The sequence below is a fragment of the Methylobacterium sp. NPDC080182 genome, assembly GCF_050281105.1.
Taxonomy (GTDB): Bacteria; Pseudomonadota; Alphaproteobacteria; order Rhizobiales; family Beijerinckiaceae; genus Methylobacterium.
This window is the reverse complement of record NZ_JBNNWO010000009.1, coordinates 56,243-111,900: the sequence shown is the minus strand read 5'-3', so window position 1 is coordinate 111,900 and position 55,658 is coordinate 56,243. Positions and strand designations below refer to the sequence as shown.

The following is a 55,658-nucleotide window of genomic DNA, read 5'->3' as shown; positions in this document are numbered from 1 at the left end:
ATTACGGCACGATCCCGGGCCTCGGCACGCCGGACATCCGCACGCTCGGGGCGATCGGCCTCGCGCCGGGCAACGTCAGCGGCTCGACCCTGTATCTCGGCCTCTACGCCACCGACACGCTGGACGTGACCGACCGGCTGTCGCTGACCGGCGGCTTCCGGCTCAACTACGCCCGCATCCAGACCCGGGACCAGACCGGGTTCTCGCCGGACGTCACCGGCGTGCACGAGTACACCAAGGTCAACCCGCTCGCGGGCCTGACCTACCAGTTCGATCCGGCGCTGAACCTCTACGGCGGCTACTCGGAATCGAACCGCGCCCCGACCCCGCTGGAGCTGTCCTGCTCCAGCCCGACCCAGCCGTGCCTGCTGCCGAACTCGCTCGTGGCCGATCCGCCGCTCAAGCAGGTCACCGGCCGGACCTACGAGGCCGGCTTCCGCGGCGTGATCCCGGCCTTCCTGTCGGGCGGCGCCCTCACCTACAAGGCCGGCGTCTACCGCACCGACCTGAGCAACGACCTCTACCAGGTCGCCGTCGCGGGCAACGCCGCCCGCGCCTACTACATCAACGTCCCGGCGACCCGGCGCCAGGGCATCGAGGTCGGCGCCGAGTACGCGGTCACGCCCGACCTGCTGGTCTACGCCAACTACGCCCTGGTCGACGCGACCTTCCAGTTCAACGCGACCCTCTCGTCGCCCAACAACCCGCTGGCGAGCACCGGCGCGGCCGGCGGCGCCGTGGGCGGCGACGTGATCCCGAACGGCGGCATCCGCGTCCGGCCGGGCGACAAGATCCCGCTGATCCCCGATCACCAGATCAAGGCGGGCTTCGAGTACAGCATCACCCCGAACTGGCGCTTCGGCCTCAACGTCTCGGCCTTCTCGTCGTCCTACTACCGGGGTGACGAATCGAACCTCAACCGCAAGCTGCCGGCCTACTACGTGATGAACCTGACGACGAAGTATCAGGTCAGCAAGAACCTGGAGATCTTCGGGCTGATCACCAACCTGACCAACAACCGCTACGCCACGTTCGGCACCTTCGCGGAGACGGGCGCGGTGGCCGGCAACCTGTCGATCAACGACCCGCGGACCACCACCCTGGCGCAGCCGCTCTCGATCTACGCCGGCCTGACCTACCGGTTCGGGGCGGATCCGGTCCCGATGGCGCCGGAGCCGATCATCCGGAAGTACTGATCCCGTCCGGGGGGAACGACGGAGCGAGGGGCCGGGGGATCCGCGGCCCCTCTTCCGTTCGAGCCCGCGCGCCTTCGCGCCCGGACGATGAGCCCGGTCTTTCAAACCCAGATGAGTGCGGCCGCCGACCCGATCCGTATCCCTGATCGGCCGCCGGCGAGGCTTGCGGGCGCTCCCGTCCCGGTCATCCCGATCCTGGAGACACCCATGCCGCGCTACTTCATCGACACCGCCGACCATGTCGCCGTCCGGGACGACGAGGGCACGGTCCTCCCGGACCGGGCCGCCCTGCGGGACCTGCTGCGCCGGACCCTGACGGCGCTCCTGCACGACGAGGGCGAGGAGACCGGGGTGAACGACTTCACCGCCAGCGCCTACGACGAGGACGGTCACCTCGTGATGCGGGCCCGGGCCAGCTTCCACGTCGTGGACCCGTAGGGGACGCCCGGCAGGACGTCCCCGCGCCCCGGTCAGGCCGCGTCCGGCATGCGGTCGAGGAGCTTGTCGAGGGTGATCGGGTAGTCGCGCACGCGGGTGCCGGTGGCGTTGTAGATCGCGTTCGCGACCGCGGCGCCGACCCCCGAGATGCCGAGCTCGCCCACGCCCTTGGCCTTCATGGGCGAGGACATCGGGTCGACCTCGTCGAGGAAGATCACCTCCTGGTGCGGGATGTCGGCGTGGACCGGCACCTCGTAGCCGGCGAGGTCGTGGTTGGCGAAGAAGCCGCGCTTGGTGTCGACGGCCAGTTCCTCCATCAGGGCCGCCCCGGTGCCCATGACCATCCCGCCGATCACCTGGCTGCGGGCGGATTTCGGGTTGAGGATGCGGCCCGCCGCGCAGACCGCCAGCATCCGCCGCACCCGGACCTCCGCCGTATAGGCATCCACCGCGACCTCGACGAAGTGGGCGCCGAAGGTCGAGACCTGCTGGGTCTTCGAGAACTCACCGAACTCGATCGCGTCCTCGGCCACGAGCTCGCCGTCGGCGGCGGCCCGGGCGAGCGGGATGGCGCGGTTGCCGGCGCGGACCTCGCCCGCCTCGAACACCGCGTCGGTGGCGTTGAAGCCGAGCTTCTGCGCGACCGCCTCCCGCAGCTTCACGCAGGCCGCGTAGACGCCCGCGGTCGACGAGTTGGCGCCGAACTGGCCGCCCGAACCCGACGAGACCGGGAAGTCCGAATCGCCGAGCCGCGCCACGACCCGGTCGAGGGGCACGCCCATCATCTCGGCGGCGGTCTGCGCGATGATCGTGTAGCTGCCGGTGCCGATATCGGTCATGTCGGTCTCGACCGTGACCGTGCCGTCGGCGGAGAGCCGCACCCGGGCGCCCGACTTCAGCACCATGTTGTCGCGGAACGCCGCCGCCATGCCGTGGCCGACGAGCCACTGCCCCTCCCGGACCTGTCCGGGCTTCGGGTTGCGCCTGGCCCAGCCGAACCGCTCGGCGCCGAGCTTGAGGCAGCCGACGAGGTCGCGGTGGGAGTAGCGCAGGTCCGGCTGGGTCGGGACGACCTGCGTGTCGTTGCGGATGCGGAACTCCACCGGGTCGAGGCCGAGCTTCTCGGCCATCTCGTCCATGGCGACCTCCAGCACCGCGAGGCCCGGGGCCTCGCCGGGGGCGCGCATGGCGTTGCCCTCGGGCAGGTCGAGCCGGGCGAGCTTCATGGCGGTCAGGCGGTTCGCCCCCGCGTAGAGGTACTTGGTCTGGTTCACGGCCGTCTCGGGATCGCCCTCCGGCAGGTTGCCCGAGACGCTCTCGTGCGCGATCGCCGTGATGGTGCCGTCCCGCTGGGCGCCGATCCGGACCCGCTGGATCGTGGCCGGGCGGTGCGTGGTGTTGTTGGCGATCAGCGGGCGGGTCAGCGCCACCTTGACCGGCCGCCCGGTGGCCTTCGCGGCGAGCGCCGCCAGCACCGCGTCGGCGCGCACGAACAGCTTGCCGCCGAAGCCGCCGCCGACATAGGGCGCGTCGAGCCGGACCTTGTCCTTCGGCAGGCCGAGCATCTTGGCGAGGCTGCCGTGGCCCCAGCTGATCATCTGGTTGGCGGTCCAGAGCGTGACCCGGTCGCCGTCCCAGGCCGCCGTCGTGGCGTGCGGCTCCATCATGGCGTGGCTCTCGTCGGACGTCGTGTAGGTCGCGTCGAGCGTCACGGGGGCCTGCGCGAAGGCGCCCTCGAAGTCGCCGGTCCGCTCCTCGCCGTTGCCGCCGCTGCCCTCGCCGCTGTCGGCCGGGACCGGCTCGGCGGTCTTCGCCGCGGCGGCGAGGTCGAACGCACCGGCCTCTGGGGCGTAATCGACCGTCACCAGGAAGGCGGCCGCCCGGGCCTGCTCGAAGGTCTCGGCCACCACGACGGCGATCGCCTGATGGTAGTGCTGGATCACGTCGCCGCCGAACAGGTAGGCGACGTTCATCACGCCACGCTCGATCCGCGGCGTGTCGAGGGTGGTGACGATCCCGATGACGCCGGGCGCCTGCCGGGCCGAGGCCGTGTCGATGCGGCGCACCCGGCCCTTGGCGATGGCGGAGCCCAGCACGTAGCCGTAGGCGGCGTCGGGGGCCGCGTCGTGGCGCTCGTACGCGTAGGGCGCGGTGCCGGTGGTCTTGTACTTGCCGTCGATGCGGTCGGCGGGCAGGCCGACGACCTTGAGGCGGTCGATCGGGTTCGGGCCCGCGGCGGTGTCGAACTTCATGGCTCAGGCCCTCGCTTGGTTGAGCGCGGCGCCGAGGGTCCGCTCGGCGAGCTTCAGCTTGTAGGCGTTCTCGTGGGTGGGCGCGGCGTCGGCGAAGACCCGGTCGGTCACGGCCCGGGCGCCCTTCGGGAGATCGGCCTCGGCCGCCTCGACCCGCCAGGGCTTGTGGGCGACGCCCCCGAAGGCGACGTGGCCGGAGCCGTCCTTGCCCAGGATCGCCGCCACCGAGACCAGCGCGTAGGCGTAGGAGGCGCGGTCGCGGACCTTGCGGTAGATGTGCGTACCGGGAACGGGCTTCGGCAGCGTCACCGCGGTGATGAGCTCGCCGGGCTCGAGGTTCGTGTCGCGCGACGGGTCGTCGCCCGGCAGGCGGTGGAACTCGGCGATCGGGATCTTCCGCGCGGCGCCCCCGGCGTCGATCGTCTCCACGGTGGCGTCGAGGACGCGCATGGCCACCGCCATGTCGCCCGGATGCGTGGCGATGCAGGCCTCGCTGCCGCCGATCACCGCCAGCTGGCGGCTCACGCCGTCGAGCGCCGAACAGCCGGAGCCCGGCTGGCGCTTATTGCAGGGCTGTGCGGTGTCGTAGAAGTACGGGCAGCGGGTCCGCTGCAGCAGGTTGCCGGCGGTGGTCGCCTTGTTGCGCAGCTGGCCGGAGGCGCCGGCGAGCAGCGCGCGGGCGAGGACCCCGTAATCCGCGCGCACCCGCGGATGGGCCGCGAGATCGGTGTTGCGCACCAGGGCGCCGATGCGCAGGCCGCCCTCCTCGGTCGGCTCGACCGCGTCGAGGCCGAGGCCGTTCACGTCCACGAGGTGGCGCGGGGTCTCGATCTGCAGCTTCATCAGGTCGAGCAGGTTGGTGCCGCCGGCGATGAACTTGGCGTCGGGCGTGGCGGCGACGGCGGCGGCGGCCGCGGCGGGCGTACCCGGGCGCTCGTACGTGAAGGACTTCATGCGCGGCTCCCGGCGACTTCGGTGATCGCCTCGACGATGTTGGAATAGGCGCCGCAGCGGCAGAGGTTGCCGCTCATCCGCTCGCGGATCTCCGTCTCGGTCACCTGCGGCGCGGCGCCGAGATCGGCCGTGACGTGGCTCGGGATGCCGGCCCTGATCTCCTCCAGGACGGCCACGCCCGAGCAGATCTGGCCGGGCGTGCAGTAGCCGCACTGGTAGCCGTCGTGCTTGACGAAGGCCGCCTGCATCGGGTGCAGGCTGTCGGGCTGCCCCAGGCCCTCGACGGTCACGATCTCGGCGCCCTGGTGCATGATCGCCAGCGTCAGGCAGGCGTTGATGCGCCGCCCGTCGACGATCATCGTGCAGGCGCCGCACTGGCCGTGATCGCAGCCCTTCTTGGACCCGGTGAGGTGCAGGTGCTCGCGCGCGGCGTCGAGCAGGCTGGTGCGGGTGTCGAGTTCGAGCGTGCGCCGCTCGCCGTTCACCGTGAACGTGACGGCGGCGAGGACCGGTGCGTCGGTCCGCGCAGGTCTGGCGCCCGGGTCCTGGGGCACGGTTTCGGCGCTCACCATCAAGTCTCTCTCCGGTTCAGATCACGAAGGCGCGGACGGGATCTCGGTCGCCGGGGCCCGCGGGCGGAACATCCCGGCAAGACATCCCGGCAAGACATCCCGCAAAGCGGCGGCACCCTGGATCGACTCCAAGGTAGAGCCCGCTCCCGCGATGGTCAGGGGGGCGGCGCGGCCGGGGACGCGAAAGATGCGGCGGACCGCGCCGGGACCCGCCCAAACGAAAGGGCCGACCCGAAGGCCGGCCCCGATCGTCGCGTGGCGGACGCCCCTACTCGGCCGCGGTCATCTCGGCGGTGTAGTGGCCGCACCAGTCCTGGGCGGCGACCACCGGCCAGAGACCCTTGGACTCGGGCGCGGGCTGGCTGACCGGCGGGTTGAAGCGGCACAGGCCGGCATCGTTCTGCGCGACGGCGCCGTTGCCCTTGTGCTCGTCGAAGAACCGGCAGGTCTCGCACTTGGCGTTCATGGTCGGGCTCCTGTGAGGCCGGCGGCCCGGGGGCCGTCCCGGCGGGGGACGAGAGCTTGGACCTTAGAAGTGATCCAATCTGCGGGGCCAACGTCGGAGCGATCGGGCGGGTTCCCGGCGGCGGATCGGCGATCCCGCTCAGCCGACCGCGGCGAGGCCCGGCTCGGCCCGGGCGGACTCCTCGGCGGGGCCGGCGGGACCGCCGACCGCGGCGGCGTAGTCGGTGATCGGGCGCGGCCTGCCGAACAGGAAGCCCTGCATCTCGCCGCAGGCCTCCTCGGTCAGGAACTTCATCTGCGCGTGGGTCTCGACGCCCTCCGCGACGACGCCCATGCCGAGGCTGCGGCCGAGGCTGAGCACGGCCCGGACGATCACGGCGGCCTGCGGCCCGGTCCCGAGCTGCGCCACGAAGGAGCGGTCGATCTTCAGCTTGTCGAACGGGAAGGCCTGGAGGGTCGCGAGCGACGCGTAGCCGGTCCCGAAATCGTCCATGCTGATCCGGATGCCGTAGCTCTTCAGGCGGCGGAGGATGCCCACGGCTCGCGCCATGTCGTTGATGATGATGCTCTCGGTGACCTCCAGCTCCAGGCGGTCCGGCGAGAGACCGGTCTCGGCCAGGATCGCCAGGACGGTCTCGGGCAGGCCGGGCTTCTGGAACTGGCGGGGCGAGAGGTTGACGGCGACCTTCAGGGGCTGCGCCCACTGGGCCGCCTCGCGGCAGGCCTCGCGCAGCACCCAGTCGCCGAGCGCCACGATCAGGCCGGTCTCCTCGGCCAGGGGCACGAACACGTTGGGCGACACGCTGCCGCGGACCGGGTGGGTCCAGCGCAGGAGCGCCTCGAACCCGACGAGCGCCCCCGTGTGGCCCTCCACCTGCGGCTGGTAGTGCAGGCTCAGGGTGCTGTCGTCGAGGGCCTGGCGCAGGTCGCGCTCGAGCACCCGCCGCTCCTCGGCCTCCTCGTCCATGGCGGGGGTGAAGATCCGGTACGTGCCGCGGCCCTCGGCCTTGGCCCGGTAGAGGGCGAGGTCGGCGCGGCGGTACAGCGGCTCGGCATCCGTCCCGTGCTCGGGGGCCAGCGCGATGCCGACGCTCAGGCCGACGCCGACCCGGTGGCCGCCCACGCTGAACGGGCTGTGGAACAGCGCGATGAGGCGCTCGGCCAGGACCTCGGCCTCGGCCGCGCTGCCGGCCGAGAGCACGGCGAACTCGTCGCCCCCGAGCCGGGCCACCGCCCCGTCCCCCGCGATGCCCCGCAGGCCGGCCGACACGCGCCGGAGGAGCTCGTCCCCAGCCTGGTGGCCGAGGCTGTCGTTCACGCTCTTGAAGCCGTCGAGGTCGAGGTACAGGACCGCGCAGGCGCCGCCGCGCTGGACGATGTCGACGAGGCTGCGCGCGAGGGTCTCGTGGAACAGCGCCCGGTTCGGCAGGCCGGTGAGGACGTCGTGGCGGGCGAGGCGCGCCACCTCGGCCTCCGCGGCCTTCCGCTTGGTGATGTCGGTGAAGGTCCGCACGAAGCCGCCATCCGCCAGGGGCACGGTGCGGATCTCGAGCACGAGGCCGTTGGGCCGCGCCCGCTCGTGAACCTGCGTCTGCCCGGCCTCGCCGCGCTCGATCCAGGTCCGGATCGAGCGGTCCGGGCGCCGGCGCTCGCGGCGGCTCGCCTCGTGGCGCAGCACCGCCCGGTAGCTCGGCCGCGCCTGCATCATCGCCCGGGGCAGGTCGAGGAGCGCCAGCGCCCGCTCGTTGCAGACCCGGACCACGCCGCCGGCGTCGACCATGATGAGGCCCTGGTCCATGCTGTCGAGGGTGGCGTCGAGCAGCAGGGTCTTCTCCCGCAGCATGCGGCCCTGCCGGGCCAGGGCGACGTTGATCCGGCGCAGGTGGTCCAGCATCAGCGTCAGCGCCGCGAAGGCCAGGATCACCGCCATCACGCCGGCGATGCCGCCGGCCAGGACGCCTCGGGCGAGGCCGAGCTGCGGGACCGCCAGGGCCGGGTCCGGCACCACGCGGGCGGCGGCCATGGCGAGGAAGTGCAGGATCGCGATGGCGAGGGTCAGGACGGTCGCGGCCGCGAGCCGGGCCCGCGCGCCCGCGCTGCCGACATGGATGGCCATGCCGGCGGCCGCGAGTCCGCAGCCCGCCGCGATCGCCGTGGCGGCCATGGCGGGGTCCCAGGTGAAGTGTCCCGGCAGCCGCACGCCGGCGATGCCGAGGAAGTGCATGCAGGCGATGCCGATCCCGAGCACGAGGCCCGCCCCCGCCCCGGCCCAGCGCGACGGCGTGGCCCGGGCGAACAGGAAGGCCACGGTGGCGGCCGCGATCGCGACGATCAGCGAGAGCAGGGTCGTGCGCGGCTCGTAGCCCAGCACCACGCCGGGATCGTAGCCCAGCATGCCGATGAAGTGGGTGCTCCAGATCCCGGCCCCGATCGAGAAGCCCGAGGCCAGGAGCCAGACCGGCCCGTGCCCGTCGGCGCGGACCTGGACGCGCTGCTCCAGCTTGAGGGCCACCGCGCAGGAGATCCAGCACACGCAGGCGGCCAGGGCGACCACCCAGCCGGTATGTTCCTCGGTCAGGCAAGCGAACGCGCGATACATCGAGGTGCCCCGCCCATCTGCGACGGCGGGAACCTTAACCCGCGGATACTAATCAGAAGTTGCATTCCGCCCGGACGCACGTCCGATCCGCGAGGCGGACGAGGCTCTTCCGGGCGCGCCGCGCGCCGGTCAGGCCGCAGATCAGGAGTTGTATGTTCGGGCGCGGCGGCGGTCCGCCCGCCCGTGCCCGTCGCGGCGCCCGTCAGCCACGCCCGTCGCCGCGGATCTCGATCGGCCGCGCCGCGAAATCCGTCAGGAGTTCCTGGAGCTCGTCCTCGTGGACGAGGCGCGCCGCCTCCTCGGGCGCGAACCATTGCAGGGTGCGCTGGGCCTGTTCCGGCCAGCGCTCGTGCTGGGCCTCGACCCGCAGCGGGTAGACGCGGACCATGCAGGGGAAGGCGCGGCCGTGGTCGAAGCGCTTCTGGTAATGGTACCGTCCGACCGGGTTCGCGGCGATCTGCCCTTCGAGCCCCGCCTCCTCGTAGGCCTCCCGCGCGGCGGCCTGATGGGCCTTCCGGCCGGTCATCGGCCAGCCCTTCGGGATGATCCAGCGTCCCGTATCGCGCGAGGTGATCAGCAGGACCTCGATCCGGCCGTCGGCGCCGACGCGGAACGGCAGGGCCGCCACCTGCTTGAGCGGTTTGACCTGCGCCTTGCGGAGCAGCTTCTTCAAGTTCGGCCGCTTGGATGCCGTCTTCAGCGCTGACCTCGCGGACGGAGAAGGGCGGGATTTCTGATGATGCTTCTGCAATCGACGGCCTCCTCACGCTTTTACATAAGTTTAACAGGATCCCATTGCAGCCCGCGCGCATTGGCACCGAGCCATGCCTGTAACGCTGTGCTCATCCCCGCCGGGCGGCTTGTCGCGGGCCGGCTTGTCGGCGAAGGCTGACGTGTCAAACGTCCACGAGGCGCGGCATGGCTGTCGAGATCGAGCGCAAGTTCATCGCGAACCCGTCGGTTCTGGCGCTGTGCCGGGCGGGGACGCCCCTGGTTCAGGGATACCTCTTCACCGACGCGGCCAACACGATCCGGATCCGCCGGGCCGGTGAGCGCGCGCTGATCACGTGGAAGAGCCCGCGCCGCGGCGCCAGCCGGGACGAGATCGAGTTCGCCATCGCGCCGGAGGACGGCGCGGCGCTCCTCGCCACCGTGCCGCCCGGCCGGCGGCTCGAGAAGACCCGCTACCGGGTCGCGCATGCCGGGGCGGTCTGGGACGTCGACGTGTTCGGCGGGAACCTCGCGGGCCTGATCCTGGCCGAGATCGAACTGGAGCGCGAGGACCAGCCGGTGGTGCTCCCTCCCTGGGTCGAGCGCGAGGTCACCGACGACGCGCGCTACCGCAACTCGCGGCTGGCCGCGGGACCGGTGCCGGAGCGGTGGGCGGCCTAGGTCCCCGACGCGCCGGGCGGATCCGTCCGGTCGAACATCTCGAACATCCGGGCCCGTGAACATCCCGGGGCGGCCACCGTTCTCACGGCATGCCCCGGACCCTGATCACCTGGACGCAGGACGAGACCGCCGGCGTGCCGCTCCCGCGCTTCGTCGGCCGGGTCGGGACGGTCGTCGTGGGGATCTGCGCCTACGACGGATCGAGCCGGTTCTGGACTTGGTGGAGCCCGCTGGCCGAGGACATCTGGGGGCACGGCCAGGACGCCGAGGGCGCCCGGCAGGGCTGCGAGGCCTGGCTGCGCGGATGGCTCGAGAACTTCAGGCCGTTCTTCACCTGACGCGGCCGGCCGCGAGGGCGCGGCCGGGCCGTCGGCGCGGGATCAGCGCATGAAGTGCGGCAGGCGCCGCTTCCAGCGCTCGCCGAGCCGCAGCTCGTTCGTCCGCCGCCCTGCCGTCGACCGGGGCGACGGGCCCTGACCCGACGTGGGACCCGACGCGGGACCGGACGCGGCCGGCGGCGGGACGCGGGCGGGCGCCGCGTCGACGGGCGGGGCCGGCGGCGGGGCGGTCGGCGCGGCCGGGCGCGGCGGCACCGTCTGCACCTGCGGGAGCGCGTCCCGCGCGGCCGCCCGCGGCCGCCCGCGCCGCGCCCGCGGCGCCGGGACGGTCTCGGCGGCGGGGTCCGTCGCGGCCTCGTCGGCGGCGGCTTCGAGGACCGGCTCGGCCGGGGCCTCGAACATCGGCACGAGGCTCGGCAGGACGCGGCGCACCGGTGCGTCCGGCACCTTCCGTTCCGGGCGCGGCGCCGGTGCCGCCTGAGGGGCGGGCGCGGGTGCGGGCGGCGCGAGGGCGGCCTGCGCCAGTTCCGGCCACAGGATCTTGTCCGGGCGCGGCCGCGCCTCGGTGGCAGTCAGCGTTGTGCGGGCCGAACGGGTCTGCTTGACTTCGACCATGAACGGTCGCGCGCTGCGGCGCTTCATGTAAGATGATCCTTGGAAGCATTCGAGCGCGCATGTCGGCGGCACGAACACACCGAGGTTAAGCCTGATCTCGGCCGTTGTCCAGAAAGACGACGTCGTACTGGTCAAATTTCTCTTTAGTCGAGATGGGCCGCGGTCGTTTCCAGGCCTCGGGTCGTGAAACCGAAGGCGTGATCGCCCGAGCACCTGCGGACACTGCCCCGTCGCCGTCCGGCGAGGGGGCGATCCGCTGCGGGGCGATCTGTTGCGGGACGGGCGTCGCGCGCGATCGGATCGTCCGGGATCAGGCGGCCTGCGCCTGCGCGGGCGCCGGGCGCCGCCGCAGGGGACCGGGCGCCCCGAACAGGGACTGGTACAGCGCGGCCGGCGTCCGCGCCTCGCCGCTGCCGTCCGTGATCGTCACCTCGGCCATGCCGGCCGCGATCAGGCTCATGCCCTGATCCAGGGCGGTCAGGACCGAGGCGTGCTGGTAGGCGAACCGGCGCGCGGACAGGCGTGCGGTGACGGTGAAGTGCATGACGACGATCCCGGGAATCCGGACCCCGCCGGGGTCCGGACGGCAACGGCGCGCGCGCGACGCGCTCAGGTGAGAACGGGGCTCCGGCAACGCCGCTGCCGGTCCGCACCTGCTCGCGGCCAATAAAGTCGTTATCTTGACGAAAGCTTGTTCATCCCCGCTTTGCACGAACAAGGCGCACAATTAGCGGCTGAATTTAGTGGTTGCCGCCGCGCCGCTGCCGTCACGCTTCAGTTCAGGCGGCGCCGCCGCTCCGCGACCTGCCGCCGGGCCAGCCGTCGCCCCAGCGCCATCAGCAGCGCGTCCGCCTCGGCCTTCAGGGCCGGATCGCCCAGCGCCGCGACGGCGTCCTGCGCGGCGAGGGCGTGCTCGACCGCCCGGTCCAGGGGCGTGTCGCCGAGGTCGGGCGCGGTCGCGCCGCCGATCGCCTCGCGCGCGCGCAGCGCCGTGATGTCCACGAGGATCCCGCGCCCGCCCGTCGGCCGGCCGCGACGGTCGCTGGTGAAGCGGCCGCGCGCCAGGACCCAGCGCATCCGGCCGTCGACGGAGATCACCCGGTACTCGGCGACGTAGGAACTCCCCGCCGCGACGCTGCGGCGGATCAGGGTGTCGACCCGGTCGCGGTCGTCGACGTGGATGGCCTCCTCGTAGACGGCCAGCGGGATGCCGGATTCCGCCGCGGTCGGATCGACCTTGAACAGGAGGGCCACCAGGGCGTCGACCCGCACCCGGTCCGTCGCGGGGTCCCACGCCCAGTGCCCGATCATGTCGGCGGAATCGAGCGCGATCTGGAAGGCTTCGGGACAGGTCTGACCGACGGACGCGTTGGTCTTGGGCATGGCGGTGTACGTGTGCGGCTCCGGTCCGGTCGATCTACGGGTTCGGTAGCTGCAACCTCAAGACTTCTTTGACGCATTCATGCAACTGTTGCGTGCTGGCCACTCGCGTCCCGCCGGTCTTCTGTATTATGAATGCTCGAGCCAGCCCGCGCGCCAGAGCCTGACCGCCGATGGGATCGAAGTCACCTGTCCGGAGCGGATCCTCCGGGGCTGCGGCGCCCGAGGACGACCTGTTCGAGCGCTCCGCACCGCCGCACGCGCCGGGTGCCGGGCGGCTGCTGCAGCGGATCGCCGACGCGCTGCAGGTTCCGGCCACCTCCCTGTACGGCCCTCCAGGTGCGGAGCGGGGCGCGGGCGTCGCGGGCGGGCGTGCCGACGAGGCCGACGCCCTGCTGCATGCCTACCGGCGCATCGACGATCCCGAGATCCGCCGCCGCGTCCTGACCCTCGTGCAGGATCTGGCGGCCGCACGCTGACCGGTGCGCCCGTGATGCGCTTGTGATGCGCTTGGCCCGCCGCGTGCTAACCTGAGCGGGATTGCAACGCTCGGGCGAGTCGGCATGCTGAACAGACGATCCTTCATGGCCCTGTCGGGGGCCGCCCTCGCGACCCCGGCGCTGGCGCAGGGCAGTGCCGCCCGGACGCTCAAGTTCATCCCGCAGGCCGACCTGACGGTGCTCGATCCGATCTGGACGACCGCCTACGTCACCCGGAATCACGGGCTCGCCGTCTTCGACACGCTCTACGGCACCGATGCCGCCTACGCCGCCCAGCCGCAGATGGTGGCGGGCCACACGGTGGAGAACGACGGCACGCTGTGGCGCCTCACCCTGCGGCCCGGGCTGACCTTCCACGACGGCAGCCCGGTCCTGGCCCGCGACTGCGTGGCGAGCGTCGCGCGCTGGGGCAAGCGCGACGCCATGGGCCAGACGCTCATGGCCTACACGGACGAGCTCTCGGCCCCGGATGACCGGACGATCCAGTTCCGCCTGAAGAAGCCCTTCGCGCTCCTGCCGGACGCGCTCGGCAAGGTCGGCTCCTCGATCTGCGCCATCATGCCGGAGCGTCTCGCCAAGACCGACCCGTTCACGCAGGTGACCGAGATGGTCGGCAGCGGCCCGTTCCGCTTCAAGGCGGACGAGCGCGTGGTCGGCGCCCGGGTGGTCTACGAGCGCTTTGCCGGCTACGTCCCCCGCGAGGGCGGCGAGCCGCAATGGACCTCGGGCCCGAAGCGCGTCCACGTCGACCGGGTCGAGTGGAACGTCATCCCCGACCAGGCGACCGCCGCCTCGGCCATGCAGACGGGCGAGATGGACTGGTGGGAGCAGCCGCCGGCCGACCTCGTGCCCACCCTCCGCGGGCTGACGACGCGGATCACCGACCCGACCGGCCTGATCGGCTGCCTGCGGATGAACCAGCTCCAGCCGCCCTTCGACAATCCGGCGATCCGGCAGGTGCTGCTGAAGGTCGTCGACCAGACCGACTTCATGCAGGCGGTGACCGGCACCGATCCCAAGCTGATCCACGTGCCGACCGGCTTCTTCTGCCCGGGCCTGCCCATGGCGAGCGATGTCGGCCTCGACGCCCTGACCAGCAAGCGCGACTACGCGGGCGCCAAGGCGGCGCTGGCGGCGGCCGGCTACAAGGGCGAGAAGGTGGTGCTGATGGGCGCCTCGGACTTCCCGAGCCTGAAGGCGCTCGCCGACGTGGCGGCCGACATGCTCACGCGCGCCGGCTTCAACGTCGACTATCAGGTCATGGACTGGGGCTCGGTGGTGCAGCGGCGCGCCAAGAAGGAGCCGGTCGCCCAGGGCGGCTGGAGCGCCTTCTGCACCTTCTGGGCGGGGCTCGACCAGGCGAATCCCGCGGTCAGCGCCTTCCTGCGCGGGACCGGACAGAGCGCCGCGATCGGCTGGCCCACCAGCGCGAGGATCGAGGCGCTGCGGGACCAGTGGCTGGACGCCCCGGACACCGCCGCGCGCAAGCGGCTCGCGGGCGAGCTCCAGCAGCAGGCCTTCGTCGACCTGCCCTACCTGCCCCTCGGGCAGTACTTTAACCAGACCTCGTACAAGCCGTCCCTGACCGGCGTCCTCGACGGCGTGCCGGTGTTCTGGAACGTCAAGAAGGGCTGAGGCGCAGGGGTCGCCCTCTTTCAAGACCTCGGGACGTGGGCGCGGGATCAGCGGCTCCAGGTCCGTGCGCGCCTTCTCCGGGTACCCGAACGCGGAGAGGGTCGCGGTCCGGCGACAGGGATCGCGCAGAACTGGCTCCGTGCCTTTGCGAGCGCAGCGAAGCAATCCAGCTGCGCCAAGCTTGACCGATGTCTCGCATCCCTGGGTTGCTTCGCTGCGCTCGCAAAGACGAACAGGCCATCGGCATCCCTACAGCCCCGCTGCACGAGCCTACTGTGTCGCCGGCACGGCGTAGTTCAACGGTATCCTGCCACACGAATACGCCGTTCCCTCCAACAAGTCCGATCGATTGAAGCCGCGCGAGCGCTTCCCAGCCGCATCGGGAACGGGGTAAGCAGATTCGGCACAGGTCACCGCCAGAGATGACCGGCCCGCGAGGAAGCCCGAGATATCCGTCTCACCGCCATCGCGGCGGTGCATCGACGCCCTCGACGCCGCGCGGATTCCATGACGCGACGAGGACACGCTCGATGACAGGCTTGGCGACAGGCTCCCCGGACGAGGCCGCCCTGGAACGCTCGGCGATGCGCAGGATCGGCTGGCGGCTCGTGCCGTTCCTGATCCTCGCCTACTTCGTCTCCTTCCTGGACCGCGTGAATGTCGGCTTCGCGGCGATCCAGATGAACCACGATGTCGGCCTCTCGGCGACCGTGTTCGGCTGGGGCGCCGGCATCTTCTTCCTCGGCTACTTCCTGATGGAGATCCCCAGCAACCTGATGCTGGAGCGCTTCGGGGCGCGGCTGTGGATCGCCCGGATCATGGCGACCTGGGGGCTCATCTCCGCCGCCATGGCCCTGGTGCAGGGGCCGTGGTCGTTCATCGGCCTGCGCTTCCTGCTGGGGCTCGCCGAGGCCGGCTTCTTCCCCGGCGTGATCCTCTACCTCACCTACTGGTTCCCCTCCGCCTACCGGGCGCGGATCATCGGGGTCTTCATGATCTCGATCCCGATCTCGTCGTTCCTGGGCTCGCCGATCTCCGGCGCGCTGCTCAACGTGACGGGGTTCGGCCTCGCCGGCTGGCAGTGGCTGTTCATCCTCGAGGGCCTGCCGGCGGTGTTCCTGGCCGTCGCGGTCCTGTGGCTCCTGCCGGACGGCCCGCGGGACGCGGCGTGGCTGCCGGCGGCCGAGCGGGACTGGCTGGAGCGGCAGCTCCGGGCCGAGGCGGCGCGCAACACCCGCAGCGGCCAGCCCGCGAAGCCGCCGCTCTGGGACATCCTGCGCGACCGGCGGCTCGCCCTCTTCGCCGCGATCTATTTCGGCTCGACGGCGAGCAGCTACGGGCTGTCGTTCTGGACGCCGCAGATCGTCAAGAGCTTCGGTCTCGGCAACGTCGAGACCGGGCTCCTGAACAGCATCCCGTACGGCTTCGCGTCCCTGGCGATGGTCCTCTGGGGCCGGCACAGCGACCGGACCGCCGAGCGGCGCTGGCACCTCGCGCTCTCGTTCCTGATCCTGGCGCTGGGGCTCGCGGGCGGCACGGTCCTGTCGGGGCTCGGCCCGGTTGTGGCGGCGCTGACGATCGCCGCCATGGGCGTCTACATGCTCAAGGGCCCGTTCTGGGCGCTCGCGACCGAGCAGATGCCGCCCGCCACCGCGGCGGCGAGCATCGCGGCCATCAACGCGGTCGGCAATCTCGGCGGCTTCCTCGGCCCCTACCTGATCGGCGCGATCAAGGACGGGACCGGCAGCTTCACTCTGAGCCTCCTGCCGCTCGTGGTCTTCGCCCTGCTCTCGGCCGCCCTGTCGCTGGTGCCGGGCCGCGCCCCGCGCCCCGACTCGGGCGCGCCGCGGCCGTCGGCCGTCTGAGCCCGCGGCGAACCGAGTCCGGGACCGGCCGGTTGGCCCGGTGCGGCCGCCGCCCGGCGCTGCGCCGGCCCGGACCGGCCCGGACCGGACGGGGTCCCGCGGGCCGTGACCGCGCCGCCGCCAGGAGATCGCCGTGCCCGAGCTCAACGCCATCCTGGAGACAGCGCTGTACGTCGCGGACCTCGACCGCGCCGAGGCCTTCTATCGCGACACGATGGGGTTGCGCTGCCTCTTCACCGACTTCCGCATGCGCGCCTTCGACGTCGGCGGCCGCGGCGTCCTCCTGCTCTTTCCGGAAGGCGGGTCCCTGCAGCCGATCGAGACGCCGGGCGGTCTCATACCGCCCCATGACGGCCGCGGCCCGGCCCATATCGCGTTCTCGATCGACGCCGACGCCCTCGCGCCCTGGGAGGACCATCTCGCGGCCGCCGGCGTGGCCGTCGAGGGCCGAACCCGCTGGCCGCGGGGGGGCGTCAGCGTCTACTTCCGCGACCCGGACGGGCACCTGCTCGAGCTGGCCACACCCGGCCTCTGGAAGGGCTACTGAGGCGGCGCCGGGTCAAGTCCGGGTCGAGGCCGGGTCGAGGCCGGGCCGGATTCTGGCCGCCTGAACGGCGAAGGGGCCGCCTCCTGTGGGAAGCGGCCCCTTCGCGTGTCGGGTCGGGTGCGACGGTCGGGATGCGAGCGTCGCACCCGACCGTCGCTGGTCGATCTCAGTAGGAGCCGAACTTGTAGTTCAGGCCGGCGCGGACGACGGCGAACTCGTCGGAGCGGCGACCGATGCCGCTGTAGACGACCGGGAAGTTGTTGGCGGCGTTGATGACGAACGCGCCCTGGTTGCGGGTGTTGCGGTCGAGGTTGACGTACAGGCCTTCGACCTTGAGCGTCACGGCCGAGGAGCGGAAGAAGTTCAGGAACGAGTCGGTGGGCAGGGCGTACTCGATGCCGCCGCCGACGGCCCAGCCGGTGCGGAAGCTGTCGTTGCCGGCGTAGCCGCCGAAGGAGCGGTCGGCGCTGCCCGAGCCGTAGGCGAAGCCGCCGGTGCCGTACACGAGGGTGCGGTCGAAGGCGTAGCCGAGGCGGCCGCGGACGGTGCCGAAGAAGTCGAGGCTGGAGAGGCCGCGCGGGTCGGTGACGTAGTAGCCGGGGGCCAGCGCGCCGGAGATGAAGGCGCTGTTCCGGTTACGGCCGAAGTCGAGGTACTGGGCGTCGGCCTCGACACCGATCACGAGGCCGGAGCCGGGGGTGATCTGCCAGTTGTAGCCGATCTGGCCACCGCCGGAGAAGCCGTCCTGGCTGCGGTTGCGGAAGGAGGCGACGGTGCCGGGGGCGGCGTAGGGGAAGGGGACGGCGAAGGTGTTGCCGGTGTTGCGGTCGCTGGCGTCGAAGGCGTAGCCGGCGTTGATACCGAAGTAGGCGCCGGTCCAGGTGAAGACCGGGACGGGGGTGAACACCGGCGGCGGGGCGGCGCGGCGCGGCAGGTCGGCGGCCGAGGCGGCGCCGGTCAGGAGAGCCGTGGCGGCGCTCGCGAGCAGAAGCTTCTTGATCATCTGGTCCTCTGTCTCCCGTTGGACGGGATGTGTGCGGGGCGGACAGGACGTCAGGATGTGCGGGCGCGATAGTGCATTGTTGCAACAGCGCCGACGGGGGTCCGGAGCCGGTGGACCGAAAGGTGCGCTGGAGCACATCATCGCGGCGTCGTGATCCGGTGTCGCGGAACTATTTCGCGACTTCTGTCGCGGAGTTCCGCCGCGACGACCAATATGCGCACGCTGCGACCGCACATCTCCGCGCGCCCGATCGCGTCGGCGAAACGCTTGATCCAGGTTGTTGCCCACCGCGCCGGTGCCCGGCAGTCTTGTGCAGCGGCACCGCATGGGGCGTTGCCCGATCGATCGGAGTGCTCGCGGCCGCGTCCCACATGGATGAACTCTCCCTGGATCCCGCCTCGGGTCTGGTTCGGGCCGCCCATCGCCTGGCGACCGCCCGGTCCCTGGAGGACACGGTCGCGATCCTGCGCGAGACCGCGCGGGAGATCGCGGGCTCCGACGGGATCGCGGTGGTTCTGCGCGAGGGCGACGCCTCCTTCTACGCCGCCGAGGACGCGATCGAGCCGCTGTGGCGCGGCCGCAGGTTCCCGCTGACGGCGTGCATCTCGGGCCGCGCGATGCTCGACGACGCGACCATCGTGATCCCGGACATCGAGTGCGATCCCCGGGTGCCGCTCGCCCTCTACCGCCTGACCTCGATGCGCAGCCTCGTGATGGTTCCGATCGGCTCGCCCGAGCCCGTCGCCGCACTGGGCGCCTACTGGTGCGCCTCGGTCATCCCGGACGACGCGACGGTCCGCCGGCTCGAGGATCTGGCCCGGCACGCGGCCACCGCCCTGGCGCGGCCGCGCTCGGCGGGATCGTGACGGTCGCGGCCGCGCGGGTCCGCGGCCGCAGGATCCCGTTCCGGCCGGGATCGATCGGCCGTCCCGGCCGTTCCCCGCCCTCAGGCCCCCGCACGGAAGACCTAGACCCGCCACATGAAGCGCCTCACCCTCATCGGCATCTTCATCGTCCTGCTGCTCGCCATCGTGGCGATCGCGGCCACGTGGTCGAAGGTCACGCCCGTTAATCCGGCGGTCGCGCCGGACACGTCCGCGACGCCCAACCCCACCGGCGAGCGGAAATGAGGCCGCGCTGACGCATCGCCCGGTACGCCGGTCCCGGCGACCGCGCCGGGAACATGCGGGGACCTCCCGCCTTGGGCCTACACGAAGGACCGCAGGGAGGGACGGATGGGACAGGATGTCGACGCCGCACGCGAGGCCCTGGGGACCGTCCCGCCGGGCCGGCCGGCAGCCCCGGAGAAGCGGGCCGACCCGGCGGCCGGCGGCAGCGGTCCCCACGCCCCGGGCCCCGTTGATCCCGGCTCCGACGCGGCGCCGGAGAGCGGCGGCTACGACACCCGACCGCCCGCGCCGCAGCCCGACAACCGGAAGGGCGGGTACGGCGCCGGCTGAGGCGCGCGAACCCCCTTCATCCGTCTATCGCCCTCAAGGCGCGGCGCTTTGCCTGTGCCGGGGCGCGCGGGTCACCCGTCGAAGTCGCCTGCGGGCGCGCGGGGTCGCTCGGCGGCGCTGATCGGCGTCGTTCGAGGCTGTCGCGCGGTCGGCCGGGTCGCCCCCGTCCGGACGCGCCGAGATCCTCTGCGGTCGATGCAGACGTGCAACGAACGGCGCACCCGTCGGCCTCCGCACGGCGCGAGAAAATCTAGAGATATTCATCGAGTCTTCGTTCTATATTTACGCTGTTTAAACCCTTGCCGCGCCCAAACCGTGGGAACGTAAATCGCTCGCTGGAAGTCCGATCATGAATGAGACCTTCGATGAGACATCCAACACCTTGGCCGTGATGACCGCCGAGCTTGTGGCCGCCTACGTGTCGAACAATCCGGTGCCGGCCGCGGAGCTGCCGGCCCTGATCGCACGGGTGCACGGCGCGATCAGCGGACTCGTCGCCGGGACGCCGGCGGCGCAGGCCGGCGCGGCCCCGCAGGCCGAGGTCGAGAAGCCGAGCGCGGCCCAGATCCGCAAGTCGGTCCGGCACGACGGGATCGTCAGCTTCATCGACGGCAAGCTCTACAAGACGCTGAAGCGCCACTTGGCCAGCCACGGCCTGGATCCGCGCAGCTACCGCGCCAGCTACGGCCTGCCGACCGACTATCCGATGGTCGCCCCCGGTTACGCCGAGCAGCGCTCCGCCCTCGCCAAGGCGATCGGCCTCGGCCAGCCCGGCGCCATGGCGCGGCGCGGCGGCACGGACCACTGATCCCCGACAGGCGCGTCGCCGCCCGGGCGGCGAGACCGCCGGCTGCCCGGCCGACCGCGCGGGTATCGCTGGGCGGTCAACCCTCCGGGCCGGCGCGGCGCTTCTCCCGGACCCCGCCCGCCCCGGTGCGGCCGCGGGCGTAGCCCAGCGATATCAGCCCGCCCTGCCGGGCGAGGCGCCGCTCCAGCGCGTCGAGATCGACCAGAGCGTCCGCGATGGCCGCGACGAGCGCGGCCCACGCGTCACCCTTCGCCGCCCTGTGATAGGCCACGGCGATCGTCTCGGCCTCCCTGAGACGAATCTCCGCAGGGGCCGCCTCGGGATCTGGGTGCATCGCCGTCCGAATCCGTATAGAACATATCACGAACAAAGCGCATCGGCGCGGTGGGTTCAACCGCGGATGCGCCCCGTTCTCGGATCGCGGTGGAGTGCTGTGGATTGATCGAGGGAAGCTCAATGCCGACGCGGCTTTACCGCTTCCACTGCACGGACGGCCACGAGCTGGTGACCGACCTGCGCGGCAGCCGGTTTCCGAACGCGGCGCAGGTGCGGGCCCACGCCGATCGGGTCGCGCTCGCGCTGATGGAGCGGGTCGTGGAGCGGTTCGACTGGTCGGGCTGGCAGGTCGAGGTCTACGACGCCAAGGGGCGCCGGGTCTGGATCCGGGCGTTCCCGGATGTGTGCGTCGACAGGCGGGCCGCCTGAGACGGGTGGCCGAGCAGAAGGAGAAGCAGATGGCGTTCAAGCCGAGATCCGCCGCCGAGACCAAGGCGCGCGACCTGGGTCTGGCCCTGGCCCGGATCGCCGAGGACGCGGGCACGCCGGCCCATATCGGCGTCGACCGCTTGCGGCGCGCGAGCCCCCGGCTGACCCCGCTGGCGGTGGGTCAGATGGTGCGCCGGGAGCGGGACACCGTCGAGGCGACCCTGGCCGAGCGCGGTCTGGCGCTCGTCGACTATTCCGATCAGGGGCCGGGTCGCGGGATGGAATTCGTCATCGACGCGGCGGCCTGAGCGGCGCGGGTCAGGCCGCCGCCGGGCGGCTCCGCAGAAGGCGGCCGACCAGGCGGAACGGCAGGAGCGGCAGCTTGATCAGCGCCGTGACCACCAGCACCGCCACGACGGTGAGAAGCGCGAGAACAGAGTTCATCATGCGCGTCGGACTCCCATGACCGGCTCGCCCCTCGGGCCGGGTGCGCTACGAGGCGCCCGGATCACGGCGAGACTATGGACGGTCGGGCGCCATTCGGTCGCAGCCGGACATCCGCGCGGGGCACTGGATACCGGGCCCCGTTCAGGCGGTTCTTCCCGGCAGGCCTGCCCCGGTCAGGCCGCCACACGCGGAGAGGAGTTCGGTATGCGCACGCGTCTCGCCGGAAGATCGGCCGCGCTCGCGGCCGCGGCCGCGCTCTCGGTGATCGGGTCGTCCGCGGCCCCCGCCCGGGCACAGCCGGCGGCACAGGCGCAGGTGGCCGTGCGCTACGCCGCGCCGGAGCGGTTCACCGATGCCGAGAACCGCTTCGGCTCCGGGCAGCCGCTCCGGGTCACCCTGGCCGAGCTGACCCGGATCTTCACGGATCTCGGCACGGCGCGGCTCCGCCCCGACGAGCGTCTCGACATCACGGTGCTCGACGTCGATCTGGCGGGCTTCGACCGGCCCGGCTTCGCGACCCCGACCGGCCTGCGGGTCGTGACGGACGCCACGCCGCCGCGGATCCGCCTCGCCTACAGCCTGCGTCGCGGCGGCCGCACCGTGGCACAGGGCGCGGACACGGTGACGGACATCAACTTCCTGCTGACGTCCAATCCCCGCTTCTCCACCGGCGGCCTCTACTACGAGCGGCAGATCCTGCGCGACTGGTTCGCCCGGCGCTTCCCGGAGCCCGCGGGCCGCGGCTAGAACCCGTCTGCCGGCCCGACGACGCGACCGGGCCGGAGCCGGCGGCGCCCCTACCGGGCAGAGAAGCGGTGTAGTAGCGTCGGCGTGACCCGCATGCCGGGCCGGCCGACCCGACCGGTCGCGGACCGGGCTTCCACCCTCTGCGCTCGCCCGAGCCGGAGTCTCACGAGTCGGTCACCGCATGAGCGAGGCCCGCATCTTCTCGGCCGGCTGCAGCGAACTCGCCGACCTCGTCCGGAGCTTCGACTGGGCGAGGACGCCGCTGGGTCCCATCGCCGACTGGCCGCAGAGCCTGGTCTTCGCGGTCAGCACGCTGCTGCAATCGCCGGTGCCGATCGTGCTGCTATGGGGCGAGGACGGCATCATGATCTACAACGACGCCTATTCGGGCTTCGCGGGCGGCCGCCATCCCGAGCTCCTCGGCTCGAAGGTGCGCGAGGGTTGGCCGGAGGTCGCCGACTTCAACGACAACGTCATGCGCGTCGGCCTCGCCGGCGGGACGCTGTCGTACAAGGACCAGCAACTGACCCTGCACCGCTACGGCCGGCCCGAGCCGGTCTGGATGAATCTCGACTACTCGCCGGTCTTCGGGGAGGACGGGCGTCCGGCCGGGGTCATCGCCATCGTGGTCGAGAGCACCGAGCGGGTTCTGGCCGAGCGCCGCCTGCGCGCGAGCGAGGAGCTGTTCCGCACCCTCGCCCAGGGCATCCCCCAGCTCGTCTGGCGCGCCGCGATCGACGGGGCCTGCATCTGGTCGAGCCCGCAATGGCACGCCTATACCGGGCAGACCGACGCGACGAGCCTGGGCTGGGGCTGGCTGGCGGCGGTCCATCCGGACGATGAGGCGGTCGCCGCGGCCGCGTGGCGCGAGGCGCCGGTGAGCGGCAACCTCTCCTTCGAGCACCGGCTCCGCAACGCCGCCGAGGACCGGTTCTGCTGGTTCCAGACCCGCGCCGCGCCGGTCCGCGACGCTCAGGGCCGGATCGTCGAGTGGCTCGGCACCTCGACCGACATCGACGATCTGCGCCAGCTCCAGGAGCGGCAGCAGGTCATGGTCGCCGAGCTGCAGCACCGGACCCGGAACCTCCTCGGCGTCGTGCGCTCCATCGCCAAGCAGACCATGGCCCAGACCGGGCCCGGCGAGACGTTCCGGCAGCGGTTCAACGATCGCCTGTCCGCCCTCTCGCGGGTCCAGGGCCTCCTCTCGCGCTCCGATCAGGAACCGATCACGCTCCGCTCCCTGATCGAGACGGAACTCGCCGCCCTCGACGCCCCGGCCATGCCGGCGCGCATCCGGCTGCACGGGCCCGTGGTGCGGCTGCGCAAGGCGACGGTGCAGACCTTCGCGCTGGCCCTGCACGAGCTCGCCACCAACGCGCTGAAATACGGCGCGCTCACCACCGCGCAGGGACGCCTGAGCGTGACGTGGCGGACCTACCGGGCGGACGACGGCGGCGGCCGGCTGCTGGTGGAATGGGTGGAGGAGGGTCTCGTTCGCGGACCGGAGCTGGCGGACGCGGCGCCGCGGGGCGGCTACGGGCGGGAACTGATCGAGCACGCCCTGCCCTACGCCCTGAAGGCGACGACCAGCTACGAACTCGGCGCCACGGCGCTACATTGCTCGATCAACATCCCGCTCCCCGAGGGAGAAGCCGCAGGCAACCCCGCATGACCTCGAAACCACGCGCGCTGGCCGGCAGGCGGGTCCTGCTCGTCGAGGACGACTACTTCATCGCCGTCGATCTCAAGTCCGGCTTCGAGGAAGGCGGTGCCCAGGTGCTGGGTCCGGTGGCGAGCGTCGGCGAGGCGCTGGCGCTGATTGCCGGCACGACCGAGATCGACGCCGCGGTCCTCGACATCAACCTGCAGGACGAGCTGGTCTATCCGGTGGCCGACGCGCTGCACGCGCGCGGCGTGCCCTTCCTGTTCGCGACCGGCTACGATCCGGTCGCCGTGCCGTCGCTCCACGGCGCCGTCGCCCTGTGCCAGAAGCCGATCGACCCGCAGGTCGTGGCGCGGGCGCTGTTCGGCTGACATTTCCCAGCTGGCGGTGGCGCGGGCCGCGGCGGCGCGGAGGATGTTTCCCGTGAAACATCCGCGCGGGCATCGATCCCGCGCCGCCGCCGGCGCCGCACGTCAGCGATCCCCGAAGAGGCGCACGATCGCGCCGGCGGCCAGCCACAGGCCTCTCAGGAGCCACCAGACCAGCCGGCCCGCCTGGACCAGCAGCTCGACGGCTTCGAGACCGTCGAGCACGCGCCGGAAGAAGCCGCGCCGGCGGACTGCCAGTGCGGGCTCGGGCGGTGGCTTATCCGGGCCGTCTCTCCCGCGCATGCGCGCCTCCGGACCACGGCGCCGGCCGGGTAAAGGCGGCGCCCCTCACCATGCAGCCTGGAGGCCGGCGGTGAACACCTGGGCGGTGGCGCCCGGGCGGACGTCGCCGGTATAGCCCACCGACAGCCGCACGCCCGCGGCGACCGCCCCCGTCAGGCTCACCCCCAGCACCGCGCCGTCCCGGCCCAGCGCGCTCGTCCGGCCCGCGAACCCCGCCCCGAACAGGCTCGAGCGGATCACCGCCGCCGTGTCGGCCAGCTCGTGCGCCCAGTACGCCCGACCCTCAAGGCGCAGGTCCGGAATGCCCGCCAACGCCCAGCTCGTCACCCGCCCGCCGACCAGGCTGCGCGCCGCGTCGAGATCCGCCACCGCGAAGCCCTGCCCGCCGAAGCCCTGCCCGACCAGACCGCCCCGCTCGGACACCCGGCCCCGCGTCAGCCGGTCGTAGCTGAAGCCCACCTCCGGCACGACCTCGACCGGCAGGCCGGTCGCCAGCGCGTAGCCGGCAAAGCCCGACACCCCGCCGTTCCAGCCCGACGACAGGCCGCTCGCCTGCGACACCGCCGCGCCCAGCGCCACCGTCCGGTCGACCCGACCGTCCGCGTACGACACCCCCGCCGTGCCCCGCAGAACCACCGCGCCGAGTCGCGTGCTCGCGTAGAGTGTGCCGCCGTAGCTGTCGGTGGTGAACCGGCCCAGACCCGCGCCCCGCGACGTGCCGCCCTCACGCAGGTAGCTGAACGCCCCGCCCACCCGCGTGTCCGCGCCGACCTGCCGGTCGACGCCCATCAGCAGCCCGCCGGCGTCGAACCCGGCCCCCGCGGCCGCCCGGTCGCCGGCGCGCGCGCCGAACCCGTACAGCGCGTCGGCCCAGACCCGGCCCTCGCCCACCGCCAGCGCCGGCTCCGCCGCCCCGGCGCCGCCGCGCACCTGCAGCGCCGTGCGGTTCGGGCCCGGGCCCGGATCGCCCGCGCTGAACGCGCCCGCGCCCCCGCCCAGCCCGCGCTGGTGCCGGTCGATCGTGTCGGAGAGCAGCCGGCGCGCGGCGAGGTCGGTCATCACCGCGTCGCCGTAGCTCTGGCCCGACAGGCTCGCCAGGCCGCCCGGCAGCGTCGCCGGGCCGGCCGCGTAGAGCGGGTCGAACACCCGCGCCCGCGCCGCGTCCGGCCGCGTGCCGGCGGCCGGGCGGGCGAGGTCCAGCGCCGCGCCCACCGCCCGGGCGTTGCCGGTCTGGGCGAGGCCGAGACCTATGAGGTTGCCGTAGGCGGCGGGCGTGACCACGAGGTCGAGGCCGGTGGCGGCGTAGAGCGCGTCGAGGCGCGTGCCGGCCGGCAGGCCCGCCGCCGGCTGGGCGAGCCCGCTGAACGAGCCCGACAGCCCGGCCTGCGCGGTGAGCACGCCGAAGCGCTGGCCGAGCGCGGGGGTGAAGCTGTTGCCCGCGTTGCCGGTGATGCCGCGCAGCTCCGGCACCAGGGTGCCGTTGGCCGAGACCGTGCCGGTCGGGCCGAGCACCAGCAGGCGGGCGTAGCTGCCCGCGCCGGTGCCGGTGCCCGGGCCGTCGATGTCGAGGCCGAGGCTGCTGCCGGGGGCGAACGCCACCGGGCCGAGCACGGTGAGCGTGCCGGGGGAGTTGCCCGGCCGCAGGGCGCCCGCGACCGTGACCGGGGCCGCGACGGTGCCGATGCCGCGCAGGGTGCCGGTGGCCGCGACCGTGACCGGCGAGGTCCAGAGGCCGTTGAGGGAGAGCGTGCCGGCCTGGATTGTGGTCGGGCCGGAGAAGAGGCCGGGGCCGGTGAGCAGGAGCGTGCCGGGGCCGGCCTTGGTCAGGCTGGTCGGGCTCGCGGTCTCCAGGATGGCGCCGGCGTAGGTCGAGGCGGCCGCACTGGAGACCGTGAGGGCGCCGTTGCCCAGGACGGCGGAGGCCGGGCCGGCGAGGTCGGTGAGCGTGAGGGCGGTGCCGCCGAGGTCGAGGGCGCCGGTGTTGGTCAGGCCGGTCAGCCCGGCGAGCGGGCCGGTGATCTGCACGAGGCCGGTGTTGGTGAGCGTGCCGTTGAACTGCCCGGACAGGCGGGCGATGCCGGTGTTGGTCAGGTCGGCGGTGAGGGTGCCGTCGCTGGCGACGAGGCCGGCATTGCTGAGGCCGCCGGAGGCGGTGAGGCTGGCGCTCTGGGCGACGGCGACGAGGCCGGCATTGGCGAGGGGGCCGGCGAGGCTGTAGCTGCCGCCCGTGGTGACGGCGAGCGTCGCGCCGGCGGCGTTGGCGAAGGGGCCGGTGCCGGCCAGGGATCCGGCGACGGCGAGCAGGCCGGCATTGTTGGCGATGGGCCCGTCGATGCGACCGGCGCTGGCGAGCACGGTGCCGGCATTGGTCAGGCCGCCGCTGATCGTGCCGCTGGTGGCGAGGAGGCCGGTGTTGGCGACGCCGCCGCCGATGGCGCCGCTGTTGCTCAGGATGCCGCTGCTGATGACGCCGCCGGCGATCGCGCCGGTGTTGAGGGCGGTGCCGGTGTTGGTCAGACCGCCCGCGAGGGTGCCGGCGTTGATCAGGCTGCCGCTGTTGGTCGCGCCGCCGCCGATGGTGCCGGTGTTGAGGGCCGTGCCGGTGTTGGTCAGGCCGCCCGCGACGGTGCCGCTGTTGGACAGCGTGCCGCTGTTGGCCACGCCGCCGGCGATCACGCCGCTGCTGAGCGCCGTGCCGGCATTGGTCGCACCTCCGGAGATGGTGCCGGTGTTGATCAGGAGGCCGGCATTGCTGACGCTGCTCTGGGTCCAGCCGGCATTGAGATAGGTGCCCGCACTCTGGACGGAGACCGGTGAGGTCAGGCTGCCGCTGGCGGACAGGAACAGGGTGCCGCCGGCGACGGTGGTCGGTCCGGCATAGGTGTTGGTGCCGGCGAGTTCGAGGGTGCCGAGCCCGACCTTGGTCAGGCCGCCGACGCCGGAGATGGCGTTGGCGAAGCGGCCGTAATAGGCCTGTCCGTTGTAGGTGGTGTTGACGGTCCAGTCGGAGGTGAGCTGGCCCGGGCCGTCGATGGCCTTGCCGAGGTTGAGCAGGCCCCAGCCGAAGGTGGCGTTCGGGGCGTTGGCGGGCCCGTCGCCGAGATGGGTGGCGGTGGTGAACATGGTCTGGGCGATCTGCGGCGCCGTCAGGAACGGGAACGCCTGGAACAGCACGGCTGCAGCACCGGCCACGTGCGGTGCGGCCATCGATGTGCCGCTCTTGAGCCCGTAATTCGGGTCGTTGGGATTCTCACCCGATCCCATTCGGAGGGTTGAGTAGATGTCGACCCCCGGTGCGGACATGCACCAGTTCTTGGCGACGCCGCACAGATTACTGAAATCCGCGACGTTGTTGTTGCTGTCCAAAGCGACCACCGAAACGACGTACCCGTCGAGGCCGGAGAATCTGATCTGACTTTGGTCTACCGGATTTCCCGCATTGTCGACGAAGCGGTACACTCCCGCATTCGCGTTCTCTGGGCTGACATACGGAAAAAGCCCGCCGTTGATCGGGTTTTTATAGCTGGCTTGATTGTAGATCGTATGCTCGTTTCCGGCGGCTCGGACCATGAGCACGCCCTTCGCGGCCGCGTACTTCATGGCGTCGTACTCGGCCTGCGCTCCGCTCAATGTATAGGTCTGGTAGGACGTTCTCTCGTAGCGAAAATCGTCCCCGAAGCTGCCATTCAGAACCCGGGCACCCCGATCTGCCGCATACCGCGTCGCTTCATTGACGTATCTGAGATCGACCGCGGCGAGGATCGTGCTGTCGAAAGCGACGCCCATCATGCCCCGGCCGTCGAAACTCGCCGCCACGGTGCCGGACACGTGCGTGCCATGCCCCCCGATGGGATCATCGGCGGTGGGAAGGTCGGTGTCGCGGAGCCGCGTCTCGCCGGGGATGAAGTTCCGCGACGCCGGCGAGATGCGGCCGATGAATTCAGGATGTGTCGGATCGATCCCGCTGTCGACGACAGCCACCAGAACGCCGAGGCCCGTGAAGCCGCGCGCATAGGCCGTGGCGGCATCGATCTTGGCCAGCCCCCAATCGGCTCGATACTCCGGCATCCGGATGAAATCCGCTGCCGTCAATCCCGCGGTCGAGGGTGATCGCGCCGGCAGGCTCTGTCCAACCACAGGTCCCAGAGCGAGTGCGAGCACGCCCAGCGAGGCGCCGATCAGCAATCCCATCCGCAGACGGCCGCGCTTCCGCGTTCCGGAGCCGATACCTCTGCTCGGATCACAGGATCCGGTCACGGGCCCCGAACCGATATACTGTCGGACCATCGAACTGACCCCGGTCACGCCTGTCGCAAGCTTTGCGCGGGGCTTAGAAAATGCGGCCTCAACGAACTATCACATCGGGGCCACACTCGGCGTCGCGCGCGACAGCTTGAAACGGGGATCCCCCTTTCTGGAACGGATAGCCCCCCGGCAAGTGCGAGCTTGGGCCGAGCGCCGCGGTTCAGTGCGGCCAGATCGGGTCGGAACACCCGCGGGCGCAGCGTTCGATCCCCGCCACGTCGGACGGCTCAGCGTCGGTCCGGATCCGCGAGGCACGCAATCCAGGCGCGTGCGGCCGCCCTGTCCAGCGGCCCCGCGCATGACCGCCGAGCTCCGGAGGAGGTCTCATGCGATTCCTGGGGGCGGCGGCCGTTCGGATCGGCCCGTGCGGTCAGGCGACCGCCCGGAGCAAACCGAAGCGTAGCGGTTCGAAGGACGCACAGGAGCGGAATGGCGTTGTGACACGGCCGGACCATAGGATCGGGATCGCGGCGACCGGCTCGGCTTTCTCGGCGCCGCGACCGGCCCGCGCCCGCCATGCGGCCACAGACACAGGCGGAAGGTTCGCGCGGCGGTAAAGCGGCGGGCCGACGCCCGCCGATACCCCTCCGGTCCCGGCCGCCCGGAGACGGTCGGCGCCGCGCGCGTCATCGTCCGACGATCCTACCAGCGATAGGTGAGCGTCCCGAACACGCTCCGGCGGAACCCCTCGAAGACGTAGCCGGTGTAGAAGCCCGACGTGAAGTACCGCTGGTCGAAGATGTTGTTGGCGTTCACCGACAGGATTGCGCCCTTCCAGGCCGGGTTCAGCTGGGCGAGGTCGTAGTTCAGCGAGGCGTCGACGAGGGCGTAGGCCGGGATGCGATCGACGTTGGTGGCGTCCGTCCGCTCGCCGACGTAGCGCACGCCCGCCCCCGCCCGGAAGCCGGCGAAGGGCGAGTTCAGCGGGAAGGTGTAGTCGGCGAAGAGGGACAGGGTGTTGTCCGGCGCGTTCGGCAGGCGCTTGCCGACGAGCGCGGGGTTGGTCGCGTTCCGCGTGACCTTCGTGTCGAGGTGGGCGTAGCCGAAGATCAGGTTGAACCCGTCGAACAGGCTCGCCTTGCCCTCCAGTTCGAAGCCCCGTGACTCCGCCGCGCCGGTCACGATGAAGAAGCCGGGGTTGCGGGGATCGGCCAGGGGGATGTTGGTCTGCGTGATCTCGAAATACGACGCGGTGACGAGCGCGTTGGTGCCGACCGGCTGCCACTTGACGCCGCCCTCGATCTGGCTGGCCTCGCGGGGCGGCAGCGCCGACCCGTCCGCCCGCTGGCCGGCGATCTGCGGGTTGAACGACGTCGAGTAGGCGGCGTAGGGCACGATTCCGGCGGCGAACTCGTAGCCCAGGGCGGCCCGGTAGCTCAGGGCCGAGAAGTTCTGGTTGTCGACCGTCGTCCGGTTGAGGGTCGCGACCGGCAGGTTCGGGAAGTTGAAGGTGGTCCGGACCTGCTGGTCGACCCAGTCGTTGCGCAGGCTCCCCGTGAGGATGAAGCCGTTCCACTTCATCTGGTCCTGGACATAGGCACCCGTCTGCTGCTGGAGCGCCCGGGTCGAGACGTTCGTGCGCTGCGGGAAGGCGATGCCGAGGTTGTAGACCGGATTGTACAGGTCGATCAGGCGGTTCGCGGCGATCGTCGGGTAGCCGTTCGGGAAGGTCCGCGCGTCGCGGCGGTAGTAGTTCTGGAAGCCGACGCCGAAGACGACGTCGTGCTGGACGTCCCAGGTGTCGAAGCGCCCCTGGATATAGTTGTCGGTCAGGAGCCCCTGGCTCGACTGGTCGCGCAGGTACGGGAAGACCGAGACGGCGAGGAAACCGGGCGGCGTGAAGGCCGGGCTGGCGCCGACCGCGTCGAACTTCGAGGTGGTCTCGTAGGCCCGGAAGGCGGAGTGCAGCAGCCATCCCGGCGCGAAGCTGTGGTCGAGGATGTAGCCGATCTCCTTGTTCTCCAGGAGGCCGGTGTTGAAGTTCGGCTGCCCGACGAACGGGCTGCGCGGGAAGAAGCCGCGCGCGCTCGGCAGGATCGAGCCGACGATCGGCAGGCTCTGCTCCGAGCCGCCGCCGCGGTACTCGGCGTACTTGCCCAGCACCGTGAGCGACGTGTCGGCGTCCGGCCGCCAGGTCAGAGCCGGGGCGATGAAGGTCCGGTCATCCGGCGTGTACTTGACCTGGCTGTCGGCGTTGCGGACGAGGCCGGTCACCCGGTAGGCGAATTGCGGCGCCCCCTCGACCGGGCCGGACAGGTCGAAGCCGGCCTGGACGCGCCCGTAATTGCCGCCCTGGATGAACACCTCGTTGAACGGCACGAAGGTCGGGCGCTTCGAGACGAGGTTGATGATGCCGCCCGGCTGGCCCTGGCCGTAGAGGACCGAGATCGGCCCCTTCACGACGTCGATGCGCTCGTAGGCGTAGGGCTCGATGTTCTGGTCGAACGAGTTGAAGCCGTAGCGCAGGCCGTCCTCGTAGACGCTGTCGAAATTGTTGGCGTTGAACCCGCGCAGCGTGAAGGTCGGACCGCCCTGGCCGCCGGGATAGTCGACGGCCTGGACGTTGGGCGTGTAGGCGACCGCGAGGTTGACGTCCTGCACGCCCCGGACATTCAGCTCGTCGCGGGTGATGACGCTGACGGTGGCGGGCGTTTCCAGGATGGAATCGTTGCCCTTCGAGCCCGCCGTTGACCGGGTCGCGACGAAGCCCGTCGTCCCGAAGGTCGGCTGCTGGGCCTCGACCGAGAGCTCGTCGAGGGTGACCGACGCGGCGGCCGCCCCGACCGGCGTCAGCGCGTTCGAATCCCCCGGCGGCAGGGACGCCTGGGCGTAGCGCGGGTTCACGAGCGTGATCGTCGCGTGCTTCGCCGCGCGGTAGGTCAGCCCCGTCCCGTCGAGCAGCTGCGTCAGCGCCTCCAGGGGCAGGACGTCCCCCTCGACGCCCCGCGTCGCGATGTTCTCGGTCAGCGCCGTCCGGTAGGCCAGCGACAGGCCCGTCCGCGCGATGAGGCTCGCCAGGGCCGGCTCGAGGGGGCCGGGCGCGATCGAGAGCCGGACGCGCCGCTCCGAGAGCGCGCGCGGCGGCGCGGCATCGCCAGTCGCGACGGGCACGATGTTGAGCCGCTCGCCCGCCCGCACGAAGGTCGGGGTGATCGAACGGTCCTGCGCGGCCGACGCCTGCCCGAGCGCGATCAGGGACGCGCTCGCCAGGGCTGCACCGCGCCATGGACCGCCCGGCGCGCGGCCGAGCGTGCCGCCAAGATCCCACACTGCCATTCATGCCCCCGTTCCGCGGAGGGCGGCGCGCTCGGCGCGCGCTCCGTGGCCCTCACGGACAAACGACAATCGAGGCGCGAAACTCCTGACCTCCCCGCGTCGGTTTTTTTCGCCTCGTCAGGCCGGCGGCCTGACGAGGACGAGGTACGGGGTCAGGCGCGTGACGCGCAGGCCCATCGTCGCGGCCAGAACGTCGAGCGCGTCGTCGGTGTCGCGGATGTCGAGCGTCCCGCTGAAGCGCTGCGCGCCCAGCCCCGAACTGAGCAGGACGATGCGCCCGCGCCGATAGCGGTTCAGGTCGGCCACGACCGCGGCGAGGGGCTGCCCCGTGACGACGAGCTTGCCCTCCCGCCACGCCGTGGCGCGCCCCACATCGCCGCGCTCGACCATCAGATGGCCGTCGGCGCTCCGGAGGGCGACCTCGCCGGCTCCGATGGTCACGGCGCCCGCGGTCGTCGACGCGTCCACGCGCCCCTCCGCCACGCCGACCGGTTCGGCGTCCCCGCCGGCCCGGACGAAGAAGCGCGTCCCCACAGCGCGCACCCGCAACCCGCCGCCGTAGACCACGAAGGGTCGGGCGCTGTCGGGCACGACATCGAACACCGCCTCGCCGCGCAGCAGGTGGACGTCGCGCGCGGCGTCCGTGAAGTGCAGGGCGAGCGCGGTGTCGGTGTTGAGGGCGGCGCGGCTGCCGTCGGGGAGCCGCGCCGTCTCGATGTCCCCGATCCCGGTCCAGACGTCGGCGCGGACACGGTCGAGGATCCCGCTCTCGTAGGTGATGAATCCGGACAGGCCCAGCGCTGCCGCGAGGCCGACGAGGCGCGTCGGCGGCGGCCGCCTGCGCCGGCGCGTATCGGGCACGCGCCCGGCGATGCCCCGCCACGCCTCCATCTCCACGTAGGCCTCGGCATGGGCCGGGTCGGCGGCGCGCCAGGTCTCGAAGGCTGCCCGGTCGGCGTCGGTCGCGTCGGGGGAGGACAGGCGAACCACCCAGAACGCGGCCCGCGCGTAGATCGGGTCGTCGGCGGCCTCGTCGTCGCCCGCGGGCTTGCGCTCCTCCTCCATGTCGACCCGCTGCCCGCTCCGCCCGTCCGACCTATGAAGACCATCGAGGCCGCGAACTCCTGACGTGCCCGATCAGAAAAACTCGTGACACGCGCGACGAATGTGCAGCAGCGCCTTGATGAGGTGCTTCTCGACCATGTTGCGGCTGACGCCGAGACGGACGGCGACCTCCCCGTTCGAGAGGCCCTCGACGGTGCTGAGCAGGAACGCCTCCCGGCAGCGCGGCGGCAGCCCGTCGATCGTTGCCGCGACGAGGCGCAGCTGCTCGCGGGCGATCACCTGCGTCTCGGTCTGGGCGTGCCCGTCCACGACGCTCGACAGTTCGAGATCGGTCATGGATCGGAAGAGGCGCGCTTCGAACCGGCGGCGCTTGCCGAGATTGGCGGCGACGTTGCGCGCGAGGTGGAACAGGAAGAGGCGCGGATGCTCCAAGTCGGTAGTCGTGAGTGCTTTGACGAGGCGAAGATACGTCTCCTGCGCGGCGTCGGCTGCGTCGGCAGGGTTCCCGAGTTTGCGAAGAAGGAACCGCTGGAGGTTCAGGTTCTCACTGCGATGTAGGGCATCCAATGATACCGCCGCCATAACTCCAATCCTCAGGTGCCTCGCCGACGCACACGAGCGCGCGGCGCCGACCGATTAGACTGTCACGCCGAGGATAGATGCAAGCGTTCTGAACGCTTTTAGCCGATCTAAACTGATGCACCTGCTCTCAGCCAAACGCTTGTTCGGCCGCAGCGAAACAGCGATGCGAATGCAGGGCCTTGAACTGGAATAGTTCTAGTAGAACGGCTGTTTTCCATGTTCTGTTGCAAATCTGCGGCATGGATCGGGGCATGCCGGTGGCGTTCTGGGACCCGGCTTCGCGCCGTTCGTGGTCGAGACGCGCTCAGCGTCCCGGGGCGGCCTTCCGTCAGACGTCGAACGCCCACGTCCTCGACATGGTGCTCGAACCCAGCCGATCGCGGAGCCGCCCGTTCCGGCCACGCACCTTCGCCCCGCAACGCGGCCTGCACTCTGGCGCTGCGAGGGCCTGAAAAGGGTCGGACTTGGTCCGTGCGGATATTTATCCGCTTCGCTACATCTGCCGTCCCACAGCAAAAATGGCGGCATTCCACCCGGAGCCGCCCTTCGGCTGTCGGTCCATCTCAGACGGCTACGCCCGTGGTGGGGAAGCCGACAGGCGGACGTTCTGATCTCCTGGCCGTATCATGGAGGTGCGGTGCGTGACCGCGATGATGGTCAACCCGTCAACAAGGTCACGTAAGCCGTCCATGATGTGCCGCTCGGTCTCGTCGTCGAGGGCCGAACTGGCTTCGTCCAGAACGAGAATCGCCGGTTCGCCGTAGAGCGCCCGCGCGATGGCGATGCGTTGCCGTTCACCGCCCGACAGCTTGAGGCCCCGTTCGCCCACGACGGTCTCAAACCCTTCCGGCATGGCCTCGATGCGCGTGAGGATGGAGGCCTGCGCGGAGGCCCGGCGGAGGCGCTCCGCGTCGAACGGACGGCCCAGCACGATGTTGGCCGACAGCGTATCGTTGAGCAGTGTCACTTCTTGCGGCACGACGCCGACATGGTTGAACCAATCATCGCTCGCGATGCGAGTCAGGTCGGTTCCGTCGGCGAAGATGTGGCCGCCGCTCGGATGCAACCCCTTCAACAGCAGGCGAACGACGGTTGATTTGCCTGCACCGGTCTCACCCGTAAGGAAGGTCGGCGTGCCGCGGCGAGCGACGAAGGAGAGGTCGGCAACGCCACGACCATTGGCGTAGCGAAAGCTGACGTTCTCGAAAGCGACGATGCCGAGGGACGGCCGGTAGGGCAGCGGATCGTCGGGCTCGAGCTCTTCCGGTGCTCTCCACATCATCGCTAAGGGCCGGAAGCGGGCCGCTGCTTCGACCGACTCCTTGATGGCCATGCCGACCATGTGGAACGGCTCATTCAACTGGATCAGCAACGTGTTGAAGAGCACGATGCCGCCAATCGAGATCAGGCCGCCCTCGAACCGGGGAACGAGGATCAGGAACGTGACGGTCAACTGCAAGGCTGCAGCGATGCCCAGAAGCCCACAGAAGGCGCTGCTCACCAGCGCGTAGCGCCGCAAATTCGCGAAGGCATCACCCGCGCTGGCAGTAAAGCGCTCGGTGATCCATCGTTCGCCGCGTGTCTGGCGCAGGGTGTCGATGACGGCGATGGCGTTGCCGACCAGGCGCGCATTGGCCTGACTTTGATTCATCGCCTCATTGAGAGCGGGTTTGACTTTGCCGATACGCGTGTAGTCGAGCGCGATCACGACCACGCCGTAGATGAATATGATCAGGGCTATGTCCCAGCTGACGAGGTTGCCGAGGACTAGGACGCTGAAGGCGATCTGGACGCATCCAGGGAGCAAGCCTCCGAGCCCGAGCTGGGTGATGAGGTTCAGCGTCTGGGTTCCCTGCTGACGGGCAGTCCCGATCTCCGCGGCGTTGTGCTCCAGGAAGAAGGCTGGCGTCTTGTGTAGGAGGCGCGCAAAGAAGGCCGTATTTGCAATGAACGATAGACGCTCCGCGCAAAGCACGATCAGGAACCGTGATCCAATGCCCAGAGCTTTCGCGCATCCGAACAGGAACGCGTAGGACATGAGGAGCGGGAGCGCGTCGGACCGCACTTGTCCGCGGGCCAGATCGTCGACGGCGCGTGAGAAAAGGTACGGAGCCGAGATCGAGGCCAATGCACCGAGCAAACTGGCCGAGATCACCGCGATGGTCGTCAGGCGGGCGTCACGCCAGTAGGCTCGCAGCAACGCGTTCAGAATCGATATCATTCGAAATTGCCAGGGAAAATCCTGAGGGCGATCTTCGAATCCCTCGCAAGCTTGAGGAATGCAAGATTTTTCGCGGCAATCCGCGACTGGACCTGTCCGCCGCGATGCATCCGCCGTCCGGGAGAGGACGGGCAAGAAGCCAACTATCCCGAATATTTGCCCTGTTCTGCCCTATGACCGGATGACGAACGAATACCCGATATCAACACGCTGCATGTCCAGCGCGGGATACATCACATACTACCATGCCAATCGATTATCCCTCACGCAATCCGGAAATTCGACCTGCTCCGATCCAAGCATCAATACAAGTTCTATTTTACGGAAAACCGGAATGAACCAATAGGACCTGAGTACGAGAGCACCGCTTGACGCAGATCTGCACGCGATTCAATTGGGTTTCCCATCTTCCGCGATGTCGGCCGTGAGCGGGCCGGCGGCCATTTCCTCGATGTGTTCAATCGCGGCTTTCAGACTTATGAACGCGCCCAACGGGCCGCGCAGGTGTACGACTATCTTTCGCCGACTGATCGGCGTGCCGTCCGCGCTGGGCTCGGAGAGCATCATCTCGAGAGCGAGGCGACCGACGCCTCCTCCGACGCCATGCGTCGATGTGGCTTCGAAGTAGATGACGGGAGCTTCGAGAGTACCTTCGACCTCACTGGGGACGATCGGAACGGAGCTGATCTTGGGACGGCTGGTCAACGGTGTGTCTCCGGTGTTGGCCGCGTCGATGGTGCAACCGGCCACATTGAGCACGCCATGCGGGCGTGCGCCTTCGCCGATGTCCTTCCATCGCTGCCTGTTCGACCTCCTCTGTCGCGTGCCAACGGTCGCCCGACAGAGCCACGATGCGCCCCTATTCAAAAGTGTCGGGACGATCACCGTCTCCCTGAGAGAGCGAACAGAGGACGAGCGTCACCTGGATCGAGAGGCGGACCGTCGATCCTGAGCAGCAAATGCTCCGGCGATGGCACCGCCCCACCCTCCACTTCGAGAGTTCCGCTCACGGGATGACAAAGGGATCCTCGAAGCCGTCGGGATACGTCGAGCAGGCCGGGGCGTCATTGAGCTTCCGACACGGCCATTGCGATCGGGCAATTCGATCGACGAGCTCGAAACGAGAACCGGTCCAGTGGACGAAACCGAAGTGGGCCCAAGGGCCCGCGGCCTTCGGATCGTCCTTCTCGAGTGGTGGCGAGTCAGGATCGAATTCCATGATCCAGCGCATGGTGGGCGCATAAGGCAGCTTGTCGTCGAGCAGAAACAGGACGCTGCCGCCGTACTTCGTCTGACGCACGCGGTCGTCGGAGCTCAGGACCGGATCCGTCGGCAGCACGTCCGCACTGACATCCCGCAAGGCGCCGTCGGCAGCGAACCGAAAAGCCTTCCGACCCATGCCGTTGTGGCAATCCAACCCCGCCTCACCCTGATCGCATCGTACGGGCCAGATCAGGTACACGGTGTCTCGGGGGTCCGCTCCCTCGAAGCTGCGGACCATGAACGCGCCGGCCCCCAGCGTGAAGTCAGGACGGCGCCCGAAGCCGGGAGCCGCCAGGTAAAAAGCTTTGCGCAGATCCTCACGGCGCGTGTCACGTTCGAGGTCGAACGCTCGGACAGGGAGGGCCAAGACAGCGTGTGCCACATGCTCAGGAGCCGGGCCGAAGCAGTGATCGTCGAAATGAAGCGCGAGGAACGAGGTCCCTCCGCCCGCGTCGTGGGGCTTGCAGATCGCCCCCATGGCCCGCCCAACCTCGAGGGGCATCCACGGACTTGGCATGATCGCCGGGACCCGAGGAAAGACGGGCTCGGCGTCAAACAGCTTCATGGCCGCGGGACGCACGATGGCCCCACGTGCGTCACCCAGTCCCGGAGCATGCCCTCGCGCGCACCCAATGCTGTAAAATCCGACCAGTGATGCGGCCACAAAGAGACGGGATAAGGATTTCATCCGACGACCTCGTCGCACGTCCGCGAATAAGCGATGTCACCAGCTATGGTTCAGCAGGAAATCGGCCCTGTATGGTAGTCAAAAGTTAGGTTTGTTCGTTGCTGCGAGCCACCAGCGTTCCCGCTCTGACTTCGGCAACCGTCGCAGACCCGTCGGACAAACCCGAGTCCGCGCAGCGCAAGCGCCTGTGTTTCTGTACGCCGCGCAACAGGCGTCGTCACGCCACGGCGATGAGCTAGTCCGCTGACAAGCTCATCGAGGTCTATGGTTTTGCGGGCCTGCGCCGTCACCCGCAGTGAACCGCGGCGGCTTTCCCGGAGCCTGTCCGGTTCGGGTCAGGCGGCCAAGGCTCGGACCTCGGCTTCGGCAGAAGCGGCGGGTTTCCGTCTCGGCGGAAGGCAGCGTGCCGATCGGTTCGAGCGGCCGCCGGTGGTTGAACCAGTCGACCCATTCGAGGGTGGCGTACTCGACCGACTCGAACGAGGGCTCAAGATCTCACGCCGCAGCGTCCATCGCGCCCTACAGGACGCAGCATCACCGGAATCGCTCGGGCCGTCCCCGCCCCTCGAATGACTGGTCGGGCCGCTCGCGCCCCTCGTGTGACTGTACCATCGGGCTCCAGAAGCCATCCGGCGACCAACTGTGCGGCTGCACGGGAACATGGCCGCCGTCCCAGTTGCGAGGCCTCATGTCAGCGATCAGCCTCGACCCAGTGTCGTAGCGGTACATCTCACGGCGGTCGCCATCGGCGCGGCGTCGCACCGCGCTCAAGTCCGTGGTGATGTCGATGGGAGCCTTCTTCTGGGAAGCGCTGCGCGGCGCGCGCTTCGCGGTCACGGGCTTCGCATCGAAATAGTCACGGTAATCCCCGTACGACTCGACCGCCATCGCGCCGACCGTCGATCCGAGAAGTATGGCGGCTGCGAGCAACGTCTTCACTATCCCACACCTTCTGCATGCACGGTGGCGTCTAGCAGATCCGCGTTTACATCGGCCCGCCGAACTGTGTAGGATTGTAGGCGATCTTCCAGAGATTGCGGTGACGTGCAGCACAGGCCGGATGCCGCTCAGGCCGCACGAAGGCGCGGCTCTCCAGCTCTCACGCGGCTCCTGATTTTGCTCCGCCGCGCATCCCGATCTTCCTGGCGCAGGGCAGCACGGACAACCGCGTGCCGCCGCGGGTGACCGAGGACCATCGCGCGCGGCTGTGCCGAGCCGGCAGCCGGGTCGCGTTCGACCGCGTGCCTGGCGTGGGACATCTGTCGATGGCCAAGGACGCTGCGCCGGCGGCCCTCGACCGGATCGGTGATCGCTCCGCCGGCGTGCGGGCACCGAGCGAGTGCGGTGAGCCTTGACCGCCGGACGGCGCCCTTTAGGGTCGGGTCTCTCCGCTGGGCGAATTCGAGACTGAGGTTATACCGCCTCAGGATATGCGACCGAGCGAGCCACGTGGCGCGGGAGGCGGGTCCATGACGGACATTCTCATCGTCGGCGCGGGGCCGGTCGGTCTGACCATGGCGGCGGAGCTGGCCCGGTACGGCGTCGGAGTGCGCCTGATCGACCGCGCCCCGCACGCCACGGAGACCTCGAAGGCCCTCGTGGTCTGGTCGCGCACCCTCGAACTCATGGATCGCATGGGTTGCACGCGAGCCTTCCTGGATGCGGGACTGCGCGCTCCCGGTGCCTCGATCCGCAGCGGCGGCAAGGTGCTCGGCAGCCCGCGCCTGGAAGGCGTGGCGAGCGCGTACAACTTCGCCTTGATGATCCCACAATGCGAGACGGAGCGCCTGCTCACCGCGCACCTGGGCGCCTTCGGCGTCGAGATCGAGCGTCAGGTCGAGCTGGTCGACTTCGCCGAGACGGCCGACGGCATCGACGCGCACGTGCGACACGCCGACGGACGCGAGGAGACGGTGAGGACGCCGTGGCTGATCGGCTGCGACGGTGCTCACAGCACGGTCCGGCACAAACTCGGCATCCCGTTCTCCGGCTCGGCGCAGGGGGACGACTGGCTGCTCGCCGACGTGCGCCTCGAGGGGCCCGCCGCACCGCCGGCGGACGAGATCGCGACCTACCTGCACCGTGACGGCCCCTTCGTCGTCTTCCCGATCCCGGGCGGTCGGGCGCGCGTCATCGCGACGGTGGGCAAGGCGGATGCGGCGCACCCGCGGCCGGAGCCCACCCTCGACGACGTGCAAGCCCTCGTCGATCAGCGCGCCGGCGGCGGCTTCCGCGTGTCTGACCCGGTCTGGTTGACGCACTTCCGCATCAACGAGCGCAAGGTCGCGGATTACCGGCGCGGGCGCGCCTTTCTCGCCGGCGATGCGGCGCACATCCACAGTCCCGCAGGCGGACAGGGGATGAACACCGGTATGCAGGACGCGGTGAACCTCGCCTGGAAGCTGGCGATGGTGGTGCGCGGTCAAGCGAGCGCGTCCCTGCTCGACAGCTACAGCCCAGAGCGCAGCGCGGTCGGGGAGCTGGTCCTGCGCAACGCGACCCGGCTGACCGACATGGCGACGCTGTCGAACCCGGCGGCGCAGACGGCGCGCAACCTCGCGCTGCGCTTCCTGCTCGGCCTCCATGTCGTCCGCGACCGGATGGCGACGCAGCTGAGCGAGATCGAGATCGCCTATGCCGACAGCCCGCTCTCCCTCGGACACGGCGCCGGCGCGCGTTGGGAGCCTGCTGCCTACGCGGGACCGCCCCCGGGCGCCGGCAGCGAGCCGCGCTTCGTCCTCTATGCGGCGGACGCGACGCGTGGGGCTGAACTGATCGAGCGCTTCCCCGGCCTGCTCGAACCGACCCGTCGGTCGCTGCCGAGCGGTTCCGACCTCATCGTTGTCCGACCCGACGGCTATATCGGTCTGGCTGCGAGGGACGGCGCGTGGGAGACCGCCGAGCAGTATCTGCGAGCCCTCGCGTAAGGTCCGAGCACCACCTGCTCCGCGCTCGTCTTCTGACCTCGCCGCATGCCCGACTCCTTCGGTCCTGGCCGATCCTCTCAATCAGCCCGGTCCAGAGCCAGTCGGTCAGGTCACACCGGCCTGTCCGTCACGCCCGCTTCGTCACCTCCGCCCACGCGACGTCCCGGAAATGGTCCACGTCGCGCTCAGAAGCGCAGCTGCATCCGAGCAGTCCCCGCATGCGAGAGGAAGTGATCGCCGACTTGACCCTGATACTCGCCGGTCACCTCGATGCCGCCACCGAGGCTGATCTGAAAGCCCAGCCCCATCTCGCCGAGGCGATCGGGGATCGACGATTCCGTAGCGAACAGGCCGAGAGCGCCGGTCCCCTGGAAGCTCGCCCGACCGGTGAAATGGTCGTCCGAGAGGAGCGTCACGCCGAGGATACCGTAAGGCCGGATCCAGCGCCCCGCATCGAGGTCGATCCGGCCGCCGATCTCCAGCATCGGGCTGAACGCCACCAGCGTCTTGGCGACCGGTCGCATGTCGAGGTTGAAGCCGGGGGCCCCGGTCTCTGAATAGGCGGGACTGTAGCTGTAGAGCAGATCCAGATCCGCGTAGGGCTTGAGATACCAATCGCCGAACAGGACTTGGTAGCTTGCCCGCAGCCGCCCGCCCGCCGAGAGGATCCCGGACTTGCTGCGCGCCGTGGCCGTGGCGCCGCCGAAGTCGATCAGGCGCCTGTTCTCGGCCCAGGAATATCCGAGATTGGCCGATGCCGCGAGCAGCCAGGGGCCGATCTGGTGCTTGAGCGCCGCCGAGACATCGCCGGCATCGCTGGTCGTCCCGGTGATCCGGTCGGGATCGCTCTGGATGGCGCGGGTGTAGGCGCCGGTCAGACCGAAGAACCAGTCAGGGGCGAACTCGGTCTGGAGGCCGGTCTGGTAGCTGAGGGCGGTCTGGCGATAGCCGCCGTCCTCCGCGGTCGCGGAAAGGGTCGTGTGGGCGCTCGTGATCCGTCCCCAGACACACTCGCCCTCACGCAGGAGCGTGCCGGTGCCGCTGAAGGCCGGACAGCTCATGGCCCGCTGAAGACCTTTGCGGGTGTCGAGCGTCCGGTCGGTCAGGCTGTCCTGGTTGGACTCGGGCTTCAACTCGTCGAGGGCGGCGGCGTAGGCCTTCTGGCTGTCGACCGAGAGGAAGCGCCCGTAGAGCGTTCCGAGCTGCCTGGTATTGCCGTCCCAGGCGTCCTGCAGACCCTGTGCGACGCTGCGCTGGTCCGGCGTGAGCGTGACGCCCGTCGGCTCCGTGAACCGGGCTCTCGGGACCAGGGAGAGGGTGTCGCCCGACGCGACGATCGACCAGGAGATCGGAACCGCGCCGGAATGGAGGCTGCCGCCGACAGCCATGGCGCCGCTCTCCACGACCTGACCGGCCCGGAGGAAGGCGTACCGGCCGGGCAGCAGCCCGTCGATCAGATGCGGCTCGACGAGGCCCTTCAGCGATGCGGTGCCGGTGACGGTGAGGAGATCGGCGCGCAGGGCCCCCTCCGGCGCCAGGGGCGCCACGTCGACGAGCATCCGCCCGTACGCGCTCTGCTCGAAATTGCCGGTCACCGTTGCTCGGGCGACCTTGCCGACGCCGCCGATGTCGAGGGTGGCGCTGTTGTGCAGGCGGCCGTTCGGCCCCAGGGCGATGACGCCTTCGGGTCCGGTGCGCAGGATCGCCGAGGTCCCACTCGTGTTCTGGAAACCGCCGTTGTTGAAGGTGACGCCCCCCGCCTGGCCGGCGGCCAGGTCCACGTCGCCGATCACGGTGCCGTAATTGTTGATCTCGCCGGCGGAGAACGCGCCGACGATGGCCCGGCCCGAAGCCGCGCTGACCACGGCGCGCCCGCCGATCACGATCGTAGTGGAGCGCCCGCCGTCGATGCGGATCGCCGCCCCGGTGCCGCTGCCGCCCGTGACGAGGCCGTTCACCTGGAGGTTGATCCTGCCGCCCCGCTCCGGGTCGGGCTCGAGGCTCCCGTCGGTGCGTTGGACGCCGGACTGGACGAAGATCGCGTTCGCGTGGCGGCCCGACGCGATGATCGATCCGGACGACGCGACGGAGATGTCGCCGCCCTTGCCGGTCGCGTTCAGACGGCTCTGACCCGACGCCCCGGCGGCCGGGCCGGTGAGGTCCAGGAGCAGGCCGCCGCCGCCTCCGAGGCTCTGGGCGAGGAGGCCGTGGGACTGGGCGCCCGACGTGCGGATCGCGCTGCCCTCCTCCAGCGTCACCCGGATCGTCCCACCGTTGCCGCCGGACCCGTCGCGCAGGGCGTAGGGCACCGCGTATCCCATCGCCTGGTGCGCGCCGCCGTAGCCACCGCCGCCGCCGATCGACTGCAGCAGCAGCGCCGGCGCCGCGTCGCCGACGGTGGAGACCTGCGCGCCCGCGGTCAGGCTCACCCCGACCGGGCCGCCGCTCCCCGAGGCGCCGCCCGCGCCGCCGATCCCGAACGTGTAGCGGTGGCCGCCCGGGCCGGCCGCCACCGAGGCGAGACCGCCGCCGCCGCCGATGCTCTGCGCCAGGATGCCCACCGCCCCGAAGCCCGTCGTGGCGACCGTGCCGGATTGCACGATCGTCACGCCGCCACCATCGCCCGCCACGCGCCCGGAGCCGCCGAGCGTCAGGCTGCCGGATCTCTCGGAGACGCCGGCCGGATCCTCCGGTGGGGCGATCCGCTCGATGTCGAGCGCGGCGAGCAGGGCGTCCGCCAGCGCCTGGGCGTCGCTCTTCGTCCCGCCCTTCGTCTCGCTCTTGGTCTCGCTCTGAACCTGGCTCGGGCCCGGCTCCTCGGATGATTTCGTCCCCTCCGCCGCAGCGGCGGGGGTGGCAGCGGCGGGAGTGTCGGCCTCGGCGGAGGGCGCCGAGAAGCTTCCGCCACCGCCGCCGATGCTCTGGGCGACGACGGCATGCGCCTCGGCCCCGGCTGTGGTCACCGAGCCGCGGTTATCGACCCGGACAGATCCGCCCCGGGCGCCGGTCCCTCCCGATCCGCCGACGGTCAGGTTGAGCGTCAGGCCCTTGTTCGCTTGGCTGCCGGCGACCGTGGCGCCGACGCCGTTGCCGCCGCCGCCGCCGATGCTCTGCGCGTAGAGGCCGTAGGCGGCATCGTCCGCGGTGGTGACGGAACCGGTGTTCACGATCTTGGCCGTGCCGCCGATGTTGCCGCTGCCGCCCGTGCCGCCGAGCGTCGCCGTCACGGTCGTCCTGTTGGTCGCCTCCGCGTAGGCGAGGCCGCCCTGGCCGCCGCCGCCGCCGATGCTCTGCGCCAGGATGCCGTGCGCGCCGATCCCCATCGTCCGGACGGTGCCGCCGTTCTCGACCGAGACGCGACCGCCGTTCCCGCCCTGCGCGCCGCTCCCGCCGAGCGACAGGATGAACGCCACGTCGGGCAGCTTGGTGGCGCCCTTCTTCTGCGCGTCCAGATAGCTCGAGACGCTGCCGCTGTAGGACTTGAGCGCCTTGCCGAAATCCGAGTTCTTGAGCTGATCCGCCAGGCCCTTGTACGTGTCGCTGGACTTGATGTCCTTCAGGAATCGATCGAGATCGTCCTTGTTCTCCTTGTCCTTCGCCCACTCCTGGTAGGCGGCGACACCGATCGTCTTCTTGATCTGCGCCCAGATCGTTCCGACGGTGTCGGGGTCGGAAACGTCACGCGCCGCGACGCTGCCGCCCATGCCGCCGCCGCCGCCGATGCTCTGCGCCACGATCCCGTGCGAGCCGTCGCCGCTGGTCGCGATCAGGCCGCCAGCGGCATTGGTGACGGTCACGTCCCCGCCGCTGCCGCCGCTGCCGCCCTGGCCGCCGAGCGTCAGGCCGACGGTGAGCTTGCCGACGGCCGATCCGGACACGGTGCCGCCGTTGCCGCCGCCCCCGCCGATGCTCTGCGCCTCGATGCCGTGGGCGTTCGACCCCCCGGTCGTGATCGCGCCCCGGTTCGTCACCGTGACCGCGCCGCCGACATTGCCCTTGCCCGTCCCGCCGCCGATCGTCTCCGTCACCGAGAGGGTATCGGCGATCGGAAGCTTTCCGACGAGGCCGTTCAGGGTCTTGTCGAAGGAGAAGCCGGGGGCCGCGAGGCTCGCGGCGTTGCCGCCGTTGCCGCCGCCCCCGCCGATGCTCTGCGCGAGGATGCCGACCGCGCCGGCTCCCCCGGTGGTGACGCTGCCGGACTGCGTGACCGTGACCGCGCCGCCGATCCCGGCGACGCCCGCGGTGCCGCCGACGCTCCGCGCCACCGTGACATTCTGCTTGAGGCTCAGGCTGTTGCTCGTCGCGGTCGCGCCCCCGCCATTGCCGCCGCCCCCGCCGATGCTCTGGGCCTGGATGCCGATCGCGCCGTCCCCGGACGTGCGCACCGCGCCGCTATTCGCGGCGGTGACGGTGCCGCCATTGCCGCCGCCGCCGCCCGTCCCACCCAGCGTGGAGGTGGCGGACACGGCCATCTGGCCCGGCGGAGCGACCGCCAGCGCGTAGGCGGCGGCATCGCCGCCGATCCCGCCGCCGCCGCCGACGCTGAGGACCAGCAGCCCCGCGGCCGCGTCGCCGTAGGTGGTGACCCGGCCGGCATTGATCACGCCCGCCGGGCCGCCGTTGCCGCCGTCGCCCCCCGAGCCGCCGATCGCGGTGGAGAAGGCGAAGGTCGGCAGCGACTGCCCGCTCGGCGTGGCCAGGGGCGTCGTGATCGCCGTCGCGCTGGCCAGGCCGCCGACACCGCCGCCGCCGCCGATGCTGAGGACGGCCAGGCCGTCCGCCCCGAGACCGGCGGTGGTCATGGTGCTGCTGCTCTCGATGCGGGCCTCGCCGCCGTTGCCCCCCTTGCCGCCGGATCCGCCGATCGCCCACGAGGCGGAGAGCGCCGCGCCCACCGCGATGCTCCTGACGTCGCCGCCGGCGCCGCCGCCGCCGCCGATACTCTGCACCAGCACGGCCGTCGATCCCGCCCCGCCGGTCTCGATCGCGCCGGCCCGGCCGGTGAAGCGCGCGAGACCGCCATCACCGCCGCCGCCGCCGCTGCCGCCCAGGCCGACCGCGAAGAAGGCCCCGGCCGGGAAGGCGCCGCCACCGCTGCCGCCGCTGCCACCGATGCTCTGCACCAACGCCCCGAAGGCCGAGTCGCCCTCGGTCGTGATCCGGCCACCCGCGTTGACGATCTCCGCGGTCCCGCCCGCGCCCCCGGTCCCGCCGGCCCCGCCGCGGCCGAACCAGAGCGAGATGCCTCCGGCACCGCCGCCGCTCCCGGGCGCCACGTCGAGCGCCGCGAGCGGCAGGGCCGAGAGGGCGCTGCCGCCGCCGATGCTCTGCGCCACGAGGCCGGTCGCCCCGGCGCCGGACGTCGTCACCGTCCCGCTGTTGGTCAGGGTCACCGATCCGCCCGGGGCGGCATCGCCCCCGCCGCCGCCGCCGAACACGCCGCCGCCGCCCTTGCCGCCCGGCCCGCCGACCGATTGCGCGACGAGGCCGAGGGCGTAGTCGCCCGCCGTGACGATCGTGCCGCTCTGGGTCACCGTCACGGTCCCGCCATCGCCGCCCCGGCCACCGGGCCGGCCGCCGGCATCGGGCTGTATCCCGCCGTTGCCGCCGATGCTCTGAACGAGGCCGCCGAGGGCAGAGTCGCCAGAGGTCCGGATGGTCCCGGCCATGTCGAGGCGCGCGGTGCCGCCCGCGCCGCCCGGCGTCACGAAGGGGTTGCTGTAGAAGGTCCCGGACCCGCGGATCGAGCCCGCGCCGCCGATGGACTCGACGATCACCGCGGTCGCCCCGACACCGTCGGTCGTCACCTGCCCGGAGCGTGTCACCGTGAGCGCGGCCGCGCCGCCGGCGCCGCCCCGTCTGGAGGCGGTCTGGTCGGCGTCGGTGCCCCCGCGGCCGGCATCGCCGCCGACCGCACTGACCCGGACCCCCAGGAAGGCCTGCCCCTCGGTCGCGACGCGGGACGACAGGGTCAGGGTCGCCGGCCCGGCATCGCCGCCGGCGCCGACATCCTTCTGGGCGTCGCCGCCGTTCCCACCCCGGGAGAAGACCCAGAACCGCGGGATCGGCCGGAACTGGAGCTGGGAGACGCGGGCGCGCGTCGTGTAGCCGACCTGATCCCCCTCTCCGCTCACATCCTCTCCGAGCGTCACCGCGACGGCACCGCCGCGCCCACCGCTCGCGCCCGGGACGGATGCCAGCCCCGGGATCGCGTCGCCGCGCCCGCCCGCTCCCCCCACCGAACCGGTCCGGATCGTCGCGGCGAGGTCGTTGCCGGCGGCCGCGGCATCGACATCGATCAAGGACAGGTCAGGGCCGTCGGCACCGGGCGTCGCGACGACATTCGACGCGATGACGTTGGCTCTACCATCGCGGCCGCTGGTGGCGGTCACCACCTCGGGCCGAGGTCGCTCCAGGGCGCGCGCCGGCAGGTCGAGGACCAGGACCAGGCCGGTGCTGGCCGCGACGACGAGCCGTCCGCCATCGCGGATCTGCCGGTCGCGGCGTGGGACACAGAGTTGACCTGGCCGGTGACCCATCAGGAACGCGTCTCTCTGCGCCGCTGTCTCGAGAAAAAATCCGGGCCCTCGCGGCTCAGGGCACCCAGCGATCGTCCACACGAAGTTTTGAATGCATTCCTCTCACATGGTTAACAAAACGTTTAGACCGGTTTTTCGGGCCGATGATGGTCCTATTTTTCCCAATTCTGGAGCAATTGTGCGGACTGAGATCGATATTTCAAACAGCGACCGAACCCATATTTCTTGGCGAATTCACAATTTTTAGTATCTGAGTCCATGTTTAAATGCCCTCAGATATTCGAGGCCGCGCCTGGAGCGAATTGAACGCGTCTCGGGTGCAGCAATGTAGGTGCGGTGGATTTCAGACGGTCGGCGTTTCCCACCCCGTCGGGGGACGCGTTTCACACCGCCACAGGCCGGAGACGGAACAGGAATGACGGCTGTCCCTCGACGACCGTCCTGCCGGGTCTCGTCGCCGTAGCCGGCCGTCGGAACCGGACAGGCTCGCCGAGCTGCTCGGTGAGGCAAGGCGCGCGCCGGCGTGGCAAATGGCGACGCCCGCGATATATTAGGATCCGCTAAATAAGAGACCCTGAGAGCGCCCGGATCCGGACCGATGGACGTCGTCACGCCGAACGAACTGCTGCGCCTTCAGGACAGGGCCGGCGACGCGGCCCGTCTGCTCCGTCTCCTCGCCAACGAGAAGCGCCTGCTCATTCTGTGCCTGCTGGTCGCCCGCGGCGAGATGGACGTGACGAGCCTCGCCGAGGCGGTCGGACTCAGCCAGTCTGCCCTGTCGCAGCACCTCGCCAAGCTGCGGGAGGACGGGCTGGTCGCATACCGGCGCGAGAGCCAGACGCTTCACTACCGCCTGGAGGATCCCCGGGTCGCCCGCGTGCTGGCGACCCTCAAGGACATCTTCTGCCCGGAACTCGCCTGACCGCGTCAGCCACGCAGGATCTCCACCGCGAGTCCCGAACGGTCCGGCCGGTTGCGCAGCCGCAGGCTCGGCCCGCTGTGGCGTGACGCCATCGCGGCGATGGCGAGAGCGAGCCCGCAGCCCGTCGCGCGCGGCGATCGCGGAGGAAGCCCGCGCGCTCCGGGAAGCCGGCCAGCGCGTCGCTCCGGCGCTCGCAGCGCTTGCCGCAGAACATTAGGGTGCACTAAATAAGAGCCGTCTAATGTTATCGCGCGGGACAGCGTTCTCCGCCGCCGAGCCGGGCCTCGCCTGGACCGGAGCTGTGGGCAGATCGAGATGGATGACTTCACCGCAGTCAGCGCCCTTCTCGGCGGAGCGATGATCGGCGCATCCGCGTCGCTCCTCCTCCTCCTCACCGGGCGCGTCGCCGGCATCAGCGGCATCCTCGGCAGGCTCCTGGTCCCGCCCGCGCGCGGGACCGCTTGGCGGGCCGCCTTCGTGGCGGGCCTCGTCCTGGCGCCGGTCGCTTACAGGGGTCTCGGGGGCGACCTGCCGCCGGTGACGATCGGGGCGTCGTTCCCGCTCCTCGTCGTCGCGGGCCTGCTGGTCGGCTTCGGCGCGCGCCTCGGATCCGGCTGCACCAGCGGCCACGGCGTCTGCGGCATAGGCCGCGGCTCGCCCCGCTCGCTGGCCGCCACCGGCACGTTCATGACCGTCGCGATCCTCACCGTCCTCGTCGCGCGGCGTCTCGTCGGAGCCTGAGCCATGGCCAAGACCGTCTCCGCCCTCGCCGTCGGCCTCCTGTTCGGCCTCGGCCTCCTCGTCTCGGGCATGGCCGACCCGGCCAAGGTGCGCGCCTTCCTCGACGTGACGGGCCGCTGGGACCCGAGCCTCGCCCTCGTCATGGCGGGTGCCGTCGCGGTCTCGGCCGCCGGTGACCGCCTGGCGCTGCGGCGCGGCCGGCCGGTGCTCGCGCCCAGGTTCGATGTCCCGACCCGGCGCGACCTCGACCTGCGTCTCATCGCCGGGGCCGCGATCTTCGGCCTCGGCTGGGGCCTGGTCGGCCTCTGCCCCGGCCCCGCCCTCACCATCCTGACGGTGGCCCCGGCCGAGGCCCTGACCTTCGTGGCGGCGATGGTCGCCGGCATGCTGCTGTTCCGCCTCGTGCCGCCGGTGCGTCCGAAGCCGAAGGCCGTGCCGGGAGCCGGCGCCTGAAGCGCACCGCTCGGGCAAGCGGGTTCGCTGCGTCGGGATCGGACGCTCCCGCCATGTCGTCCGCGTGCCGGCGTCGCCGTGCGCTCGCGGTCCGACAGCCCCAAGGCGACGCTCTGCGGGCGCGGCGGGCACGGCTCGGGTCCGGAATCCGGCATCGCTCTGGTGGTGGCGGCCGCGACGGCGATGCGGCTCCAGCCTTCGGGTCTCGCGCTCCGCGCATCGGGCACGACGGAGCGTCGGCGACGCTGTCAGTCGGTGGGCTGGAGCCGCAGAGCCATGCCCCAGGGATCGCGGACAACGAGCGCGCCGTCGTCCGCGCCGAGGGGCGCGTCGGCCTCGCGCAGACGGTCTCCCGTCGATGCCAGGGTCGGTCGATCGACCAGCAGCAGCACCTCGGCGAGGCCCGTCCGCCCCTCGGATCTGACGGCCGCACCGCGGCTGTTCCAGACGTTGCCGGCCAGCTGATGGTGGTAGCCGCCGGAGCCGAGGAACAGGGCCCCCGGATAGCGGCACATCACGTCGAAGCCGAGCAGGTTCGCGTAGAAGCGCTCTGCCGCTCCGAGGTCGCCCACCTGGAGATGGACGTGCCCGACGCAGGCGGCGGCCGGCATCGCCGACCAGGGACGTGTCGCGGCACCGACGATCCCCGCCTGATCGAGCCGTTCGTTGCGCATCACGACCGAACCGTCCGACGCACGCGGCCACGCCGATGCCGGGCGATCGACGTAGATCTCGATGCCGTTGCCTTCCGGATCGTCGAGGTAGACGGCCTCGCTCACGAGGTGGTCGGCGGCGCCCGTGAGCGCGATGCCGTGCCTCTCCGCGTGCAGGAGCCAGGCACCGAGGTCACTCCGGTCGGGCAGCAGGAACGCCGTGTGGAACAGGCCGGCCTCGCGCGGGTCCCGTGACCGCGCGTTCGGGTCACGGCGCAGGACGAGGCGCGTCGCGTCGCCCGTCCCGAGCTGCACGGCACTCTCGGTCTCCGAGAGGATGCCGAGCCCGATGATGTCCCGGTAGAACCGCGTGAGCGCGTCGAGGTCGCGCACGGCCAGGGTCACCGCGCCGATCCGGTACGGCGCCTCGGCCAGGACGCGGTCCGGCCCGGCCTGGGGCCGGCTCGAAGCGGGTGTCGCCATGGTTCGTCTCCCGATCTCTGTCCGTCCGGCAGGTGGGATCGCCGGCCGGTCCTCAGCGGCTTCTCGTCTCCCGGGGGGCGGGCTCCGGCGCCCCGCGCCAGGATCCGAACAGGCTGAAATGCGGGGTCCCGCCCTCGGACGCGACCGCGACCGTCGCCGTGCGGCCCGCGACCAGGCGGGTCTCGTCGGGAACGTCGTCCAGCTTGATCCGCACCGGGATGCGCTGGGCCAGCCGGACCCAGGCGAAGGTCGGGTTGACGCTGGCCAGCAGGTTCGAGCCCGCCGTGCGCTCGCGGTCCTCGATGCCGCCCGCGAAGCTCTCCACGCGGCCGTTCAGCGTCGACGTCTCGCCCATCAGGCGGACGCTGGCCTTGTCGCCGACATGGATGCGCGGGAGTTTCGTCTCCTCGAAATAGCCCTCGACGCGCAGCGTGTCGCTGTCGATGAGCGCCATCACGCCCCGCCCGGTGGACACGTAGGTGCCGGGACGCAGCTCCATGTTGGTGATGCGCCCGTTGACCGCGGCCTTCACCGCGGAGCGTTCGAGGTTGAGCTTGGCGAGGTCACGGTCGGCCACCGCCTGCCCGTACGCCGCCCTGGCCTCCAGGTCGGTCGCCCGGGCGGCCTCGACCCTCTGCTGGGACGCGGCGGCGTCGCTGAGCTTCTGATAGCGGACGTAGTCGGCGGCGGCCCGCTCGGCGGTCGCCTGCTTGCCCTCGACCACCGCCTCCGCCTGGCGCAGGGCGAGATCGAAGCGCTCGGGATCGATGCGGAACAGCACGTCGCCCCGCTTCACCACCTGGTTGTCCGCCACCAGCACCTCGGTGACGAGGCCGGAGACGTCGGGGGCCACCTGCACCACGTCGGCGCGCACGCGCCCGTCGCGGGTCCACGGCGCCTCCATGTAGTAGTCCCACAGCGCCAGCCCGACGACGATCGCGGCGGCGACCGTCCCGAGGGTGACGAGGAGGCGGAACGAGAGGGCGAGAAGCCGGGGCATGGAGGGATCCGGAAGGTGTGGGCAGGGCGAGACCGGGCGGCCGGACGAGCCCGCCGGTCAGGAGGTGAGAGGGACCGCGACCGAGACGACGAGGCCGAGGAGCACGACGTAGAGGGCGAGGTCGAACAGGGGCCGGTGCCAGACCATGCGGTAGAACCCGGTTCGGGCCAGCACCCGCCGCAGGAGCAGGCTCAGGGCGAAGGCGATCAGCATCCAGGCCGCGAGGCTCGGCACGAACACACCGTACAGGTCGAGTTCACCCGTCATGCCGCGAGCTCCGGATGCGTGGTGGTGGGCAGCGTCGACCGGTAGGGCGGCGCGTCCGGGAACAGGCCGCGCCGGACGCCGACGAGACCCATCAGCGCGGCCCGGCCGGCCGCCCGCCGCGCGTCGCGGGAGACGGCGTCGAGGGCCCCGTCGACGGCCTCGAGCAGGCCGGGGGCGGGCTTTCCCGGCTCGGCCGCGAAGTGCCGCGACAGCGCGACGAGGAGTGCCTCGACCGCCGCCCGGGCCGGCTCCGAGAGCTGCCGCCGGTCGCGCCGCAGTTCCACGACGTTGATGCCGACCCGGACCTCGGCGAGGAGGTCGGCGGTCCATTCCGCGTCGTCGGACGGCAGGGCGGCCAGCCGCGGCGCGATCAGGCCGACCCGATCGAGCATCAGCGCGGCGAGTTCGAGACCGTTCTGCGCGCCCTGGCGCCCGGCGGCGCGGGCGAGGCTGCGGCGGTTGACGGCCCGCAGGCGCCGCGCCGACCAGCCGGCGCCGACCGAGCGGACGAGGCGCGTGACGATGGCCGCGACCCACATGCCGACGATGACCGCGACGGAGGCGTTGGTGAAGGCCGCGAAGTCCCCCGTGTAGCTGCCCTGGAGGGCGATCATGGCCGAGCCGTTGACCGCCGCGCCCATCGCCAGGGGCGCGGTCCTCGGCTGGGCCATGAACACCCCGCAGGCCAGGAGGGCCGGGGACAGCGCCAGGGCCAGCATCTCGAAGGTGGTGGCCAGCGGCAGGACCGCGAACAGGTAGGCGCCCGCCCCCAGGGCGCCGACGATGGCCGAGTTGGCGAAGCTGACGATGAACGGGGCGGGATCGTCCTGGGCGGCGAAGAAGCAGCAGCCGACCGCGGCCATCATCGGGGCGGCCGAGCCGTGCGGCCATCCGGTCGCGATCCAGATCGCGCAGGTGACCAGGATGGTCAGGAACACGCCCAGGGCCGACAGCAGCGCCATGCCGTGGTCGCGGTGGCGGATCGTGCGCGCCGCCGCGGTGTACCGGAAGGTCAGGTCCTCGGTGACCGGCGTGCCGTCCGCGATGTGCCGCTGCAGGATCCGGGCGTCCTGGCGCAGGTCGATGAAGTCGCGCAGGCGCGCCAGGAGGCTCGCCAGCACGAGGGCGTCCCAGGACGGCCGCTCCCCGAGCCCGGGTTCGAGGGCGTCCGCCTCGGCCTTCAGGCGGTCGGCCTCGGCCTGTTCGGTGGTTCCGGAGGCGAGCCAGGCGGCCATGGCGTCGAGGAGGGTGCGCAAGCGCTGCGGCAGCGCGCTCGCCCGCTCCAGCGTCTCGATGCGGTCCGAGACCGCCGAGGCGATGGGCAGGAACATCAGCATGTGCTGGCGCAGGGTCGCCATGGCATCCGCCGAGCGTTCCGCGCCGGTCATGTCGTAGCGCAGCGGCGTCGCCAGGGCATCGAACGCGACCGCGTCCGAGGCCAGCTTCAGCCGGGTGGCCTGCGTGTCCGTCGTCTCGCGGGTGCGGCCGAGGACGTCGATGACCCAGCCCCGCGCGTCGCGCAGCCAGAGGTCGAGCCGGCCGGAGATCACCGGCGCCACCGATTGCGGCAGCACGATCGTGTTCACGAGGCTGGCGCAGAGGATGCCGAGGGTGATCTCCTCGGCCCGGGCCACCGCGACATCGAACATCGTCCCGGGATCGCCCACGGCCGGGAAGCCGATCAGCGCCGCCGTGTAGCCGCCGAGCATCATCAGGTAGCTGCGCGGGGTCCGGTCGAGGAGGGAGAAGTACAGGCACGTCGCGACCCAGGTCGCGATGGCGAGCGTCAGGAGTTCCGGCGCGTTCACGAGGTTCGGCACGAGGGCGACCGTGACCACGGCCCCGAGCAGGGTGCCGAGCACCCGGTAGAGCGCCTTGGAGCGGGTGGCGCCGGCCAGCACCTGGCTGGTGATGTAGACGGTGCCGAGCGCCCAGTAGGGGTTCGGCAGATCGATCCAGAACGCCAGGAACAGGGCCAGCATGCCCGCACCGAAGGTCTTGAGCGCGAAGGCCCAGTCGCGCCAGCCGGGGAGCGTCATTCCGCGGCCTCGCCGCGACGCGCCCCGGCCTCCGCCCCGTCGAGCCCGGCCTCGCCGCGGAGATGATCCTGCAGGGCCTGGAACACCCGCAGGCCGGCCTCCAGGTCCGCGGCGCTCACGGTCGCGAACACCGTCTCCCTGAGGCGCTCGAGATCCGCCTCGATCCGCGCGACGACCGCCTGTCCCGCGGGCGTCAGGGTCAGCACCTTCGCGCGGCGGTCGGTGGGGTCCTCCCGGCGCGCGACGAGGTCCGCCTTCTCCAGTTGATCCAGGAGCCGCACCAGCGACGGCCCCTCGATGCCGATCGCGTCCGCCAGGGTGGTCTGGCGCGGCTCGCCGCCCATGCGGGCGATCAGCACCAGCGGCAGGGCCTTGGCCTCCGAGATGCCGTGGGCCTCGGTCGCCGCGTTGGCCAGGCGCCGCCACTGCCGTCCGGAGAGCAGCAGCGTGTGGGTGTAGGCCAGACGGAGCTGCCGCAGGGTCTTGGCTGCCATCTCAAGCCTCCCGGCGGATCGTGGTGACGCGCATCGGGCGGCCCCGCACCGATATTGATAGTAACCTATCGATTGGCGCGGCGCCGTTCAAGGGCGCGCGCCGGCGGGCCACAACGCGCGGTGGTCCATCCCGCGGATCTTCGAGGCGGGGCGCCCGGTCCGCGAGGAACGCGACGCCGGCCTCGGCGATGCGCCCCTCGCGGCCGATGAGCCGACGCCGGCGCCGTCTCCGCCTGGGACGCCCCGGCAACGCGGCGTGTGCGGCCGGGGGGCTCCCACCGTCCCGCCCATGCGGCGGGCCAGGCGCCCGAGCGACCGTGACCTTCGTCACGGTCGCGGAGCGGCGCACAGGGCATGTCAGTCTCCGCAGGCCAGGAGGATCAGATGACGGCTCCGTTCTCCCTCATCAGGCGATGGCTCGACTGCCGTCGCGCGCGGAGCGAACTCGCGTCGTTCAGCGAGCGCGACCTCGCGGATCTCGATCTCGTCGGCTGTGACGTGAAGCGCATCGCCTCGGCGCGGTCCGGGCGGAGAGGCGCGGCCTGAGGATCCCGGCGCCGTCAGCGCTGTGACCTGCGCCGGTCGCGTGTCAGGCGGTCGACGGCGAACTCCGCGGCGATGCCGATGACGGCACCCGCCAGCACGTCGGCGGGGAAGTGCGCCCCGCGGAGAACCTGCGCGGTGACGACGCCGGCCGCGGCGGCGTAGGACGGTCCCCTGATCTCCGGATAGGCGCGCACGGCGGCGCGCGCGACGGCGGTGCTCAGGGCGGAATGACCCGAGGGGAAGGATTGCCACGGACCGATGCCCGTTCCCGGCCATCCCCGCACGTAGACCCCCTCATCCATCAGGACGTTCGGCCGCGTCCGATGCACCGCCCGCTTCAAGCTCGTCTTGACGACACCGGCCAGGAGACCGGCTTGCAGCATGTGCCGCCCCGCTTCTGCCATCCGGCGATCGCGCACCATGAGCCCCAGGACGAGGGTGCCGGCAGACAGCGAGAGCAGGGACTGCCAGCTCCCGATCTCGCTCGCCGTCCCCACCGTTCGAACGACGGGGTGGTCTTTCGCGCGTGCCAGCCCGACGCCGAGGGCGACGTCGGCCGCCTCGAACCGGTTGGCGGTGTCGCGTGCTCTGACGTCGGACGGGCTGTTCGGGGATCGCGCAAGCATGGCCATAAACGCGCCCGACGGGCGTTCGTTCGATGCGGCCTCCGCGGGCCGAGGCCCCCGCGAACGGCACCCGCCACCGCACCCGCGCCCGATCAGGGACGCGCGCCGCGTCGGCGAACTCACGGTCCGGACGGGAGAGGCCGTGATCGCCTGAACTCGGGCCCGGCGGATGGAGAGGATCGGCCAGGATCTGAGCCAGGATCTCAGTCAGGACCGGCGGAATCGGACATGCGGCTCGGCCCCGAATACCCGTCAGGCCGGCCCGGAGTTGACGGAATCGGACAGATTGGACAGGTTCCAGTGACTAACCTGTGTT

At 71.2% G+C, this 55,658-nt stretch carries 51 protein-coding genes and 1 pseudogene (1 of these 52 cut by a window edge); 23 read left to right on the top strand and 29 right to left on the bottom strand.

Annotated elements, in window-relative coordinates; all coding sequences use genetic code 11:
- Positions 1-1,196, top strand: the 3' end of a protein-coding gene (locus ACQKQD_RS16930) for a TonB-dependent receptor (RefSeq protein WP_427508942.1). 1,411 nt of this gene lie to the left of the window's left edge; 1,196 of the gene's 2,607 nt are visible here — the last part of the coding sequence; its start codon lies beyond the left edge, outside the window; the stop codon is at positions 1,194-1,196.
- A 207-nt stretch (positions 1,197-1,403) separates the two neighbouring features.
- Entirely contained in the window at positions 1,404-1,634 is a 231-nt protein-coding gene (locus ACQKQD_RS16925) for a DUF6894 family protein (protein ID WP_427508941.1), read from the top strand.
- A 32-nt stretch (positions 1,635-1,666) separates the two neighbouring features.
- Here the strand turns inward: ACQKQD_RS16925 and paoC are convergent, their stop codons facing one another.
- The 6 genes from paoC to ACQKQD_RS16895 form a co-directional block, all read right to left on the bottom strand.
- Entirely contained in the window at positions 1,667-3,886 is a 2,220-nt protein-coding gene (gene paoC, locus ACQKQD_RS16920; RefSeq protein WP_427508940.1) for an aldehyde oxidoreductase molybdenum-binding subunit PaoC, read from the bottom strand.
- Between the two features lie 3 nt (positions 3,887-3,889).
- The gene (locus ACQKQD_RS16915; protein ID WP_427508939.1) at positions 3,890-4,840 is read right to left on the bottom strand and encodes an FAD binding domain-containing protein; all 951 of its coding nucleotides are present in this window, start codon (positions 4,838-4,840) and stop codon (positions 3,890-3,892) included.
- Positions 4,837-5,412 (bottom strand): aldehyde dehydrogenase iron-sulfur subunit PaoA, encoded by a 576-nt coding sequence (gene paoA, locus ACQKQD_RS16910; protein ID WP_020094082.1) that lies wholly within the window; start codon positions 5,410-5,412, stop codon positions 4,837-4,839. The genes ACQKQD_RS16915 and paoA overlap by 4 nt, the downstream gene beginning before the upstream one ends.
- 268 nt (positions 5,413-5,680) lie before the next feature.
- The gene (locus tag ACQKQD_RS16905) at positions 5,681-5,878 is read right to left on the bottom strand and encodes a hypothetical protein (protein ID WP_012321181.1); all 198 of its coding nucleotides are present in this window, start codon (positions 5,876-5,878) and stop codon (positions 5,681-5,683) included.
- Positions 5,879-6,016: 138 nt separating this feature from the next.
- A complete protein-coding gene (locus ACQKQD_RS16900) occupies positions 6,017-8,476 on the bottom strand; it encodes a bifunctional diguanylate cyclase/phosphodiesterase (RefSeq protein ID WP_427508938.1) in 2,460 nt (819 codons plus the stop codon).
- A 202-nt stretch (positions 8,477-8,678) separates the two neighbouring features.
- The gene (locus tag ACQKQD_RS16895; RefSeq protein WP_020094084.1) at positions 8,679-9,149 is read right to left on the bottom strand and encodes an NUDIX hydrolase; all 471 of its coding nucleotides are present in this window, start codon (positions 9,147-9,149) and stop codon (positions 8,679-8,681) included.
- Positions 9,150-9,394: 245 nt separating this feature from the next.
- On the opposite strand from ACQKQD_RS16895, the gene ACQKQD_RS16890 reads away from it, so the two are divergent.
- Entirely contained in the window at positions 9,395-9,868 is a 474-nt protein-coding gene (locus ACQKQD_RS16890) for a CYTH domain-containing protein (protein WP_056533583.1), read from the top strand.
- Between the two features lie 89 nt (positions 9,869-9,957).
- A complete protein-coding gene (locus tag ACQKQD_RS16885) occupies positions 9,958-10,206 on the top strand; it encodes a hypothetical protein (protein WP_020094086.1) in 249 nt (82 codons plus the stop codon).
- A 42-nt stretch (positions 10,207-10,248) separates the two neighbouring features.
- On the opposite strand, the gene ACQKQD_RS16880 is transcribed toward ACQKQD_RS16885, so the two are convergent.
- The 3 genes from ACQKQD_RS16880 to ACQKQD_RS16870 all read right to left on the bottom strand — a co-directional run bounded on the left by ACQKQD_RS16880 (position 10,249) and on the right by ACQKQD_RS16870 (position 12,204).
- Entirely contained in the window at positions 10,249-10,848 is a 600-nt protein-coding gene (locus ACQKQD_RS16880) for a hypothetical protein (protein ID WP_427508937.1), read from the bottom strand.
- A 283-nt stretch (positions 10,849-11,131) separates the two neighbouring features.
- A complete protein-coding gene (locus ACQKQD_RS16875; protein WP_100252464.1) occupies positions 11,132-11,365 on the bottom strand; it encodes a hypothetical protein in 234 nt (77 codons plus the stop codon).
- 230 nt (positions 11,366-11,595) lie between these two features.
- Positions 11,596-12,204 carry a PAS domain-containing protein gene (locus ACQKQD_RS16870; RefSeq protein WP_056533577.1) on the bottom strand — a complete coding sequence of 203 codons (609 nt, stop codon included), beginning with the start codon at positions 12,202-12,204 and terminating at the stop codon, positions 11,596-11,598.
- A gap of 170 nt (positions 12,205-12,374) precedes the next feature.
- On the opposite strand from ACQKQD_RS16870, the gene ACQKQD_RS16865 reads away from it, so the two are divergent.
- From ACQKQD_RS16865 to ACQKQD_RS16850, 4 genes are all read left to right on the top strand, one after another.
- Positions 12,375-12,680: a hypothetical protein gene (locus ACQKQD_RS16865; protein WP_091978905.1), complete on the top strand. Its 306-nt coding sequence runs from the start codon at positions 12,375-12,377 to the stop codon at positions 12,678-12,680.
- 84 nt (positions 12,681-12,764) lie between these two features.
- Positions 12,765-14,336 (top strand): ABC transporter substrate-binding protein, encoded by a 1,572-nt coding sequence (locus ACQKQD_RS16860; protein WP_091680902.1) that lies wholly within the window; start codon positions 12,765-12,767, stop codon positions 14,334-14,336.
- A gap of 530 nt (positions 14,337-14,866) precedes the next feature.
- The gene (locus ACQKQD_RS16855) at positions 14,867-16,201 is read left to right on the top strand and encodes an MFS transporter (protein WP_056533571.1); all 1,335 of its coding nucleotides are present in this window, start codon (positions 14,867-14,869) and stop codon (positions 16,199-16,201) included.
- A 133-nt stretch (positions 16,202-16,334) separates the two neighbouring features.
- Positions 16,335-16,748 (top strand): VOC family protein, encoded by a 414-nt coding sequence (locus ACQKQD_RS16850; protein ID WP_020094093.1) that lies wholly within the window; start codon positions 16,335-16,337, stop codon positions 16,746-16,748.
- 166 nt (positions 16,749-16,914) lie between these two features.
- Here the strand turns inward: ACQKQD_RS16850 and ACQKQD_RS16845 are convergent, their stop codons facing one another.
- Positions 16,915-17,751: an outer membrane protein gene (locus ACQKQD_RS16845; RefSeq protein WP_427508936.1), complete on the bottom strand. Its 837-nt coding sequence runs from the start codon at positions 17,749-17,751 to the stop codon at positions 16,915-16,917.
- Between the two features lie 371 nt (positions 17,752-18,122).
- Here ACQKQD_RS16845 and ACQKQD_RS16840 point away from each other — a divergent pair, with 371 nt between their 5' ends.
- The 4 genes from ACQKQD_RS16840 (at position 18,123) to ACQKQD_RS16825 (ending at position 20,019) form a co-directional block, all read left to right on the top strand.
- Complete coding sequence (locus ACQKQD_RS16840) at positions 18,123-18,617, top strand: GAF domain-containing protein (RefSeq protein WP_427508935.1); 495 nt, start codon at positions 18,123-18,125, stop codon at positions 18,615-18,617.
- A 114-nt stretch (positions 18,618-18,731) separates the two neighbouring features.
- Complete coding sequence (locus tag ACQKQD_RS16835; protein ID WP_020096531.1) at positions 18,732-18,881, top strand: hypothetical protein; 150 nt, start codon at positions 18,732-18,734, stop codon at positions 18,879-18,881.
- 105 nt (positions 18,882-18,986) lie between these two features.
- The gene (locus tag ACQKQD_RS16830) at positions 18,987-19,211 is read left to right on the top strand and encodes a hypothetical protein (RefSeq protein ID WP_020096530.1); all 225 of its coding nucleotides are present in this window, start codon (positions 18,987-18,989) and stop codon (positions 19,209-19,211) included.
- Positions 19,212-19,560: 349 nt separating this feature from the next.
- Entirely contained in the window at positions 19,561-20,019 is a 459-nt protein-coding gene (locus tag ACQKQD_RS16825; RefSeq protein ID WP_427508934.1) for a MucR family transcriptional regulator, read from the top strand.
- A 76-nt stretch (positions 20,020-20,095) separates the two neighbouring features.
- Here the strand turns inward: ACQKQD_RS16825 and ACQKQD_RS16820 are convergent, their stop codons facing one another.
- A complete protein-coding gene (locus tag ACQKQD_RS16820; protein ID WP_020096528.1) occupies positions 20,096-20,353 on the bottom strand; it encodes a hypothetical protein in 258 nt (85 codons plus the stop codon).
- Between the two features lie 122 nt (positions 20,354-20,475).
- Here ACQKQD_RS16820 and ACQKQD_RS16815 point away from each other — a divergent pair, with 122 nt between their 5' ends.
- Both ACQKQD_RS16815 and ACQKQD_RS16810 read left to right on the top strand, forming a co-directional pair.
- Positions 20,476-20,724, top strand: coding sequence for a DUF6894 family protein (locus tag ACQKQD_RS16815; protein ID WP_020096527.1), 249 nt, complete (start codon positions 20,476-20,478; stop codon positions 20,722-20,724).
- Positions 20,725-20,753: 29 nt separating this feature from the next.
- Complete coding sequence (locus ACQKQD_RS16810; protein WP_026605481.1) at positions 20,754-21,032, top strand: hypothetical protein; 279 nt, start codon at positions 20,754-20,756, stop codon at positions 21,030-21,032.
- 10 nt (positions 21,033-21,042) lie between these two features.
- Here ACQKQD_RS16810 and ACQKQD_RS16805 read toward each other — a convergent pair whose 3' ends face one another.
- Complete coding sequence (locus ACQKQD_RS16805; protein WP_020096525.1) at positions 21,043-21,171, bottom strand: hypothetical protein; 129 nt, start codon at positions 21,169-21,171, stop codon at positions 21,043-21,045.
- A gap of 204 nt (positions 21,172-21,375) precedes the next feature.
- On the opposite strand from ACQKQD_RS16805, the gene ACQKQD_RS16800 reads away from it, so the two are divergent.
- The 3 genes from ACQKQD_RS16800 to ACQKQD_RS16790 all read left to right on the top strand — a co-directional run bounded on the left by ACQKQD_RS16800 (position 21,376) and on the right by ACQKQD_RS16790 (position 23,952).
- Positions 21,376-21,918: a DUF3016 domain-containing protein gene (locus ACQKQD_RS16800; protein WP_091982126.1), complete on the top strand. Its 543-nt coding sequence runs from the start codon at positions 21,376-21,378 to the stop codon at positions 21,916-21,918.
- Positions 21,919-22,099: 181 nt separating this feature from the next.
- Positions 22,100-23,590 carry a sensor histidine kinase gene (locus tag ACQKQD_RS16795; protein ID WP_427508933.1) on the top strand — a complete coding sequence of 497 codons (1,491 nt, stop codon included), beginning with the start codon at positions 22,100-22,102 and terminating at the stop codon, positions 23,588-23,590.
- Positions 23,587-23,952, top strand: a complete 366-nt coding sequence (locus ACQKQD_RS16790) for a response regulator (protein WP_042672258.1) — start codon at positions 23,587-23,589, stop codon at positions 23,950-23,952. Before ACQKQD_RS16795 ends, ACQKQD_RS16790 begins: the two co-directional genes overlap by 4 nt.
- A 102-nt stretch (positions 23,953-24,054) precedes the next feature.
- Here ACQKQD_RS16790 and ACQKQD_RS16785 read toward each other — a convergent pair whose 3' ends face one another.
- From ACQKQD_RS16785 to ACQKQD_RS16740, 10 genes and pseudogenes are all read right to left on the bottom strand, one after another.
- Complete coding sequence (locus ACQKQD_RS16785) at positions 24,055-24,252, bottom strand: hypothetical protein (protein ID WP_100253874.1); 198 nt, start codon at positions 24,250-24,252, stop codon at positions 24,055-24,057.
- Between the two features lie 45 nt (positions 24,253-24,297).
- Positions 24,298-28,320, bottom strand: a complete 4,023-nt coding sequence (locus ACQKQD_RS16780) for a S8 family serine peptidase (RefSeq protein ID WP_427508932.1) — start codon at positions 28,318-28,320, stop codon at positions 24,298-24,300.
- A gap of 879 nt (positions 28,321-29,199) precedes the next feature.
- Positions 29,200-31,833: a TonB-dependent siderophore receptor gene (locus tag ACQKQD_RS16775; protein ID WP_427508931.1), complete on the bottom strand. Its 2,634-nt coding sequence runs from the start codon at positions 31,831-31,833 to the stop codon at positions 29,200-29,202.
- A gap of 117 nt (positions 31,834-31,950) precedes the next feature.
- Complete coding sequence (locus ACQKQD_RS16770) at positions 31,951-32,898, bottom strand: FecR family protein (protein ID WP_427508930.1); 948 nt, start codon at positions 32,896-32,898, stop codon at positions 31,951-31,953.
- Between the two features lie 72 nt (positions 32,899-32,970).
- Positions 32,971-33,480 (bottom strand): RNA polymerase sigma factor, encoded by a 510-nt coding sequence (locus tag ACQKQD_RS16765; protein WP_056524283.1) that lies wholly within the window; start codon positions 33,478-33,480, stop codon positions 32,971-32,973.
- Between the two features lie 571 nt (positions 33,481-34,051).
- On the bottom strand, positions 34,052-35,701 hold the full coding sequence (locus ACQKQD_RS16760; RefSeq protein WP_427508929.1) for an ABC transporter ATP-binding protein: 1,650 nt from the start codon (positions 35,699-35,701) through the stop codon (positions 34,052-34,054).
- Positions 35,702-36,091: 390 nt separating this feature from the next.
- Positions 36,092-36,406 carry a hypothetical protein gene (locus ACQKQD_RS16755; protein WP_020095892.1) on the bottom strand — a complete coding sequence of 105 codons (315 nt, stop codon included), beginning with the start codon at positions 36,404-36,406 and terminating at the stop codon, positions 36,092-36,094.
- A gap of 301 nt (positions 36,407-36,707) precedes the next feature.
- A complete protein-coding gene (locus ACQKQD_RS16750) occupies positions 36,708-37,529 on the bottom strand; it encodes a hypothetical protein (protein ID WP_427508928.1) in 822 nt (273 codons plus the stop codon).
- Positions 37,530-37,987: 458 nt separating this feature from the next.
- Positions 37,988-38,135, bottom strand: a pseudogene (locus ACQKQD_RS16745) (IS3 family transposase); the annotation flags it as partial.
- Between the two features lie 51 nt (positions 38,136-38,186).
- On the bottom strand, positions 38,187-38,591 hold the full coding sequence (locus ACQKQD_RS16740) for a hypothetical protein (protein ID WP_427508927.1): 405 nt from the start codon (positions 38,589-38,591) through the stop codon (positions 38,187-38,189).
- A 191-nt stretch (positions 38,592-38,782) separates the two neighbouring features.
- On the opposite strand from ACQKQD_RS16740, the gene ACQKQD_RS16735 reads away from it, so the two are divergent.
- Positions 38,783-39,007 (top strand): lipase family protein, encoded by a 225-nt coding sequence (locus ACQKQD_RS16735; RefSeq protein ID WP_427509013.1) that lies wholly within the window; start codon positions 38,783-38,785, stop codon positions 39,005-39,007.
- A 114-nt stretch (positions 39,008-39,121) separates the two neighbouring features.
- On the top strand, positions 39,122-40,579 hold the full coding sequence (locus tag ACQKQD_RS16730) for an FAD-dependent monooxygenase (protein ID WP_427508926.1): 1,458 nt from the start codon (positions 39,122-39,124) through the stop codon (positions 40,577-40,579).
- Positions 40,580-40,764: 185 nt separating this feature from the next.
- Here the strand turns inward: ACQKQD_RS16730 and ACQKQD_RS16725 are convergent, their stop codons facing one another.
- The gene (locus tag ACQKQD_RS16725; protein WP_427508925.1) at positions 40,765-47,118 is read right to left on the bottom strand and encodes an autotransporter outer membrane beta-barrel domain-containing protein; all 6,354 of its coding nucleotides are present in this window, start codon (positions 47,116-47,118) and stop codon (positions 40,765-40,767) included.
- Between the two features lie 598 nt (positions 47,119-47,716).
- Here ACQKQD_RS16725 and ACQKQD_RS16720 point away from each other — a divergent pair.
- From ACQKQD_RS16720 to ACQKQD_RS16710, 3 genes are all read left to right on the top strand, one after another.
- Entirely contained in the window at positions 47,717-48,040 is a 324-nt protein-coding gene (locus ACQKQD_RS16720; RefSeq protein ID WP_020095886.1) for an ArsR/SmtB family transcription factor, read from the top strand.
- Between the two features lie 315 nt (positions 48,041-48,355).
- On the top strand, positions 48,356-48,781 hold the full coding sequence (locus ACQKQD_RS16715) for a YeeE/YedE family protein (protein ID WP_331298334.1): 426 nt from the start codon (positions 48,356-48,358) through the stop codon (positions 48,779-48,781).
- Between the two features lie 3 nt (positions 48,782-48,784).
- Positions 48,785-49,234 (top strand): DUF6691 family protein, encoded by a 450-nt coding sequence (locus ACQKQD_RS16710; RefSeq protein ID WP_427508924.1) that lies wholly within the window; start codon positions 48,785-48,787, stop codon positions 49,232-49,234.
- Between the two features lie 248 nt (positions 49,235-49,482).
- Here the strand turns inward: ACQKQD_RS16710 and ACQKQD_RS16705 are convergent, their stop codons facing one another.
- Genes ACQKQD_RS16705 through ACQKQD_RS16685 form a run of 5 tightly spaced genes read right to left on the bottom strand, consistent with a single transcriptional unit; the run spans position 49,483 to position 54,170 of the window.
- The gene (locus ACQKQD_RS16705; RefSeq protein ID WP_427508923.1) at positions 49,483-50,370 is read right to left on the bottom strand and encodes a VOC family protein; all 888 of its coding nucleotides are present in this window, start codon (positions 50,368-50,370) and stop codon (positions 49,483-49,485) included.
- Between the two features lie 52 nt (positions 50,371-50,422).
- Positions 50,423-51,370 (bottom strand): efflux RND transporter periplasmic adaptor subunit, encoded by a 948-nt coding sequence (locus ACQKQD_RS16700; protein ID WP_427508922.1) that lies wholly within the window; start codon positions 51,368-51,370, stop codon positions 50,423-50,425.
- A 57-nt stretch (positions 51,371-51,427) separates the two neighbouring features.
- Positions 51,428-51,637, bottom strand: a complete 210-nt coding sequence (locus ACQKQD_RS16695) for a DUF1656 domain-containing protein (RefSeq protein ID WP_056524255.1) — start codon at positions 51,635-51,637, stop codon at positions 51,428-51,430.
- On the bottom strand, positions 51,634-53,676 hold the full coding sequence (locus ACQKQD_RS16690) for an FUSC family protein (RefSeq protein ID WP_427508921.1): 2,043 nt from the start codon (positions 53,674-53,676) through the stop codon (positions 51,634-51,636). The genes ACQKQD_RS16695 and ACQKQD_RS16690 overlap by 4 nt, the downstream gene beginning before the upstream one ends.
- Positions 53,673-54,170, bottom strand: a complete 498-nt coding sequence (locus ACQKQD_RS16685; protein WP_020095879.1) for a MarR family winged helix-turn-helix transcriptional regulator — start codon at positions 54,168-54,170, stop codon at positions 53,673-53,675. Before ACQKQD_RS16685 ends, ACQKQD_RS16690 begins: the two co-directional genes overlap by 4 nt.
- A 384-nt stretch (positions 54,171-54,554) precedes the next feature.
- Here ACQKQD_RS16685 and ACQKQD_RS16680 point away from each other — a divergent pair, with 384 nt between their 5' ends.
- A complete protein-coding gene (locus ACQKQD_RS16680; protein WP_427508920.1) occupies positions 54,555-54,716 on the top strand; it encodes a DUF1127 domain-containing protein in 162 nt (53 codons plus the stop codon).
- Positions 54,717-54,730: 14 nt separating this feature from the next.
- Here the strand turns inward: ACQKQD_RS16680 and ACQKQD_RS16675 are convergent, their stop codons facing one another.
- Positions 54,731-55,342: a phosphatase PAP2 family protein gene (locus tag ACQKQD_RS16675; RefSeq protein ID WP_427508919.1), complete on the bottom strand. Its 612-nt coding sequence runs from the start codon at positions 55,340-55,342 to the stop codon at positions 54,731-54,733.
- Between the last annotated feature and the right edge of the window lie 316 nt (positions 55,343-55,658).

Excerpts from the sequence above, each read along its gene's own strand:
- ACQKQD_RS16880 (WP_427508937.1), bottom strand. The coding sequence starts at position 10,848 with ATGAAGCGCCGCAGCGCGCGACCGTTCATGGTCGAAGTCAAGCAGACC.
- ACQKQD_RS16710 (WP_427508924.1), top strand. The coding sequence starts at position 48,785 with ATGGCCAAGACCGTCTCCGCCCTCGCCGTCGGCCTCCTGTTCGGCCTC.
- ACQKQD_RS16925 (WP_427508941.1), top strand. The coding sequence starts at position 1,404 with ATGCCGCGCTACTTCATCGACACCGCCGACCATGTCGCCGTCCGGGAC.
- ACQKQD_RS16860 (WP_091680902.1), top strand. The coding sequence starts at position 12,765 with ATGCTGAACAGACGATCCTTCATGGCCCTGTCGGGGGCCGCCCTCGCG.
- ACQKQD_RS16780 (WP_427508932.1), bottom strand. The coding sequence starts at position 28,320 with ATGCCGGAGTATCGAGCCGATTGGGGGCTGGCCAAGATCGATGCCGCC.
- ACQKQD_RS16765 (WP_056524283.1), bottom strand. The coding sequence starts at position 33,480 with ATGGCGGCGGTATCATTGGATGCCCTACATCGCAGTGAGAACCTGAAC.
- ACQKQD_RS16870 (WP_056533577.1), bottom strand. The coding sequence starts at position 12,204 with ATGCCCAAGACCAACGCGTCCGTCGGTCAGACCTGTCCCGAAGCCTTC.
- ACQKQD_RS16890 (WP_056533583.1), top strand. The coding sequence starts at position 9,395 with ATGGCTGTCGAGATCGAGCGCAAGTTCATCGCGAACCCGTCGGTTCTG.
- ACQKQD_RS16760 (WP_427508929.1), bottom strand. The coding sequence starts at position 35,701 with ATGATATCGATTCTGAACGCGTTGCTGCGAGCCTACTGGCGTGACGCC.
- ACQKQD_RS16675 (WP_427508919.1), bottom strand. The coding sequence starts at position 55,342 with ATGCTTGCGCGATCCCCGAACAGCCCGTCCGACGTCAGAGCACGCGAC.
- ACQKQD_RS16900 (WP_427508938.1), bottom strand. The coding sequence starts at position 8,476 with ATGTATCGCGCGTTCGCTTGCCTGACCGAGGAACATACCGGCTGGGTG.
- ACQKQD_RS16855 (WP_056533571.1), top strand. The coding sequence starts at position 14,867 with ATGACAGGCTTGGCGACAGGCTCCCCGGACGAGGCCGCCCTGGAACGC.
- ACQKQD_RS16825 (WP_427508934.1), top strand. The coding sequence starts at position 19,561 with ATGAATGAGACCTTCGATGAGACATCCAACACCTTGGCCGTGATGACC.
- ACQKQD_RS16775 (WP_427508931.1), bottom strand. The coding sequence starts at position 31,833 with ATGGCAGTGTGGGATCTTGGCGGCACGCTCGGCCGCGCGCCGGGCGGT.
- ACQKQD_RS16845 (WP_427508936.1), bottom strand. The coding sequence starts at position 17,751 with ATGATCAAGAAGCTTCTGCTCGCGAGCGCCGCCACGGCTCTCCTGACC.
- ACQKQD_RS16770 (WP_427508930.1), bottom strand. The coding sequence starts at position 32,898 with ATGGAGGAGGAGCGCAAGCCCGCGGGCGACGACGAGGCCGCCGACGAC.
- ACQKQD_RS16830 (WP_020096530.1), top strand. The coding sequence starts at position 18,987 with ATGGGACAGGATGTCGACGCCGCACGCGAGGCCCTGGGGACCGTCCCG.
- ACQKQD_RS16915 (WP_427508939.1), bottom strand. The coding sequence starts at position 4,840 with ATGAAGTCCTTCACGTACGAGCGCCCGGGTACGCCCGCCGCGGCCGCC.
- ACQKQD_RS16720 (WP_020095886.1), top strand. The coding sequence starts at position 47,717 with ATGGACGTCGTCACGCCGAACGAACTGCTGCGCCTTCAGGACAGGGCC.
- ACQKQD_RS16840 (WP_427508935.1), top strand. The coding sequence starts at position 18,123 with ATGGATGAACTCTCCCTGGATCCCGCCTCGGGTCTGGTTCGGGCCGCC.
- ACQKQD_RS16835 (WP_020096531.1), top strand. The coding sequence starts at position 18,732 with ATGAAGCGCCTCACCCTCATCGGCATCTTCATCGTCCTGCTGCTCGCC.
- ACQKQD_RS16700 (WP_427508922.1), bottom strand. The coding sequence starts at position 51,370 with ATGCCCCGGCTTCTCGCCCTCTCGTTCCGCCTCCTCGTCACCCTCGGG.
- ACQKQD_RS16815 (WP_020096527.1), top strand. The coding sequence starts at position 20,476 with ATGCCGACGCGGCTTTACCGCTTCCACTGCACGGACGGCCACGAGCTG.
- ACQKQD_RS16885 (WP_020094086.1), top strand. The coding sequence starts at position 9,958 with ATGCCCCGGACCCTGATCACCTGGACGCAGGACGAGACCGCCGGCGTG.
- ACQKQD_RS16795 (WP_427508933.1), top strand. The coding sequence starts at position 22,100 with ATGAGCGAGGCCCGCATCTTCTCGGCCGGCTGCAGCGAACTCGCCGAC.
- ACQKQD_RS16705 (WP_427508923.1), bottom strand. The coding sequence starts at position 50,370 with ATGGCGACACCCGCTTCGAGCCGGCCCCAGGCCGGGCCGGACCGCGTC.
- ACQKQD_RS16800 (WP_091982126.1), top strand. The coding sequence starts at position 21,376 with ATGCGCACGCGTCTCGCCGGAAGATCGGCCGCGCTCGCGGCCGCGGCC.
- ACQKQD_RS16810 (WP_026605481.1), top strand. The coding sequence starts at position 20,754 with ATGGCGTTCAAGCCGAGATCCGCCGCCGAGACCAAGGCGCGCGACCTG.
- ACQKQD_RS16820 (WP_020096528.1), bottom strand. The coding sequence starts at position 20,353 with ATGCACCCAGATCCCGAGGCGGCCCCTGCGGAGATTCGTCTCAGGGAG.
- ACQKQD_RS16690 (WP_427508921.1), bottom strand. The coding sequence starts at position 53,676 with ATGACGCTCCCCGGCTGGCGCGACTGGGCCTTCGCGCTCAAGACCTTC.
- paoA (WP_020094082.1), bottom strand. The coding sequence starts at position 5,412 with ATGGTGAGCGCCGAAACCGTGCCCCAGGACCCGGGCGCCAGACCTGCG.
- ACQKQD_RS16865 (WP_091978905.1), top strand. The coding sequence starts at position 12,375 with ATGGGATCGAAGTCACCTGTCCGGAGCGGATCCTCCGGGGCTGCGGCG.
- ACQKQD_RS16730 (WP_427508926.1), top strand. The coding sequence starts at position 39,122 with ATGACGGACATTCTCATCGTCGGCGCGGGGCCGGTCGGTCTGACCATG.
- ACQKQD_RS16785 (WP_100253874.1), bottom strand. The coding sequence starts at position 24,252 with ATGCGCGGGAGAGACGGCCCGGATAAGCCACCGCCCGAGCCCGCACTG.
- ACQKQD_RS16750 (WP_427508928.1), bottom strand. The coding sequence starts at position 37,529 with ATGAAGCTGTTTGACGCCGAGCCCGTCTTTCCTCGGGTCCCGGCGATC.
- ACQKQD_RS16715 (WP_331298334.1), top strand. The coding sequence starts at position 48,356 with ATGGATGACTTCACCGCAGTCAGCGCCCTTCTCGGCGGAGCGATGATC.
- ACQKQD_RS16725 (WP_427508925.1), bottom strand. The coding sequence starts at position 47,118 with ATGGGTCACCGGCCAGGTCAACTCTGTGTCCCACGCCGCGACCGGCAG.
- ACQKQD_RS16680 (WP_427508920.1), top strand. The coding sequence starts at position 54,555 with ATGACGGCTCCGTTCTCCCTCATCAGGCGATGGCTCGACTGCCGTCGC.
- ACQKQD_RS16685 (WP_020095879.1), bottom strand. The coding sequence starts at position 54,170 with ATGGCAGCCAAGACCCTGCGGCAGCTCCGTCTGGCCTACACCCACACG.
- paoC (WP_427508940.1), bottom strand. The coding sequence starts at position 3,886 with ATGAAGTTCGACACCGCCGCGGGCCCGAACCCGATCGACCGCCTCAAG.
- ACQKQD_RS16805 (WP_020096525.1), bottom strand. The coding sequence starts at position 21,171 with ATGATGAACTCTGTTCTCGCGCTTCTCACCGTCGTGGCGGTGCTGGTG.
- ACQKQD_RS16875 (WP_100252464.1), bottom strand. The coding sequence starts at position 11,365 with ATGCACTTCACCGTCACCGCACGCCTGTCCGCGCGCCGGTTCGCCTAC.
- ACQKQD_RS16695 (WP_056524255.1), bottom strand. The coding sequence starts at position 51,637 with ATGACGGGTGAACTCGACCTGTACGGTGTGTTCGTGCCGAGCCTCGCG.
- ACQKQD_RS16905 (WP_012321181.1), bottom strand. The coding sequence starts at position 5,878 with ATGAACGCCAAGTGCGAGACCTGCCGGTTCTTCGACGAGCACAAGGGC.
- ACQKQD_RS16790 (WP_042672258.1), top strand. The coding sequence starts at position 23,587 with ATGACCTCGAAACCACGCGCGCTGGCCGGCAGGCGGGTCCTGCTCGTC.